This window comes from Haloarcula sp. H-hyl6 (assembly GCF_056934455.1).
Window position 1 is genome coordinate 1 of the sequence record NZ_JBRIIK010000003.1, and the last position, 57450, is coordinate 57450.

A 57450-nucleotide genomic window follows, 5' to 3' on the forward strand; every position below is an offset into this window, starting at 1 on the left:
ACCGCGGGTCGAACTCATCACCAGTGCGTCGGGATGTGAGAGCTGTGCCGACATTCAGGCGTACGTACGCGACACCGGCCGTCAGCGGGGCGACGTCTGGGAGAACTGCGTCTGGGCGGACTCCATAGACGTGACCGACGGCCGTCTCTCGTTCCTGCAAGCCATCCACCAGCAAGCGGACGTGGTGCCGGAGAACGTCGACGCGATTCGCGCCCTCGCCGACTGTGGGGACGCCGACACCAGTCGGACGAGGACGAACGACGCCCTCGGCGTCGGTATGTAGCGCGAACGGCACCAGAGACGCACCATTTCTGACGGCGCGTTCCGTGTAGTGACGGCGAGCGAATACGGAAGCAACGGCGCACAGCACCTGCTCACCGTTGTCGTTTCGTCAGGAAGTGGTTGCTGAGGGGGCGCAACCACGGTATGCCAGACGGGCCCCGCTGTCTGCGTTATAGGACTGGGCTACGAGGGTGGAACGCTCACGGAACCCACTCCAAGCGAGATGGTGTCATCACTTAAAGATAGGTCGGGAGAGGGAGTGCAGTATAAGTACCCCCGTCACTCTCGCGGTTGCAGAGTCGACGCTTTTGCGTGGCCTCACGGGCTTCGAACCGCTCGGTGACACCGGCCCGCCTCGGCGTCACAGCCTCGTCGGTAGTCAGCGTTCGACTGTATCGTATAGCGGAGTCGCCGGGGCACGGCCGTCGTCGGTATAGTTGCCGAAGTCCGATTGCACGCCTGCGAGTGCTCCGTGCTGGCAAGTCCCCCCGAGGTGGGTCGTGTCTGTTACCGAGGGGTCGCACAGACCCGTCCCGGAACTATCACCGTCGGCGAATAGAGTGGCGAGAGAGTTCCGACAGAGCCGCCCAGCCGTGAGAGTGTCCGCCACCGTTCATAAATCCGTGTACATGTGGCCGTGGACTTTGAATCACCCGTCCAACGTGGGGAAAGACATGGAACAAATGTCCGTGTACACAGACGGGGCTGGCGGGGGCGAACGAGCGATGCAGCCACGAATCTGCCCGACCTGTAGCGGCGCGCTGGAAAACCGGTCCGGACTCATGGTCTGTACCGCCTGCAACTGGCATCGCCGCCGCCCCGCCGACTGAGTCGACGGGATTTAGCAGTCGGCTAATCGTTTCGCTTGCGCTCCTGTTCGGGGTGGTCGCTGACGAACACCTTCGTGTTGTCGGGGATGTCCTCCGCGACCCACGAGTTGGCACCGATGCTGACGTGGTCGCCGACGCTGATGGCTCCCAGCACCTTCGTCCCGGCCCCGATGACGACGTGGTCACCGATGTCGGGGTGGCGCTTGTACCCCTTCTTCAGCGCGTGTTCGTCGCCCTCCTGTTCCTCGAAGTGAAGGGCTCCGAGCGTCACGTCCTGGTAGATGCGGACCCACTCGCCGACGGTGGCCGTCTCGCCGATGACGACGCCCGTGCCGTGGTCGATGAAGAAGTAGTCGCCAATCTCGGCGCCGGGGTGGATGTCGATGCCCGTCTCCGTCTTGGCGTACTCCGTCAGCTCACGTGCGTACTCGTTAGCGTCGAGTTTGTACAGTTCGTGAGCGACTCGCTGGACCATTATGGCGAGGAAACCGGGGTACGAGCGGATAATCTCCAGATACGTCTTGGCCGCGGGGTCGCCCTTGTACGCCGCCTCGACGTCCTTCTTGAGGCGGCGGCGGATGGCCGGCAGGCGGTCGATGGTCTCCGCCACTGTCTGGGAGACGTCGCCGTTCGAGTAGGGACGCATCCCGGCGTAGAACAGCGCTCCGAGGGCATCGAGGTTGTTCAGCACCGCCAGTTCGTCTTGTATCAGTTCGTCGGAGTTCCAGCAGGTGGGGAAGAACAGGCGCTTCAGGAGGTCTACCTCTTCCCGACGGTGCTCCCGGCGCGGGAACTCCATGGGTGTCTGTTCCGGAAACGGGTCTTCGTCTGCCTGATACGCGGCGAACAACCGTTCGTGCGCGTCACCGGTGTATCCGTACTCCATAGGTGGACGTACCCACTGCATCGCCTTAGTTGTGGAACTGATAAGGTCAGCCTGCTGAGCCAGAAACGGTCTAAACGGTCCGAATCGGGCCTAGTTATTTAATCACGGGTTGCCAGCGTTCGAGTATGAGCGGCGAGTGCCACTTCTGTCACGGGTTAGTCTCGGCCTCGGAACGCGACCACATCCGCCTCGACCAACACGGCGACCACACCATCTACCTGCACCAACAGTGCGCAGTAGGGCACGACCTGATGGAGAAACCGGTCAGCGCCGGCGGCGAGGTGGAAATCGTCTGCCCGGAGTGCGGGACCGTCGAGACGCACTGAGCACAGGGCAACGAACCTCGACGTATCCTCCGACGAACAGGTATTGCGTCCGCACGAACGAGGACGCCGGCGAACTGTGTACGACGATGTGAGAAATCGAATACGCCGCCGACCGGTGTCGCGGATCCGCCTCGCGGACTACGGCAGGTTCACCGCGACGCCGGACTGGAGGCTGGCCGCTTTGACGGTGTTGTACATCAGCATGGCGATGGTGAGCGGCCCGACGCCGCCGGGGACGGGCGTGATGGCGCCGGCCTTCTCTCGACAGCTCTCGAAGTCCACGTCGCCCACGAGTTCGTAGCCCTTCTCTGTGTCGGCGTCCACGCGGTTGATACCCACGTCGATGACCGTCGCGCCCTCCCGAATCATGTCGCCGTCTATCATCTCGGGAACGCCCGCCGCCGCGATGACGATGTCCGCGTTTCGTGTCTTCTCCGCGAGGTTCTGCGTTCGGGAGTGACACACCGTCGTCGTCGCGTTACCGCCGTCGCCGTACTGGACCAGCAGGTTCGCCATCGGCTTGCCGACGATGTCCGACCGGCCGACGACCACGGCGTCTTTCCCTTCCGTCTCGATGCCCTCTGCCGCCAGAATCTTCTGGACGCCGTGTGGCGTACAGGGTTTGTAGCGGGCGTTGCCCGCCACGAGGCGGCCGACGTTCTCCGGATGGAAGCCGTCGACGTCCTTCATCGGGTCGATGCGCTGGAGGACTTCGCGCTTCTCGACGTGGTCCGGCACCGGCATCTGGACGAGGATGCCGTGGACCGTCGGGTCGTCGTTGAGTTCGTCGATGCGGTCGAAGAGCACGTCGGCGGGTTCGTCGGGGTCAATCTCCTCGTGATACCCCTCGATGCCGATTTCCTCGCAGGCCTGTTGTTTCATCGAGACGTACGTCTCGCTGGCCCCGTCGTCGCTCATGAGGACCGTCGCCAGCCCCGGTCGCACGTCTTCGCTCCTGAGCGTCTCTGTACACGCACTCACGTCCGCCCGAATCTGGTCCGCGATGTCGTTGCCGTCGATTATGGTGGTCATGGTGGCACTCTGTCGTGGGTGGCGGGCCTCGATGTGCACGCGTCACTCTCGCTTCGCGGTGCCGACGCGCGGTCGGTCGAGAACAGACCGGCCACCGCACTCGCTCACTACCATCATCCGGCGGCGACATAGGCGAGGATGGGGAATAGTCCACCCTTTGAAATAGCGTCGGCTATCCGTTCCGAAATCGGTCCGATTTCGTTTGCAAATCGGGAGCGATTCGGGCGAATATGCGACCCACGCAAAGTTTTTGTCGGGACCAGTGCATGGTGTTACACAACCGCACCGAGGGCCGCAGATCGGCTCTCGCGGAGGCCCTAGTACCAGATGAGCGACAAACGAGTGGTCACGGAACACGAATCGTTCGCCGAGACCGCCGCGTCGGCACCGCCCGGTGCTCGCGTGCCGGTCGAGGTTCGCATCACCGTCTCGGACCCCTTCGAGGCGTACCGACGTGCGCGGTCCGGCGACACCGACGGCGTCTTTCTCGAAACGACCGGCGGCCAGTCGGGATGGGGGTACTTCGCCGTCGACCCCGTCGAACAGGTTGAAGTCGGCCCGGACGCCACCGCGCCGGGCGACGCGAGTCCCACCATCGAAGCCATCGACGAGGTACTGCACAGCGAGACCCTCGCTCGCGGGGACTGTGACGTCCCGTACCCCTGCGGCGCGTTCGGGTGGTTGTCCTACGACGTCGCCCGTGAACTCGAAGACGTGCCGGAGACGACGGTTGCGGACGGCCTGCCGAGACTCCAACTGGGCGTCTTCGACTGCGTCGCCGCGTGGGAGGAACCACACGACGGCGACGTGACGCTCCGGGTGACCGCCTGTCCAGTAGTCGACGAGGACGCCGACGCGGCCTACGAGAACGGCGTGGAGAAAGCCACGGCGTTCGCCGAGGCGGCCCTGCACGGCGACCGGCACGTCCAGTCGACGCCCACCGCGAGCAGACAGGCCACCTTCGAGAGCGAGTGCGGCGAGGCGGCCTACGCCGACCGAGTCCGGACCATCAAGCAGTACGTCCGCGACGGGGACACTTTCCAGACGAACGTCTCCCACAGGTTGACCGCGCCGGCCGCGGTCCACCCGGTCGACACCTACGACGCCGTCCGGCGGGTGAACCCAGCGCCCTACTCCGGTCTGCTGGAGTTCCCGGGCGTGGACCTCGTCAGCGCCAGCCCCGAACTCCTACTGGACGTCGACGGGGACCGCTTGCTCACCGAACCTATCGCCGGCACGCGTCCCCGGGGTGACACTCCCGAGGAAGACGAGGAACTCGAACGGGACCTGACGACCGACGAGAAGGAACGGGCCGAACACGCGATGCTCGTCGACTTGGAACGCAACGACCTCGGGAAGGTCAGCGAGTACGGGAGCGTGGACGTGGCGGAGTACCGCCGCGTCGACCGCTACTCCGAGGTGATGCACCTCGTCTCGCTGGTCGAGGGTCAGCGACGCGACGGCGTGAGCATCGCCGACGCCGTCGCCGCGGTGTTCCCGGGCGGCACCATCACCGGCGCGCCCAAGCCGCGGACGATGGAGATTATCGACGAAGTGGAGACGACCCGACGGGGGCCCTACACCGGCAGTATCGGAGTCTTCGGCTTCGACGACCGGGCGACGCTGAACATCACCATCCGGACGCTGGTCCACCACGAGGGCGAGTACCGCCTGCGCGTGGGCGGCGGCGTCGTCCACGACTCCGTGCCCGAGAAGGAGTATCAAGAGACCCTCGACAAGGCGCGTGCGCTCGTCAACGCCGTGGACGAGGCTCTCGGCGAGCAGGGGTCGTTCGCCGTCGAATCCACCGCCGACCCGATGGGGGGCGTCCGATGATACTCATCGTCGACAACTACGACTCGTTCGCGTACAATCTCGTCCAGTACGTCGGCGAGTTCGACGAGGTAGAGGTCCGGCGCAACGACGCCATCGACGTCGCGGGCATCCGCGAACTCAACCCGGACGGCATCGTCGTCTCGCCGGGTCCCGGGACACCGGCCGACGCGGGCGTCTCCATCGACGTGTTCGCCGAGACGGAGTACCCCGCCCTCGGCGTCTGTCTCGGCCATCAGGCGCTGTGTGCGGCCCACGGCGCGCCGGTCGGCCACGCGCCAGACGTGGTCCACGGCAAGCCCTCGGAGGTCAAACACGACCACACGGACCTCTACCGGGGCGTCGACGACCCGTTCGAGGTCGGACGGTACCACTCGCTGGCCGTCGAGGACGACGACTTGCCGGACGACCTCGTCGAGACGGCGCACACCGACGACGAACAGAGCGTCGTGATGGGTGTCCAGCACGTCGACCGGCCCCACGTGGGCGTCCAGTTCCACCCCGAGAGCATCCTCACCGACGCCGGCAAGCAGATAGTCCAGAACTTCTGTACGAACGTCGCCGGCGTCTGAGAGTCGTCGCCGGTCACTCCTTCTCCGGTGGTTCCACGTCGTGATGCGTCTGAATCGCAGGGACCCTGTCGAGCACCCGCCTGACGACCGACGTGTGTCCCCGCTCGTGCCGGTACCACGTCAGTGTCAACCCACCGACGGCGACCAGCGAGACGACGGCGAAGGGCCCGCCGGTGAGGACGGCCAGCGCCTGTAGGGTCTCCGCGCCGCCGACGAGGAGCACCGCGACGGCCACCGCGCCCTGAAACACGCCCCAGAAGACGATGCTCCCCGTCGATGGGACTTCGCCCCGCCGGGTCGAGAGAATCGAGACGACGAGCGTCGAGGTGTCGGCCGACGTCGCCATGAACACGACGATGAGCGCCAGAAACAGGAACATCAGGAGTTGACTGAGCGGAAGTGAGGCGAACAGCGGGAAACCGGCGACTGCCTCGGCGCCCCCGCGGTTCGCAACGGCCGCGAGAATGTTCGCCCGACCGGTGTGTTGGACGTACAGCGACGTGCCCCCGAGCAAGAGGAACCAGACCATCGTCGCGGCGGCGGTGGCGACGACGCTCGTGAACACCACGGTCCGGACCCGCCGGCCCCGCGAGAGCGCCGCGAGGAACAACCCGGCGAAGGGCGCCCACGAGAACCACCACGACCAGTTCCAGACCGTCCACGTCGCGACCCACTCCCCGTCGGTGTAGAGGCTCAGCGGGACGAAGTGGACGACGTAGCGACCGAGTGCACCGGTGGCTCGCTGGGCCACGAACGAGCGCGGACCGAGCGCCACCAGCAAGAGGGCGAACAGGGCGAACAGGACCACGTTCAGGCCCGCGATGCGGCGGATGCCGCGGTGGATGCCGGTGACAGCCGAGAGGACGAAGATGAGGGTCAGCCCGCCGACGAACACCACTGGACCCGTCCCGCCCACTGTGACGTCCCACTGGAAGCCGATGCCGGCGAGGAACTGCTCGCTCACTAGCGCCACCGACGTCGCGATACCGCCGATGGTGGCGAAGACGGCCAACGTATCGACGAGTCTACTCCACACCGAGTCGAGGCCGTCGACGCCGAGGAACGGGGCCAGAACCGTCGAGACGCGCAGCGGCGCCCCCCGCTCGAAGACGAAGTACGCTATCGGGACGCCGACGAGGGTGTACGCGCTCCACGCCGATACGCCCCAGTGGAACAGCGAGTAGACGAGGGCGTCGCCGACTGCGGCGGCCGACTGCGGAGTGCTCCCGAAGTACGGCGGCGTTCGGTAGTGAAACAGCGCCTCGGCCGGTCCCCAGAACACGAGACCCGCGGCGATACCGGCCGTGAAGACGAGGGTGAAGTAGGTGGGGTAGGTGTAGGTCAGGTCCGTGTCCTCACCGCCGAGTCGGATGTCGCCCCACGGGCCGAGCAACAGGGCGACGCAGTAACACAGGGCGAGGAAGACGGCGACGAGAAACAGCGGGCCCCCGGCCCGGAGAATCGTCCCCGAGACGGCCTCGACTGCGGCCGTCGTCCCGGCGGGAAACACGACCTGCAGGCCGAAGAAGAGCGCGAAGCACACGACCGGAAGGCCGAGCGTCAGAGGGTCCTGTCCAGCGAGGAACGACTGCACTGTGTTGGTCAGTCTGGTCTGCCTGACCTTCAGGAGGTAGCGGTCGGCCGACTGCGCGTCGGCGTCCGCGCTGTGCGGGAGGAGCGCGAGGTAGCCGAGGCCGGAACTGAAGAAGACGAGAGAGAGTGCGAGCCACGCCGTGCCCGTCACCGCCTCGCCGACGAACTCGGGAAAGAAGAAGCCGGCGAGGACGATGGCACCCGAGACTGCACACAGCGGCGCCAGCATCCGGGCGACCATCTGCTCTACGCTCCCGACCTCTGCGGTGCCCATACCCCACCGTTGGGGTTTCTACCCGTAAATTACTACCGTAGGTGTCGACAGCCACGGGGAGCGGGGCTGTCGATGCCGCTCAGGTGTCGACCTGCTCGCAGGACCGATAGACGGCGTAGAGGTGGCTGTCGTGGACGGCGACGCCGATACCCGCTCGGAACTGGCTGGCGGGACGGTAGAGGACGCCCTGTTCGGCCTGTGCGTCCAGCGCCGCGACGGCCGCGACGGCCACTACGCTCGTGTCGTTCGAGTAGGGCACGCCCACCGGTACCTGCGTGCAGAACAGGCGGTTGTTGGTGAGGGGCGCCTCTGTCGGGTCCGTCTCGTTCGTCAGCCCCTCGGTGACGAGGGTGTCGGTGGTGTCCTGCGCGATACCGCGGACGAAGCGGTCGGGCGGCATCGGGTCGATACCACGGGACTGCCGCCGCTCGGTTATCTCGTCCCACATCGCGGCCCGGAGTTCCTCCTCGGTGGCGTTGGTGGTGTCGTCCGGGAGCAACTCCCCTTGGGATAGCTCGACGCCGCCGTACATGAGCGCGAAGACGACGACGAATATCGCGCCGACGGTCAGCGGACTGAACTGCTCCCGGGACCCCGCCATACCACAACCTATCAGTCGAACGCGTAAATCAGTTTTCGGCCCCTTCGTGCTGGTATTACCGGTCGTCGCCGACTCCGTCCACGACCGAAAGTGATGTCGCTTCGCCCAGCACGGACTGTCCGATGAGACGGCCGCCGATAGTCCTCGGGTTGAGGACTTCGTCCGCGCCCACGGAGTCGAACTTGTCGACGTGCTTCTCCTCCGTCGCGGCCGCGACGATGCGGACGTTCGGCGCGACGTTCTTCGTCGCGAGGACGGCGAGAACGTCGCGGGCGTCGTCGTTGCTCCCGACCACGACGCCCCGGGCGGTGTCGACGCGGGCGTCCCTGAGCACGCTCTCGTCGGTGGGGTCGCCGGTGAGGACGTTCAGCCCCTCGTTCTGTAAGGCCGCGGCCGTGTCTGCGTCGGCCGTCACGACCACTAGGTCCGTCTCGTCGGCCAGTTCGTTCAACAGCGATTCCGTGACGTCGCCGTACCCGAGCACCACGACGTGGTCCTCGAGGAGTGTGAGTTCTGAGGCAGTCATGATTCCGAACGCCGTCGCCATCCGCGATTCGATGAGCGGGCCGACGAGCGCGCCCACCGCGACGGTGAACGCGCCCGTGCCGAAGAGGATAATCGAGAGGGAGAACCAGCGTGCCGTCGCCGTCGTCGGCGTGATGTCGCCGTACCCCACCGTCGCGATGGTGACGATGACGTAGTACACCGCGTCGCTCAACGTGTCCAGTTCGAGGAACTGTCCGCGCATCGCGTAGGCGCCGACGATGCCGTACAGACCCACGCCGACGATGGCCGACAGCGAGGCGATTTGCAGCGGTGAGAGGTCGACGGACTGGTCGAACCGGTCTCGGTTCCAGACGAGCAACGGGAGCGTCACCACCACCATCGCCAACAGCGGGACGTCTGTCGTCTGCAACGTCGAGAGCGGGAGGAGGGTCAGTGCCGGCAGGAGGACGACGGCCGCGCGCCACGCGATACGCTTGCGACGCTGTAACCCGACGGTGACGAGGCCGAGGACGAACGCGAAGAGGACGCCGGCGAACTGCGCGAACCCCGTCGGCACAGCCACGAACGCCGTGAGCGGGCCATCGAGCGCCACAGTCGATTGGCTGAGGTTCGAGAGGCCGGTCACGAACGCCAGCAGGGTTATGACGCCGGTCAGCACGACGGTCGGTTTGGCGCCGGAGAACTGGCCCCACTCGACGAACGGCACCCTCTCGGCGGGGTAGAACACCTCTTCCAGCGCCGGTTCCGCCGGTTCGTCCGATGCGTCAGTCACTACCACACCCTTGGCCGCCTCGGTATAAAAATATCTACGCCCGCCCGCGAGAGGGCCCCACTCCCACCCGTCGCGGCAGGAGACTCAATACCCCCGGTGGCGAACACCCGACGATGTCCGGAATCGAGGTTTGGACACGCGTGAGCAGACGAGTCGGTATCGGTCGGAGACCGTCATCTGGCGCGTTCTGGGGTGAGCAGGGATGAACTCGGCTGTCCTCTTCGGCCTCGGTACCATGATTGCGTGGGGGTTCTGGATAGTGTTGGGCAACGTCGCCTCGAACACCATCGACCCCGTGATGGCCGCGTTCCTCTCCTACGCGACGGCCGCAGTCGTCACCGGTGTCTACGTCGTCACGTCCGACGCCTCGATGGCCGTCACGAACCGGGGACTGGTCTACTCGGGGGCCGCGGGCATCGCGGCCGCTATCGGCGTCGTCTCGACGTTCATCGGTGTCTCCGTGGGCTCTACGGCCGTCGTCTCGACCATCGGCGGGATGTACTTCATCACCGCGGCGGTCATCAGCACCGTCGCGTTGGGCGAACCAGTGTCGGTGCAGAAAGCCGTCGGCATCGGACTGGCGCTTACGGCTATCGTCGTCATCAACCAGTGACCGCGAGCCGTTCGCCACCGTCCACAACCAGTAACCTCGCTGACGTACTGAGCCGATAGGAGACTGCTCAGGCGGGATTTAAGAAACCGGGCCGGGTACAGCCGTCTATGAAGCGCACAATCAGCACCGAGGATGCGCCGGCGGCGGTCGGCGCGTACAGTCAGGCGACGACTAACGGCGACATCCTCGTCACGGCGGGACAACTGCCGCTGACGACGGACGGCGAACTGCTGGACGACGAGTCCGTTGCCGACCAGACGCGCCAGTGTATGGAGAACGTCGAAGCCATCCTCGAATCCGAGGGCCTCTCGCTGGACGACCTGCTGAAGACGACGGTGTTCCTCGACGACATCGACGACTTCGACGAGTTCAACGAGGCCTACAGCGAGTTCTTCGACGAGGACCCGCCCGCACGGAGCGCCGTCGGCGCCGGCGCCGTCCCCAAGGGGGCCGCCGTCGAGATAGAGGCCATCGCGACGACGGAGTAAGAGCGGTCTATCGCCGGTTTCGCCGCCGGACCGTCAGCGCAGTTCCATCCCTTCGGCGCGTTCCGCGGCGAGGTCGGTTATCTCCTCGACGCTGCTATCGGACCGGTCCGCGAGGACCCGAACCAACATCCCGAGTTGAACGGCCGCGGCTTCGCGGAGTTCTTCTGCCGACTCGGTGTCGTTACCGAAGTAGTACTCGTGTCGCCCGTCCGCGTGGACGAGGCCCGCGTACACCGAATGTAGGTCGTCCTCTGTGATGGCGGCCGCGGCGTCCGTCTTGACCTCCTCGAACTGTGGGTTCGTCATACCTCCGACACCGTGGCAGAGGCTCCTAACGCCTTCGGTGACAGCCACACGGCGGGGCGGATGGGCCGGCGACTTGTCGGCTCGCAGACCCGTCGTGGACGGGCGCGGACGGTCGCCCTTCGCCGAGGAAAAGAGGGCCGACGACGCCGGGAACCCCGTGGCTGTATATGGGATTTTTATCCCTCCGGCCCGACGTGCGAGGCAATGACACGAGGCACAGGTGCCGTCGGGCGTGCCCCCGTCGTCCGCGTCTCTACGGACCCGCGGACCGACGCTGGCGGTCCCGCCCTGACCACGGCACGCGACGCGGCCGACTCGGTTCCGGTGGTAGAGACCGGACCGACCGGCATCGCGGAGTACGACCCCCTCGTCGTGGCGACGAGCGCAGGAGAGACTGCTTTCTTCCCGGACCCGGACACGGCGACGGTCGAAGAGGTCGTCGCCGCACTGGAAGACGGGACGCTCTCGACTGACCGCGCCGCGGCAACTGTCGAACACGACCCCGAGACGACGACGCTCCCGGTACCGGACTCGGGCCCGCTCTCGGTCGGTCGGCGGAACGTCCTCGGGCCCTGCGGGTGGGCCGACCCACTCGCGCCCGAAGATTGGTCGTTCGTTTCGACGAACGAGACGGCCGAGAGCGCCGTGGACTGTGGTCTCCTCGGACGGGGGCGCGGCGACGCCGCCGCGGACGACCCTGTCGCAGACGTGTGGGAGACGGCGCGGGAGGCCGACGGCGACCCGGTGGTCGTCGTCAACGCGAACGACGCCGCCGACATCTCGGGTGCCGACGACACACTGCTCGCCGCCGCACCGCTGGCGGTGCTCGACGGCGTCGCCGCAGTCGCCGAGTACGTCGGCGCCGAGGACGCCGTCCTCTTCGTGAACGAGGCGGAGACAGCCCTGCACCGCCACCTCCGGGCGGCCATCGACGCCGCGGACGCCCTCCCGGTCGTCCCGCAACTGGTCGCCGGGCCCGACGAGTACCGGGTCGGCGAACCGACGGCCGCGCTCGAAGCGTTGGAGGGGGCCGACCGAATCGAACCCCGCCTCCAGCCACCGACACCCGCCCAGCGTGGCCTTTACGGCCGCCCGACGGTGGTCCACACGCCCCGGACGTACGCACAGGTCCGGCAGGCAATCGCGGACCCGTCGGCGCTTGACCCGGACGACGCCGACCCGGGGACGCGACTGCTCAGAGTCACCGGCGACGTCGCGGCCCCGGCTACCGTCGAACTCGCGTCCGGCGCGAGCCTCGAGGCGGTCCGTGGCGCGGTGGCGATGGACGGCGCGTTCAAGATGGCCTGCGTCGGCGGCGTCCTCGGCGGCATCACCCGTGACCTCGACGTGGCACCGACCGCACAGTCCCTCCGGGCGGCGGACCTCGGTACCGACGGCGTCGTGGAACTGCTCGACGCCGACCGCTGTGCGGTCGCCACGGTCGGCGCTCGGGCGAAGTTCGCCGCCACGGAGAACAGCGGTCGCTGCGTTCCGGGCCGCGAGGGAACACAGCAACTCACCGAACTCCTGCGAGACGTCTACGACGGGTCGTTCGAGACGGACAAGATACGCGAACTCGCGCGGGTGATGACTCGCTCCAGCAACTGTCGAATCGGCGCCCACGCACCCCGACCCGTGACGACGGCGATGGCCGAGTTCGAACCGGAGTTCCGCGCGCACACCGACGGCCGCTGTCCGGCCGGCACCTGTACGGAGAACCTATGAGCATCGACGAGACACTTCCCGGCGTTCCCGACATCACCGACCCGCAGTCGGAGACGCCGACCACGGCCGAGTTCGAGACTGGCACCGCCAACGACCCCGACGTGGGGACGACCGGCGACGCACCGACCACCGTCACCGTCGACGGCGAACCCGTCACGGTCCCGCCCGGGTCGACCCTCATCGACGCCATGCAGGCCGCCAGCGGCGTCTCGGTCGACCCCGGAGCCGAGGGGATAGAGGACGCCGACGTACCCGCCCTCTGTTACTACGACCGCGAGGGGGACTGTAGCGACGAGGTCGGCCCGCGCAGCGAGTGTCGGACCTGCATGGTCGAGACGGACGACCACGGCCTCGTCCCCTCCTGTTCGTACCCCGCCGAGGACGGCCTCGACGTGCGAACCGACGCCCCCGACGCCGAGGAGGCCCGGAGCGTCAACCTCGACTTGGTCCTCTCGAACCACAACCTCCGGTGTACGACCTGCAACGGCAACGGCCGCTGTGAACTACAGGACGCCGCCATCAGCGAGGACGTCGACCACCCGCGCTACGGCGTCTTCGACGACCGAGACGAGTACGAACCCCTCGACGACACGTCGTCGTTCATCCAGATAGACCGCAACAAGTGCATCCTCTGTAACCGCTGTGTCGACGCCTGCAACGACGTGCAAGTCGAGGGCGTCCTCCGCATCGAGGGCCACGGCGAGGACACCCGCATCGGCTTCCAATCGGATGCCGAGACGATGAGCGACTCCGAGTGCGTCTCCTGCGGGCACTGCGCGACTGTTTGCCCGACCGGGTCGCTCACCGAGAAGGGTATCGGCGGGGCAGCGACCCTCCCGCTCCCGGGGTTCACCCAGCGCAACTCTATCGGGAAGGTCATCGAACACGAGGACGCCGAGACCATCGACGACACGACTGCTCCCAACCGGACGTTCGGGGCCGCCGAACCGCTGGACGGCGAGAAGGAAGGGCTGGCGAAGTTCGTCTCGCAGGCCAAGCGCAACGCCGGCGACCTCGCCAAGCAGTTCGGCAACAGCGCGTTCCTCGCCGCCGAACACACCGCAGAGAGCATCGCCGCGAACACGCTTCCGGAAGGTCGCCTGTTCGACGTCGCCAGCACGGTGAGCAAGTACCGACTCGGACAGATAGACAAGGAGGAGACGACCTGCGGGTTCTGTGCGGTGGGCTGTCGGTTCGAGATGTGGGGCAAAGACGGCGAATCGCTCGGCGTCGTCCCCGTCGACGACCCCGATACGGCGCCGGCCAACAACTTCTCGACCTGCGTGAAAGGGAAGTTCGGCCACGAGTTCGCCAACAGCCAGAAACGGCTGACGGAACCGCTGATTCGTAACGACGACGGCGAGTTGGAGCCGGCGAGTTGGGACGAGGCGCTGGACTACGTCGCCGACCGCCTCACCGAGATACAGACCGAACACGGCATCGACGCGGTCAGTTGCCTCGCCTCCTCGAAGGGGAGCAACGAGGAAGCGTACCTCGTCCAGAAGTTCGCTCGACAGGTCTTGGGGACGAAGAACATCGACAACTGCGCGCGCCTCTGTCACTCCTCGACCGTCGCCGCCCTCCAGCAGACGGTCGGGTACGGGGCGATGACCAACCGCATCAACGAGGACGTCGGGGAGGCCGACGCCTACCTCATCAGCGGGTCGAACACCACCGAATCCCACCCAGTACTCGCGACGCGCATCAAACAGAACGTCCGCGACGGTGCGGACCTCGTCGTGTTCGACCCCCGCAAGGTCGGCATCGCCGAACACGCCGACCAGTACACCCGCACGAATCCGGGGTACGACGTGGCGTGGCTCAACGGCCTGATGCGCTACATCATCGAGAACGACCTGCACGACACGGAGTTCATCGAGCGCAACACGAAGAACTTCGAGGACGTCAAAGAGAAGGTGCAGGCGTTCACCCCCGAGAAAGTCGAGGAACTCGCGGGCGTCCCGCCGGAGGAACTGGCGTCGGCCGCCGAGACGCTGGCCGAGGCCGACACCGTCGTGTTCGGGTGGGCGATGGGGATGACCCAGCAGTCCCACGGCACGGAGAACCTCATCGCCATGGCCGACCTCGCGCTGTTGCTGGGCCAACTCGGCAAGCCCGGTGCAGGCCTGTCGCCGTTCCGCGGTCAGAACAACGTGCAGGGCGGCGGCGGAGACATGGGCACCCTGCCCGGGAGTCTGCCGGGCTATCAGGACCCCGGCGACGACGAGGTTGGCGAGAAGTTCGCCGACGCGTGGGGCGAGCGCCCACCCGAGGAACCCGGACTGAAAGTGCCGGAGATGCTGACGGAGGCTCACGAGGGCAACCTCCGCGGGATGTACGTCGTCGGCGAGAACCCGGCGCTCTCGGAACCGGACATCCAACACGCCGCCGAGGCCTTGGAGGACCTCGAGTTCCTCGTCGTGCAGGACATCTTCATGACCGAGACGGCCGAACACGCGGACGTGATTCTGCCGGCCGCGACGTCGCCGGAGAAACACGGCACGTTCACGAACACCGAACGGCGAGTCCAGCGGGTGCGCCCGACGGCCGAGCCACCGGGTGAGGCCCGACAGGACTGGGAGATTACGCAGGCGCTCGCCAACCGGTTGGGCTACGACTGGGACTACGACCACCCGCGCGAGGTGATGGACGAAATCAACTCGCTGGTGCCCATCTACGGCGGGGTCACCTACGACCGACTCGAATCCGGCGAGGAACACGGGTTGCAGTGGCCGTGTTGGGACGAGGACCACTCCGGGACACCGTACCTCTACGACTACGATGAGGGGAACTTCAACCACGACGACGGCCTCGCGCGGTTCGTCCCGGCAGACGGGGGCCACCCCGGCGAACTACCCGACGAGGCGTTCCCGCTCACCCTCACCTCGGGGCGCGTGCTGTACCACTGGCACACGGGCCAGATTACCCGCCGCGTCGAGGGCCTGATGAGCCACGTCGGGGAGAGCTTCGTCGAAATCAATCCGGAGACGGCCGAGCAGTTGGGCGTCGAAGACGAGGAGTACGTCCGCGTCGAGTCCCGGCGCGGGTCCATCGTCGTGAAGGCGCAGGTCACCGACCGCGTGGGCCCGGGGACGCTGTTCATCCCCATGCACTTCGCGGCCGGGGCGGTGAACAAACTCACCGGCGAGACGTTCGACCCGACCGCGGGCATCCCCGAGTACAAGGTGTCCAGCGTCCGTCTGGAACCGCTCGGCCCGGAGACCGACGAGGCGGTGCTCCGGACGCCCGACGCCGGTGCCGGGAGCGCAGTCGGCGACGACTGACGGCACGGGGAAAACTCTACTCCTCAAACGTAGTATAATTTCGCATCAATGATGGTATTTTCACAGTCTTAACGCTGTTACGCACGACGGCCTCACTCCGATTTCACGCCCGTCGACAGTAGTTTTATACGCTGGATTCCGTTTGTCAGACGTAATGGATTCGCAGGAACAGCAGGCCGAGTTCCAGTACGACACTGGCGGCGAGACGACCGGTCCGATGGCCGGGTTCGACGAACAGAAAGCCCGTGAGGGCGCGCGACTGCTCCTCGAAGCGGTCGGCCGCAACCCCGACGAGGCGGGCGTCTACGACACGTGGAACCGCCGCGTACCCGAGATGCTGGAGACGCTGACCGAGGGGATGCGACACGAGGAGAAACCGGTGATGCGCACCTTCGAAGCGGAGACGGACAGCCTCGTCGTAAAGACGGGTATCCCCCTCCACAGCATGTGCGAGCACCACATGCTGCCGTTCGACGGTGTCGCTCACGTCGCGTACCGCCCGGACGAGGAGATGGTCGGTCTCTCGAAACTCATCAGGTACGTCCGGTGGCGGTCCCGACGGCTGACGACCCAAGAGGAACTCACTCACGACATCGCCACTGGACTGGCCGACGAACTGAACGCCCGCGGCGTGGCCGTCGAGGTGACGGCGACGCACATGTGCGAGGTGATGCGCGGCGTGGAGACGGCGACGGAGACGACGACGAGGGAACAGGCAGGGACGTTCAGCGAGTCTGACCGCGACCAGTTCCGTGAAGCCATTCGACGCAACGGCACCACTCGGGACGGCCACTGAACACGTCCGGCGGGTTCGTTCCCCAACAGATACCTAATCTTACACGATGAGTTAGGAGTCAGCTCGAGGTCGAACGGGTCAATCAGGCGACCCCACAGCGCCGACGTTGCCGTGGCCCTGAGCATGTTCTTCTGGAAGATTCGAATCTAACGCCGTCTACCGCCGATTGACGCTACTTCAGTGCAGTCGTACTTTCGAAGCTACGTTCGGCCTCTCTCGCCGTCGAATTTTCATCAGTATATAAAGACCCACAGAACGGGGGTTCGTGATTCACTCCTCCGAGATTCCTCGTTCGAAACGGAACGCATGATGTGGAAAGCTACCACACCGCGAGCCGTAGTAGCGAACCGCCCGTTCAGCGAGTGGCGTGGCCGACCGAGGGTGAGTCGTCGATGAGTTCGAACGAGCTACCGTCGGAGGCGGAGACGGTTATCGTCGGCGGCGGCATCGTCGGCAACAGCCTCGCGTATCACCTCACGCGGATGGGGCGCGACGACGTCGTCGTCGTCGACAAAGGGCCACTCCCCGACCCCGGCGGGTCGACCGGCCACGCCTCGAACTTCCTGATGCCGGTCGAGCACTCCAAGGAGATGACCCATCTCACCCAGCGAAGCATCGAGCAGTACGAGGACATGGACACGTTCACGAACAGCGGGGGTATCGAAGTCGCACGCACGGCCGAGCGCGTCGAGGAACTGAAACGGCGCGTCCAGTCGGCGAAGGCGTGGGGTGAACCGGCGGAACTACTGACCCCATCGGCGGTCGAAGAGATGGTCCCGTACGTGAACACAGACCTCGTCGAGGGGGGCTTTTACAGCCCCGGTGCCGGGACCTGTGACCCCCTCCGTGCGGGCGAAGTGATGCGGGCCCGTGCCGACGAGTACTCCGACGGTGGCCTCACTGTCTCGCCGAACACCGAAGTGCTGGACCTTCACGTCGAGAACGGGTCGATACGGGCCGTCGAGACCGACCGAGGCACCGTCTCCGCCGACGAAGTCGTCATCGCGGCGGGCCTGTGGAGCCCGAAAATCGCCGAGATGGCCGGCGTCGACATCCCGCTGACGCCGGCGGTCCATCAGATGGTCAGCGTCGGCCCCATCTCCTTCTTCGAGGACTACGACGGCGAGATATCGTTCCCGGTCGTCCGCGACATGGACACCCAGATGTACGAGCGACAGCACGGCAACGACCTCGAGGTGGGGTCCTACCAACATCGACCGATGCTGTGGGACGTCGAAGACGTACCGTCTATCGAGGAGGCTCCGCTGTCTCCGACGCAACCGCCACTGACCGACGACGCCTTCGAGCAGTCCATGGGGGACGCGCTGGAAATCGTGCCCGACCTTCTGGACGACCCGGAGGCCGGCATCCGGCACGAAATCGACGGGTTGCTCTCGCAGACGCCCGACGGTGCGCCGCTCCTCGGTCCGCTACAGGACGTCGACGGCCTGTGGTCGTGTGCGGCTATCTGGATAAAGGAGGCTCCGGCAATCGGCGAGGCGGTCGCCCAGTGGATGACCCGTGGGTGGTCGGACATCGACCTGCACGGCGCGGACGTCAATCGATTCTACGAGTACGGTACGTCCCGCTCGTTCGTCAAAGACCGGGCCAGCGAGGGGTTCCAGAAAATCTACGACATCGTTCACCCGGCCGAACAGTACCAGTCCGCACGCGAGATTCGGACCAGTCCGTTCTACGAGCGACAGCAGGACCTCGACGCGCGGTTCTTCGAAGCCGCCGGCTGGGAACGGCCGCAGTGGTACGAGTCTAACAGCGACCTGTTGGAGCGGTACGAAGACGAGTTGGAGGACTTCCGACGGCCCAACGAGTGGGACGCTCGGTGGTGGTCGCCCATCGTCCTCGCCGAGCACCTCCACACGCGGGACCACGTGTCCATGATAGGGGACATGGGGTTCAGCATCTTCGACTTCCGGGGGGCCGACGTCGTCGGCTACCTCGAACGGATGGCCGTCGGTCGCGTCGACGTCGACGTCGGCAAGACCGTCTACACGCCGATTCTCGCAGAGAACGGCGGGTTCGTCTCGGACCTGACCATCGCAAGACTCGGTCCGGAACACTACAGGGTCGTGACCGGCGGGGCCGCGGGTGGCTCCGACCGGGCGTGGTTCGAGGGTCACATCCCCGACGACGCAGACGTCACGCTGATAGACCGCTCGGAGTCGCTGTGTACGCTCGGTGTCTGGGGACCGAACGCTCGGGACCTCGTCGACAGCGTCGCAGAGGAAGACATGTCTCACGAGGCTTTCGAGCCCTACACCGCACAGTCGGTCACCATCGGCGAAGTCGACGCGTGGGCGATGCGACTCTCCTACATCGGCGAACAGGGCTGGGAGATTTTCGCCCCGATGGGCCAGGGGCGGCGGCTCTGGGACGTGCTCTGGGAGGCCGGTCAGGACCACGACGTCCGCCCGGCAGGGATGGGCGTCTACGGGACGACCGGCCGCATGGAGAAAGGCTACCGACTGTTCGGTCACGAACTGGAACTTGAGTACGACCCCGCAGAAGCGGGACTCACCTTCCACGGCGTGAAGGACGCGGACTTCATCGGCAAGGAAGCCTACGCGGCGGCGCTCGACCGGGAGAACACGGCCACGCTGTGTACGCTCTCCGTCGACGACCACGCTCCCGACGGCGGCGAGCGCAGGTTCATGCTGGGTAACGAACCGGTCCTCGACGACGACGGAAACGTACTCGTCGACGACGACGGACGTCGGTCGTACGTGACCAGCGCCGGCACCGGGCCGAGCGTCGGGAAACACCTCCTGATGGCGTACCTTCCGCAGTCGTACGCTGAGGAGGGACGAAGCTTGCAGGTAGAGTACATGGGCCAACAGTACCCGGTGACCGTCGAAGTGGTCGGGAGCCGGCCGCTGTTCGACCCGGAGAACGAGCGAATCAGGAGCTGAGACCACGTGAGACGACCAATCACTCAACGAGGAGCTACGATATGGACACGCTAGCGTGCATCAAACGAGTACCGAATACGGGTGCAAAGATAACGCTGACCGACGACGACCAGCACATAGACGCCAGCAACCTCGGGTTCACGATAGCGCCACACGAGGAGTGTGCCGTCGAGGCGGCGGTTCAACAGGCGGAAGCACACGACGGCACGGCGACGGTCCTCTCGCTCGGTCCGCCGGACGCGGACGAACAGCTCCGGACCGGACTGGCAATGACCGCCGACGAGGCCGTCCTCCTCGAGACCGAGGGCGAGGAGTGGCGGCCCCGCGAGACGGCGGCCGCGATAGCCGACGCCGTGGGGAACGACGCGGACGACGACCTCGGGTTCGACCTGTTGCTGTTCGGCGACGAGTCGGCCGACGCGGGGAACCATCAGGTCGGCGTGCGCGTGGCCGAAGCCTTAGACGTCCCCTTCGTCGGGGGTGTCTCGCACCTCGACGTCGAAGACGGAACGGTCGTCGCGAAGCGAGACGTCACCGGCGGCATGGAGGTGTACGAACTGGCCCTTCCGGCGGCCGTGGGCGTGAAGGAAGGTGTGAACGAACCCCGCTACGCCTCGATGCGCGCGAAGATGCAGGCACGCAAGCAGTCGATTCAGCGCCGCGACCCGCCGCCCAGCAAGTTCGACGACGGTATCGAGAAACTCCGACTCGAGGCCCCGGATACCGGGGAGGGAGACGCGGAGGTCCTCGGCGAGGGCGTCGACGCAGTCCCGGCCGTGGTCGACCTCCTCGACAACGAGCTAGAGGTGACCTGACATGATACTCGCGTTCGTCGAACACAACGATGGTACGCCGACAGAACCGTCACTCGAAGCACTCACGCTGGCCCGTGAGCTAGCGACCGACACCGCGTCCGACCTAGAAGTCGTCGTCTTCGGTGGCCAGGGAGCGGCAACTGCCGACCGTCTCGGCACCTGCGGTGTCGAGACGGTCCACCACGCCGACGACGAGCGATTGGACACGTACGCGCCCGAAGCGTGGGCCGAAAGCGTCGGCCAACTCGTCGACAGCGCCGACCCGGAGGCCGTCGTGGCCCCGGGGACCGACCGTGGACAGGAGGTGTTGGCCCACGTCGGCGCGAAGCGTGACCTCCCCGTGGTTTCGAACTGTCTGGACGTCGAGGCCGGAGAGACGTACGAACTGGCTCGACAGCGGTGGGGCGGAAGCCTCGTGGAACACGCTGTACTGGAAAGCGAGACGAAACTGCTGACGGCCGCCGAACACGAGTTCGCGCCGTCGGAAGCGGACACCGTCACCGACCCGACCGTACAGACGTTCACCCCTGACCTCGACGAGTCGGATTTCCGGGCCAGCGTCGTCAGGGTAGAGGAGTCCGACACGAGCGGCGTCGCGTTGGGCGAGGCCCGAATCGTCGTCGGCGGGGGGCGAGGTGTCGGCGGGCCGGACGACTACGACAAACTGGAGACGTTGGCCGACCTCCTCGGCGGCACCGTCGGCGCGTCGCGGGCCGCCGTCAACGAAGGGTGGCGACCACACGACGACCAGATCGGCCAGACCGGCGCGAAGATAAGTCCGGACCTCTACGTCGCCTGTGGCATCAGCGGTGCGGTCCAGCACATGGTCGGCTGTAAGGGCGCGGACAACGTTCTGGCCATCAACACGGACCCGGAAGCGGCCATCATGCAGAAGGGCGACTACGCCGTCGTCGGCGACCTCCACGAGGTCGTGCCGGAGCTGAACGCCGCGCTACGCGAGGAGGGGTGACGTCGGGTCCCGGCCGAACGTCTTCAGCGTAACAGTTAGGACCGGGCGCCCTGAAGCCCGCCTGTGACTCGCTACTGCACCTCGCGGTGCCTCTTCCCGGACACCACCTGTGGGACGTTACTCTCCTCGGCGTGGGGAAGCGCCACCGGGGGGCATCCATGACTATCGCCGACCGGACCATCGGGGAGTTCCTCGACGGCGTCGCCTCGGACGAAGTGACGCCGAGCGGCGGCGCCGTTGCCGGCGTCGGCGGTGCGATGGGCGCGGCGCTCTGTGAGATGGTCTGTATCCACACTCTCCGGACAGACGAGGGCGCTGACGTCGCCGACGAGATGACCGACCTCCGGGACAGCCTCGCCGCTAGCCGGAGTCGGTTACTCGAACTCGCCGACGACGACGTGACGGCCGTCGACCAAGTCCAGGCCGCGTTCGAGTCAGGGGAGGCAGACCGGATACAGACAGCAGCGAAGCGGTCGACAGCAGTCCCGCTGGAAACTGCCGAGACCTGTCTCGACGTCCTCGACGCTGCGGGGGAGGTGACGGCGAACGGGACGCCGGTCGCCGTGCCCGACGCCATGGCTGGCGCACTGTTCGCACACGCGGCGCTCGAGGCTTCCGTGTCTACCGTCCACGCGAACCTCGGGACGATAGAGGACTCAGAGTTCGTCGCGGAGATGGAACGGCGGTCGGCGGAGACGGAAGCGGCCGCGGAGGAGGCGATGTCACAGGTGCGAGCGAATCGGAACTGGTGAAGCGGTCCGCTGCCCGTCCGCGGGTCGCGCGACGGCTACCGTCTCCGCCGTCGTCCGGTGTTCGACCGCTTCGACGAGTCGTTCGGCGAGGCCGAGTCCAGTTGTTCGACGACGCTCTCTATCCCGTCGGCGGCGATACGGAGTGCTTCCGAACCCGCGTCACGCGCCTCGCGGTACTGCTTCGTGTCCAACTTCATCGACCTCCAGAAAGCGTGTCTCGCGGGACGGCAGACGAGCTGGGGCGGTCGGACCGGTGACCTTAGAACAGGCCGCTGATGTTGCCGTCCTCGTCGATGTCCATGTCGGCGGCCGCGGGACGCTGCGGGAGTCCCGGCATCGTCAGCGCGTCGGCAGTCAGCGCGACGATGAAGCCGGCACCGGCCGACGGGTAGACCTCGCTAATCTCCAGTTCCCAGCCCTCCGGCGCGCCCTTCTTGCTGGCGTCGTCGCTGAAGGAGTGGAACGTCTTGGACATGCAGACTGGCACGTCGTCGAAGCCGAGGTCCTGCATGCGGTCGATGTCGTCCAGTGCGCCCCCGGTGAACTTCACGCCCTCGGCACCGTAGATTTCGGTGGCGACTGTCTCTATCTTCTCCTTGATGGGGGCCTCCTCGTCGTAGAGGTACTCGAACTCGTCCTCGTCGCTCTCCTCGACGGCGTCGATGACGTGGTTGCCGAGGTCGACACCACCCTCGCTGCCCTTTTCGAACACTTCGGACTCCGCGACTCTGACGCCGAGGTCGTCCTCGCAGTGGTCGATGACGGCTTGGACTTCCTCCTCGGTGTCGTCCGGGAAGCGGTTGAGGGCGACGACGACCGGGACGCCGAACTGCTGGAGGTTCGAGACGTGCTTGTCGAGGTTCTCGAAGCCCTTCTCGACGGCCTCGACGCCGGCCTCGTCGATTTCGTCGAAGTCGACCGGCCACTGGTCCAGTCCGTGGTACTGGAGCGCACGCACGGAGGAGACCAGCACGACGGCGTTCGGCGTCATGTCGCCCAGCCGGCAGACGATGTCCATGAACTTCTCGGCGCCGAGGTCCGACCCGAACCCGGCCTCGGTGACGAGGTAGTCGCCCATGCCGAACGCGGCCTTGTCGGCGATGAGCGAGTTCGTCCCGTGGGCGATGTTTGCGAACGGACCGCCGTGGACGAACGCGGGCGTACCCTCGATGGTCTGGACGACGTTCGGCTTGATGGCGTCGCGCAGGAGCATGGTGACCGGCCCCGTCGCCTCGATGTCGTCGACCGTGATGGTCTCGCCGTCCTCGCCGTAAGCGACGATGATGCGCGAGACGCGCTCCTTGAGGTCTTCGAGGTCGCTGGCCAGACAGAGGACGGCCATCAGTTCGGAGGCAGCGGTCAGTTTGAAGCCGTCCTCGCGCGGGGTACCACCGCTCTCGCCGCCCAGACCGACGACGGTCTGGCGGAGCGCACGGTCGTTCATGTCCAGCGCGCGCTTCCACGCGACGTCGTTGACGTTGATGTCGAGGTCGTTGCCCTGCGAGAGGCGTGCGTCGAGCATCGCGGCGATGAGGTTGTGCGCCGCGGTCAGTGCGTGCAGGTCACCGGTGAAGTGGAGGTTGATGTCCTCCATCGGGAGCACCTGCGAGCGGCCACCGCCGGCCGCGCCGCCCTTGACCCCGAACACCGGGCCGAGCGACGGTTCGCGGATGGCAATCATCGCGTCCTCGCCGAGATGGTTGAGGGTCTGACCGAGGCCGACCGTGGTGACGGTCTTCCCCTCACCCTTCGGTGTCGGCGTCATCCCCGTGACGAGTACGAGGTTCTCCTCGTTGTCTTCCGCCTGTTCGCGGAGGCGGTCGATGGCGTGGTGTTTGACTTTCGCGGTGTACTCCCCGAAGTACTGGAGGTCGTCGAGCCCGAGGCCCCACGGCTCGACGAGTTCCCAGATAGGTTCCATGTCCGTCGATTGTGCGATATCGTAGTCCGTGGGAATCGGGTCCTGTGGTTGGTCGTCTGAAGACATCTCACCCTGACGTACCCCACAACGCCGTAATAATGTTAGCGTATCTGACAATAGTGGGATAGGATGTGTTCGCATGGTGCCGCTGGCGTCAGCGCTCGCTCATCCTGTCCACGCGACTAGAAGTGTAGCTTCCGACGGAGCCACGAAGTGGCGGCTATCCTGTCGAGGCAGTCAGTCGTCGCGGAGGTACTCGACCACGGTCTCCGGGTCGGCGTCGAGGCCACCGCCCTGCGCGAGGGTCGGTTGGCCGCCGCCACCGCCGCCGAACTCCTCGGTGACCTCCCCGATGACGTCGTTGGCGTCCGTCTCGCCGTCCGTGCTCACGACGACGAACGTCGACCCGTCACGGCCCGCGAGGACGACGACGTCGGCCACGTCGTCGAGCGCGCCGAGGCGGTCGGCTACCGCGTTCGGGCCGACGGAGTCGACGGTGCCGACGACCCACTCGGCCCCGTCTCGTTCGTCCGCGTCCGCGGCGAGGGACTGGATACGCGCGTCGAGCAGTTGGCCCTGTAAGGCCTCTAGGTCGGCCTGCAGGGACTTCTTCTCCTCTAAGAGCCCCTGCGCTCGCTGAGCGAGGTCCTCGACACTCGTATCCAGCGTGTCGGCGGCGCGGGCGGCGCTCCGTCGCCGGTCTATCTGGCGCTGGATGGCCGACGGTCCGACAGCGTACTCGACGCGCACGAGGTCGGCACCCGGGTTCGAGACGTCTACGACCTCGATGGGGCCGATTTCGCTCGTGTTCCGGACGTGGGTGCCGCCACAGGCGGATATGTCCCAACCGTCGATTTCGACGATTCGGACCGTCCCGGTCGGGTCGGCGTCGCCGAGGTTGAACACGATGTCCTCGTCGCCGCGGGCCTCCTCGACGTCCATCTCGTACCAGTCCACGGAACGGGCGTCCCAGACGGCCTCGTTGGCCATGCGCTGGAACGTGAGCGCGTTCACCTCGTCGGCGTCTGCCTCGGCGTCGAAGTCCAGACGCACGGTGTCTGTCCCGATGTCGAACCCACCGTAGCCGTGGCCGTCGAACAGTTTCCGGCCGACGCCGTAGACGACGTGGCTGGCGGTGTGAGCGCGCATGCTGTAGGTGCGAAACTCCTCGTCCACCTCGCCGCTGACCGTCTCGCCGGCCTCGACTTCGGGGGCCTCTGCGAGGGTATGGAGTGTCTCGCCGTCGCGCGTCTGCACGTCGACCACGTCGACGCCCGCGAGCGTCCCCTCGTCGGCGGGTTGGCCGCCACCCTCGGCGTAGAAGTACGTTCGGTCGAGCGTCACGTCTCGCCCGTCCACCGCGCGCACCGTCGCGTCGAAGGACGTGACGTAGGGTTCTTCGTTCGCGTAGTTCGCTGTCGACTCGCCGGTCATGTCCGGCGCGTCGCGGTGCGCGCCAATAAATCACGCGTTCCGGGCCCCTGTCGTGGGCTGGCGATAAGTTAATCAGGGCGAAGCCGACCATATGTGCTATGGAGTACCACGAGTCAGCCGACTACCTGCAGTCGCTACAGCGCCGTCGCCCCAAACTGGGGACGGAGACGACGGCGCGGATGCTCTCGCACCTCGGGACTCCACAGGAGTCCGTCGACTGCGTCCAGATAGCCGGGTCCAACGGCAAGGGCAGCACGGCCCGGATGCTGGAGAGCGTCCTCCGGACCGCCGGACTCGACGTGGGCCTGTTCACCTCGCCGGGGCTGAACGACTTCCGCGACCAAGTGCGGGTCAACGGTCGCTCGGTCCCCAAATCCCGAGTCACAGAGTTCGTCGAACGAATCGACCCCTGTATCGAGCGCCTGCGAGCGGACGACGACATGCCGACCCACTTCGAAGTCCTCACCGCCCTCGCGCTGTACCACTTTGGCGCCGAGGACGTCGACGTAGCCGTCCTCGAAGTCGGTATCGGCGGCCGCTACGACGCGACGAGCGCCGTCGACCCCGTCGCCAGCGCCGTGACGAGCGTCAGTCTGGAGCACACGGACCTGCTGGGCGACACCGTCGAGGAAATCGCCCGCGACAAGGCGCAGGTCGCACCCACGGACGCACCGCTCGTGACAGGTACCACGGGCGACGCGCTCGACGCGGTACGTTCGGAGACGGACGTGATTACCGTGGGCACGGACGACGCCGCCGTCACCGCCGTCGAGAACGGGATGCGGTCGGCCGTCGAGAACGAGGTGTCGATTGCGGGCCCGGACTGGGCACTGGAGACGAACCTCAAACTGTTGGGTCAGCATCAGGCGACGAACGCCGGCGTCGCGTCGACGCTCGCGCGGCAGGTCGCGTCGGTAGACGAACGGACGATTGCCGACGGTCTGCGGCGCGCGACGTGGCCGGGTCGCTTCGAGATTCGGTCCACGGACCCCCTGGTCGTCCTCGACGGGTCGCACAACCCCGGCGCGATGGCGACGCTCTCAGACCTCCTCGGCCGGTACGACTACGACGACCTGCACGTCGTCTTCGCGGCGATGCGGGACAAGGAGTACGAGCAGATGGTCGAGCGACTCCCGCCGGTCGACGCGGCGTACACCGCTAGACCCGACAACGACCGGGCCGCCGGGGCCGACGCTCTCGCCGCAGCCTTCGACGGACACGCCGAGGAGATTCGACGAGTCGGGTCCGTCCCCGAGGCTACCGAACGAGCGATAGAGCGAGCGGACGAGGGTGACTGCGTCCTCGTCGCCGGGTCGCTGTACGCTGTCGCGGAGGCCCGCGACCGGTGGACGCGAACCGTCGTTCCCGAGGACTGCGGCGGCGGGACAGACCGAGCGGCCTCCTCGTCGGTGGACCACGACGCCGTCGACCACAGCGTCTTCTCGACGGCGCTCCGGCCCGCACAAGCCGAGTGGGTGGCCGAACAGTTGGACGCCATCGGCGGTGCCTGTGTGCGCACGGCTGACGGGTCACCGGAGAAGTTCGTCACCACAGTACTGTCGGGGACGCCCGTCCAACTCCGCGAACTGGCAGACACGCTCCCGGCGGCGGGTCTCGGTCTCGACAGCCTCTCCCGACAACTCGACGCCGCCTTGGATGGGCCGCCACCCGCCGCTGTGTTGGACACCGACGGGACGGCGGTGATGGGGATTCTGAACGTCACGCCGGACAGTTTCCACGACGGCGGCGAGTACAACCGCCTCGACGTGGCCGTCGAACGCGCCGAGGAGATGGTCGCCGCTGGCGCGGACGTCGTCGACGTGGGCGGAGAGAGCACCCGACCGGGTGCCGACCCTGTCTCGGTGAGCGAGGAAATCGACCGCGTGGTCCCGGTCATCGAGGCGCTCTCCGCCCTCGACGTCCCCATCTCCGTGGACACGCGGAAGGCCGCCGTGGCCGACGCCGCCCTCGACGCGGGGGCCGACATCGTCAACGACGTCTCTGGGCTCGCGGACCCGGAGATGCGGTTCGTCGTCGCCGACCACGACGCCTCGCTGATTCTCATGCACAGCCTCTCGGCTCCCGTCGACCCCGGCCGGTCGGCGACGTACGACGACGTGGTTTCGGACGTGGTGGCAGACCTGCGCGAACAGGTCTTACTGGCCGAACAGGCCGGCATCGACCGGGACCAGATTATCGTGGACCCGGGCGTCGGGTTCGGGAAGGACGCCGAGGAGTCGTTCGCGCTGGTCGACCGACTCGCGGAGCTAGCGGCGCTCGGGTGTCCGGTAATGGTCGGCCACTCCCGGAAGTCGATGTTCGAACGCGTGGGCTGTGACAGCGGCGAGCGACTTCCACCGACCATCGCCGTGACGACGATGGCTGCAGAGCGCGGCGCCGACGTCGTCCGCGTCCACGACGTCACCGAGAACGCGGCGGCCGTTCGTGCGGTCACGGCGGCGGAAGACGCGTAGACGGGGCCTGACGGTCCTCCGACCGATAGTTTTTCACAACCCGTGTCGAAACAGCGTAGCATGTTTGTAGCGGGGCCAGAGGCCGCGACGGCTGTACTCGCGTCGGTGGGGAGCGTCCCGGCGCAAGCGTTCGACCTCTCGACTATCACGGGCGCACCGCCGACGGTCCGGGCCGCGGCGTCGTTCCTGTTGACGGTGGTCTTCGGCGGCGTCGTCATCTATCGGGACGGCGGCCGCATCGACGCCGCCCTGACGGCCACGACACAGCGACCGCTGGCCGCCGTCGTCTACGGCCTGATGGCCTTCGCCATCGTCACGTTCTTCGTGGCCTACGGGTTGAACCAACTGGCCAACCTCGGCGTCGGAGCGACCGTACTGGGCGTCGTCGGCGCCCTCGTTCTCGGGATTGCCCTGCTCACCCTCGGCGGCCTCGGCTTCGTCGTCGTGGGCACGTGGGCCGCGGGCGTCTTCGGCTTCGACGACCCGTGGGTCGGGTTGGTCGGCGTGGGCGCCGTCAGCGCCGTCGCGTGGCTCGTGTTACCGGTCGCCCTGAGCTTCCTCCTGTGGCTCGGCATCGCCGCCGTCGGCATCGGCGGGCCGACGCGTCGCTGGGTCCACAGCAGCGGTCCGCCGGCGGACCCGGCGTAGCCGCTACCAACGCTAAAACGTGCGCAGGCCGTACGAGACTGTATGGACCTGCTCCAGTTACCGTTCGACTCGGGCTTCGCCGAGACAGCGGCCCAGCTCGTCGGGGCCGCCGGAGCAATCGTCTTGCTCCTGTTGCTTGTCGCCTTCGGGGGGTTCGTCTACAAGAGTCTCGCAGGGGATGGCATCCGCTGGCCGGACGAGATGGACGAGGACGGCGAAGACGGCGTAAAGCGAGGGTCCGACGAGGACGACTGGAAATACTACTGAAAACGAGGGAGCGTCAGTCGTCTTCGGTGGCCGCTCCGGAGCGACTGTTCCGACTACGAGAGTGCGTCGCTGGTCGGTCGCGGTCTGCCTTGAGGAGCGGTCGGACGGACTGGAACTCCCACGCCATCCCGGCGATGGCGAGGACGGACATGAGGGCGAACGGGAACCCGGTGATGATGGCCGAGGACCGCAGCGCGTCTATGCCCCCGCCGACGATGAGAAGGGAGGCGAGACCGCCCATCAGACCGCCCCAGATGACGCGGTTCACCGTCGAGGGGTGTTGCTTGCCGCCGGTCGTGAGCATCCCCAGCGCGAGCGTCGAGGAGTCCGCCGAGGTGACGAAAAAGGTCACCACGAGGAGCATGAACACGCCCGCGAGCACCTCGCCGAACGGGAGACTGGCGAACAGCGGGAACCCCGAGACGGAGACGCCGTACTGGTCGACCATCTCCAACATCGGCGCGATGCCGTTCCGCTGGAAGTAGATGGCGCTCCCGCCCATCGTCAGGAACCACGGAATCGTCGAGGCCGTAGCGCCGACGAGGGCCGTCGCCACCACCTGGCGGATGGTCCGCCCCTTCGAGATGCGGGCGACGAACAGGCCGCCGAATGGCGCCCACGAGAACACCCACGCCCAGTAGAACACCGTCCAGTTACCGACCCACTCGCCGGTGCCGGCGGCGTTGGTGTAGAGGCTCATCGTCACGAACTCGCTGAAGTAGCCGCCGACCGCCTGCAGACCCGTGTTCATGATGTAGTTCGTCGGGCCGAGTAGGAAGGTGACGACGGACAGTGCGGCGAAGACGGCCATGTTGAACAGCGACACCCGAGCGATGCCCTTCTTCACGCCGAGGGCGACGGAGACGGTGAACGCCACGGTCAGCCCCGTAATCATCAGGACGGTGCCGCCGTCGCCCAGCGAGATTCCGAGGTTGTACTCGAGGCCGGTCAGGAACTGCTTGCCGACGAACCCGAGCGTGGTCGCGATGCCGCCAATGGTGGCGAACACCGCGAGGATGTCGATGGTCTTCGCCAAGGCCCCGTCGAGGTTGTCGACGCCGACGAACGGCGCGATGAGCGTGGAGACCCGCATCGGCGCGTCCTTGCGGAAGGCGTAGTAGGCGATGGGGATGGCGACGATGAGGTACGGAACCCAGTAAGAGATGCCCCAGTGGAACAGCGTGTACTGTATCGCACCGACTGCCGCCGCCGGCGTGTTGGAGTCTGCGCCGACCAGCGGTGGGACCGTCGCGTAGTGTTTCAGTGCCTCGGCCGGCCCCCAGAAGACGATTCCAGCCGCGATACCCGCAGAGAACATCATCGAGAAGAACGAGAGGAGGCTAAATTCCGGGTCGTCGTCGGGTTTGCCGAGTTTGATGTCGCCCCAGCGACCGACCATCAGCCAGAGACTGAACACGACCATCAGGAACATCGACCCGATGTACACCCACATGAACTCCGTCCAGAGGTACTCGTTTATCTGTCCCATCTGCGTTGCTGACGCCTTGGGGTTCAGGAAGAACACCAGAATCGCCAGCAGCGATACCGAGAACCCGACTCCGAATACGGCGATGTCGAGTTCGTCGGCGAACTGCTCGAGTGACGTGCGTAAGGTACGCATGCATCCCTCAATCTTTGGGGCCCGGTGGTCAATCCTGAGACGAAATATGACACCTGTTGAAGTACCCGGACTATAATGCTATACTCCGCCACATATACGACTCGAATTCGAGTTAATGCATTTATCTGCGAGGTAATTCAGGCATCGGAAGTTTCGCTCTCGCGGCGAGAAGCGTGGTCTCCGTTCCCCCGAAGGGGGCGGACGGCGGTGAGAGAAAACCGGTGTCGCTACGTCAGTCGCTTCCTTCCGCGTCGGGATTTCCGGTGACGTCGGTCACGACGTCACCACCCGACTTCGTGATGTCGACTTCGCCCTCTGCGGTCATGTCCTGGATGCGCTCTTGGAACTGCTCGGACTCGAGTATCTCGTACTCGTTGTCCAGTCCCAGATACACCGTGTAGCACATCAGACAGAGGATGATGGCGAACGGGAGGCCAGTCGTGATGGCCGCCGTCTGAAGGGCACTCAGGCCACCGCCGACGAGCAGACTCGCGGCGACGGCACCCTCGGTGACCGCCCAGAAGATTCGCTGGACCTTCGGCACGTCGTGCTTGCCGCCCGAGGTCAGGTGGTCGACGACCAGCGACCCAGAGTCGGAGGACGTGACGAAGAACGTGACGACGAGCAGGGTGGCCAGCAGTCCCGTGACGGCACCGAGCGGGAACTTACTGAGCATGGCGAACATGGCAACCGTCTGGCCCTGGTTGGCGACGGCGGACGCGATGCCACCGCTACCGACGAGTTGGACCCACAGGGCAGAACCGCCGAACGTGGCCAGCCAGAGGAACGAGAACAGTGCCGGCAGGAACAGCACGCCCAGCACGAACTCTCGGACGGTGCGCCCCTTCGAGATGCGTGCGATGAACATCCCGACGAACGGCGACCACGCTATCCACCAGCCCCAGTAGAAGACGGTCCAACTGCCCATCCAGCCTTTGACCGTGTAGCCGCCGAGTGCGGCGGTGCCACGGATGGTGCCGGTGAAGAAGCTCAGGTTGAGGAGGTTACCGAGGTACGCCCCGAGGCCGTCCGCGAACGTCCCGAAGATGTAGACCGTCGGGCCGACGGCCAGCAGGAACACCAGCATGGTGAACATCAGGTAGAGGTTCAGCGTGCTGAGGCGCTTGACACCGCTCTCCAGCCCTGCCGCGACGGACGCCGTCGCGATGGCGGTGATTCCCGCGATGAGAAGCACCTGCGGTATAGTCCCGGTCGGGACGTTCACGAGGCCGAGGATGTCGCCCCCGACGTACGACAGGCCGGTGTTGATCTGTGCCACGCCGAGTCCCAGCGACGTCGAGAGGCCGAACAGCGTCGCGAACACGGTCACGAGGTCGATGACGTGTCCCGGCCATCCGTAGATGCGTTCACCGAGTAGCGGCCAGAAGATGGACCGGAACGTCAGCGGCAGGCCGCGGTTGAACGAGAAGAACGCCAGTCCGAGTCCGACGAGCCCGTAGATGGCCCACGGGTGGAACCCCCAGTGGAAGAACGTCTGTGCCATCGCGGCGCTTGCGGCACCGGCGGTGCCGCCTTCCGCGCTGAACGTCGGCGGGACGACCATGAACTCGGAGGCCCCGGAACCGAAGTGCCACATCGGTTCGGCGACGCTGAAGAACATGAGCCCGATACCCATGCCTGCGCTGAACAGCATCGCCATCCACGAGAAGTCACTGAACTCTTTTTCGGCCTCTACGCCGCCTATTCTGATGTTACCGTACTTGCTGACTGCGAAGTAGACGATAGTGATGATGAACAGGTTGACTGCGAGGATGTAGAACCAACCGAAGGTTCCGTTGATGAAGTTGAAGACGGCGGTGTATATCGTCGATGCCTGGTCTCCCAGTAGGATAGTCGCCGCAACGAACGCGACGATGATGACCAACGAGATGGGGAAGACGACCGGATGGACGTCGAACCCCATCGCCTGAATGTTTGTGTCGCCCGGTTCACGGTCGGACTCAGGATGAAAGAGTTCGACCTGAAGTCCCTCCGAAAACTCGCCGGTGTTCTCTTCACTCTTTGCCATACGTTACCCCCATCGTCCGAAGCCGTTGTCCACGTGATTTCATGTTGTAGTCCCCAAGTTGTGGGGTGATTTTCGTCCGCTCGGTGCCCCGTCTCGTATCCGACGTGCGTCCACCGTTCTCGTCTCGGCCGTATGAGGGCGTTCCCTCGGCCTCGCTGCCCGGTGTGACGGCATCAACGCCGTCAACCCGGCTGTCGGTGTTCACACCCAGGTGGCATGTTACACTGCCTCACCCCCATGAAAAGAGTGGACTATAATAAAACTTCGCCTACATACCACAATTAGGCATGTACTAATAACCTCGCTGGAGCGCGGAATCGAGTAGTTGAATCCGTCTATACAGGATATTGGCCGAACTACTCTCGAGGGTATCCGTAGATGGAGCGGGTCAGTTCGGAGTCGCGGGGCAGGGAGGTAAGTGATTGCCACGCCGTCGCTCGACATGTAATGACGACTATCCTGAACGTCGTGTTTGACTGGCTCAAGCGAGTCCCCTCGGTGGTTTCCAGGCCTCGCAGTGGTGACGCCGACCCCGAGAGCGTCCGACCATCGAGTCGGGAGGTACACAGGACCACTATCGACGGCGACTGCGGGTGGGCCCGACGGCCACTGGAACGACTCCGCTGTCCCTCGCTGTACCTCCCCGGCCGACCAGACGGGCCCGAGCGACGACATCGACTGCCCACGCTGTGTGGCCGAGTTCGTCCACGAAACGTTTCCAGCCCTCGAACTTGCGTCCATGGTCTGTCCTGTCCGCGGAAGTCGGATAGAACACGGTCGGCGACACCCCGAGACGCTCGACCGCTCGGAGCGGGTGACGTATCACGCGTGCCGGTACCACTGTGAGGTCAGACACGCGTACTGAGACGGGTGGCGCTGGCGGGTGCCTTTATTTATCCAGCGGTCGTGGCGAGCGGGTATGGCAAATCTGTCGGCGACGGTCGCGGCGGGTATCGCGGTGCTGCTGATAGGGACGGCGCTATTGGCGATGGCGAACGGGGACCTGCAGGTGGCGGGATTCAGCTTTCTGGCCGCGAGTCTCGTCATCTACATCAGGGAGACGAGACTCATCGACTCGTGAACGGCCGATTCGAGTAAAAGAGCGATACCCCCCACCGACGAGCGACCACGCTATCACGTCAGTTCGTCGGCTTTCATCCGCTGCGTGATGACCGGCACCGTCGAGGTTCGGACGACCTTGTCCGTCGTCCCTCCGAGGATGGCCCCGATTTTCCCGCGATAGGCAGAGCCCATGACGATGGCGTCCATGCCCTCCTCCTCCGCGTAGGCGACGATTTCCTCGCTGGGTGTGCCGGACCGGATATCTCTCTCGCAGGTGACGCCGTGCTCCTCGGCGACGCCGGTTATCTCGTCGAGTGCCTCCTCGCCGTAAGCCCGATACTCCTCTCGAACGGTCTCCTCGTCGTCCCGAATCGACATGGCACGCGGGACCCCCGGAAGGTCCATGACGTAGAGCGCGTGGACGGTCGACCCGAGCTCCGCTGCGAGTTCGATACCGTGTGTCGCCCCCTTCTTCGATTCGGCACTCCCGTCGTACGGAATGAGTATATGCTCGTACATATTCGATACTGCAGTAGGATATCCACGAGCCGCCGGAAATAACTTTCCCCAGACGTATCAGTATCGATACGAGATTCCGGCAAAGAAAAGCGACCGGAGACGTCCTCACTACCCCGAGTATAGTGGGTAGTCAACGCACCTATCAGTCAGACAGTCCTCGCGATGTTCTCGACTGGGTAGCCGGTGTCACGGATGGCCTCCACGATAGCGTTGGCGTGTTCCTGTCCGCTGGTCTCGACGTTGAAGACGAGGTAGGCTTCGCCCACGTCCAAGTCGTCGACGGAGCGCTCGTGTCGGACGTCGTGGATGTTCGCGCCTTGGTCCGCGATGGTCCCGGAGATGTCCTCCATGACGCCGGGCCGGTCGTCGATGCGGACCCGCAGGCGCATGAGTTGGCGGCGCTCGGTGAGGGCGTGGATGAGCACCGTCCGGAGTTGGGTCATGTCGAGGTTCCCGCCACAGAGCAGGGGCATCACCGTCTCGTCGGTGACGTCCAGGTCGTCGCTCAGGATGGCGGCGACGGAGGCAGCGGCCGCACCTTCGACCACCTGCTTCGCGCGCTCCATCAACAGGAGGATGGCTTGCGCGATTTCGGTGTCGGTGACGGTCACCACGTCGTCGACGTTCCGCTGGATGATGCTCAGCGTCGTCTCGGAGATGCCGCCGGTGGCGATACCGTCGGCGATTGTGTCCACCTCGTCCAACGTCACGGGCATCCCCTTGTCGAGGCTCTCGTGGACCGTCTCTGCCCCGGTGGCCTGCACGCCGACGACGCGCGTCTCCGGCGAGAGGTGCTTGATGGCCGTCGAGACGCCGCTGATGAGGCCGCCGCCGCCGATTGGCACGACGACGGTGTCAACGTCGGGACAGTCGTGGTACATCTCGGCACCGAGCGTCCCCTGTCCGGCGATGATGTCAGTGTCGTCGTAGGCGTGGACGAACGCGGCGTCCGTCTCCTCGACGGCGGCCTGGGCGTGGGCCATCGTCTCTTGGAAGTCCTTCCCGACCAGTTCGACCGTCGCGCCGTAGCCGCGTGTGGCGTCGACTTTCGCCTGCGGGGCGTTGACGGGCATGAAGATGGTCGAGTCGGCCCCGCACTTCGTAGCGGCGAGGGCGACGCCCTGTGCGTGGTTGCCCGCGCTGGCGGCGACGAACTCGTCGACGCCGTTCGCGACGTCTTGGGAGATCTTGTTGTACGCGCCTCTGGTCTTGAACGAGCCCGTCCACTGGAGGTGTTCCATCTTCAGGTACACCTCGCCGCCGACGAACTCGTCGAGCGACGAACTGCGTTCGACCGGCGTCTTCTTGACGACGGAGTCGTCGTCGAGTCGTTCGCGTGCCCGCTCGATGTCGGCGTACTGGACGGGCAGTTCCTCGGATTCTGACGTTGTCATAGGTGGATTGTGAGTGTCGGGGTTAGCCCCGGTCGGTGGTCGATTGGTGCCGGCGACTGTTCATCTGAGTATCTTCTCTCGGCCGGGGTCGAACAGCGGTTCGTCCCGTATCGTCGCGTCGTACGTCTCGCCCTCGCAGAGGACCTGCACCGAGGTGCCGGCCTCCGAGTACTCGCTCGGGACGTACGTGTAAGCGATGGACTCGCCGATAGTGTAGCCGTAGTTGCCGGCCTGCACGTACCCGATGGCCTCGCCGTCTTTCAGGACGGGACGGCCAGAGAGCATGATGTCCGACGAGTCGTCGAGGGTGAGCGGCGTGATGCGGTTGTCGACGCCGTCGGCCTTCGCCGATTCGAGCGCCTCCTTGCCGATGAACTCGGTGTCCATGTCGACGGCGAAGGGGAGGCCTGCCTCGAACGGGTTCGAGTCCGTGTCGATGTCGGTGCCCCAGAGCCTGAAGCCCTTCTCCAGTCGCATCGAACTGAGGGCACCGCCGCCCATCGGTCGGACGTCGAGGTCCTGGCCGGCCTCCCAGAGCGTCTCCCAGAGGCGCTGGCCGTACTCCGTCGGCGTCCACAGTTCCCAGCCGAGTTCACCCACGTACGAGACGCGCATGGCGATGACCGGCACCTCGCCGACGTACATCTGCTTCGCACGGAAGTACGGGAACCCGTCGTTCGTCACGTCGGCGTCGGTACACCGCTGGAGCAAGAGCCGCGACTTCGGTCCCCAGAGCCCGATAGTGGACTTCGCGCCCTCTTCGATGTGGACCGAGACGGTCTCTGGCGCGTGCTCCTCCAGCCATCCGCCGTGGATGCCCGGCGAGTTGCCGCCGCCGGTGGTGACCATGTACTCCTCGTCGTCGAGTCGGACGACGGTGATGTCCGCGAGGATGCCGCCGCCCTCGTTCAGCAGCAGCGAGTAGCGGACCTGCCCGACGTCGATGTCCATGTCGTTGCTGCAGACCCGCTGGAGGAACGCCTCGCTCCCCTCGCCCTCGACCATGATGGAACTGAACGAGGTCATGTCGAACATCGACACGTTCTCGCGAGTGTGGAGGTGTTCGGCGGCCTCGATTTGCGAGCGGTTGATGCCCTGCCAGCCGTCCTGTTCGGGAATCTGGTCCTCGTAGCGGTCGACGAGGTCCGCGTTGTACTCGTAGTACTGCGGGGACTCCCACCCGCCGCTCTGGTAGAACTCCGCGCCCAGTTCCTTCTCCTGATGGTAGAACGGACTGGTGCGTAGGCGGCGGTGGTCGTCGGGTTGCCAGCGCGGTTCGACGATGCTGTACACCTGCTCGTAGCGCTTGGCCCCGCGGTCTACGAAGTAATCCTTCTCGCCCGCGTGGGGTTCGAACCGCCGGACGTGGATGCCGCCCGTGTCGACGGGACCGGACGGGAGGCGGGGCGTCCCGTTCTCCATCCACTCTGCGAGGATGCGGCCGTAGCCGCCGGAGTGAGTCCACCAGATGGCGAGCGCCGTCCAGAGGTTGTCGACCTGTGCCGTCTCGCCGACGGCTGGCATCCCGTCGGGCGTGAACACGAAGATGCCGTTCTCGGTCATCTCGTAGTCCACGTCTTGGCTCGCCGGGAGCAGTTCGTCGAAGGCCTGCTTCGCGGACTTATCGCGGCCTCGGTGGGTCGGCTGGGTCCAGTGTTCCTCGGTGAACCCGCGGACCGACGCCTGCCGCTCCTCGGAGTTCTTGCCCATCTCCTCGGGGTCGACCGAGAGCGTCTCGTGGTTGTACGACCCCATCCCCAGCGAGTCGCCGTGAGTCCGGAAGTACAGCGAGTGGTCCTGGTCACGGCCGACCGGTCGATGCGGCGCTTCGCTCATGCACTCCGCGATAGAGCGCTCGCCGGGCACGTCCAGCCCCGTCGTGTTGTCGCCGATGGAGGAGTCGGCCTCGGCCAGTTCCTCCATCGGTTCGGTGACGACGTACTGGTGTTCGACGGGCGCGATTGGCAGGTCGAGTCCCGCCATCTGCCCGGTCTGGTACCCCCAGTTGTTCGTGGCGATGACACAGCGGCCACACTCGATGCGACCTTGGTCCGTCTCGACGGCCTGTATCTCGCCGCCGGAGACGTCGAGGTCGGTGACCTCCGTGTTGCCGTAGAAGTCCGCCGAGGACTCGCCGATGTACCACTGGAGCGCCGCGATGCCGTCGACGCGGCCGTCCGTCGGAGAGTAGTAACCGCCGAGAATCTCGTCTTCGTCGACCATCGGGAGGTGGTCGGTGACCTCCTCCGGCGAGAGGAGTTCTGGCTCGGGCAGTCCGTAGGACGTCGCCCACTCCTTGCGGCGGCGGAGGAAGTCCATGCGGTCCTCGCTCCGCGCGAGTTCGATGCCCCCGACCTCGTTGTACACGCCGGCGTCCGAGAGCAACCGGCTCGTGTAGTGGGCCGCCTTCGTCTGAATCTTCGACGGCGACGTCTGGAACATGATGCCCGGCGCGTGGACGGACGACCCGCCCGTGACCGGCAGTGGTCCCTGATCGATGACCGTTACGTCCTCGGCACCCAGTTCCGTCAGGTGATACGCGACGCTACACCCGACGGCACCGGCACCGATGATGACAGTATCCGCCCGTGATGGGGGAGCCTCAGTGCTCATGTATCTCACTTCGGAGTCCTTCTGTCACTATCTTAAATACACCGACGGCGCGACGGTGGCTGTTTCGAGAAACTTCCACAGAAGCCCAGAAAGCCGCGAAAACAGCCGATTTTCGGTCACACGGACGAGGCCGGCGTCGTCCCGCTCCGCGCGTGGTGGCGAACCACAGCGTGACAGGTACGCGATACGATTAGGAGCGGGGACGAAGAGCGGCCGAGCGGCCGTTAGGAGACGAGCGGTTCTTCGCGGACCGTCGCGTCGTAGCGCTCGCCCTCGTAGAGAATCTCAACCTCGGTGCCGGGTTCGGCGTACTCCGGCGGGAGGTAGGTGTATGCGACACAGGCACCCTCGGTGTAGCCGTACTCGGCGCTGTGGAGGTAGCCGAGCACTTCGTCACCGTCCAGCACCGGCCGGTGGTTGAGGACGACCGCTTCGGGGTCGTCCAGCGTCAGGCAGGCCACCTTGTGGTCGATGTTGTCGCCGTCGGCGGCCGCGGCGACGGCCTCCTTGCCGATGAAGTCGGTCTCGAGGTCGACGGCCCAGCCGAGGCCGGCCTCGTAGGGATTGTGTTCGGTGTGCAGGTCCTCGCCCCACAAGCGGAATCCTTTCTCGATGCGCAGGGCGTCGAGCGCGCCGTTCCCGTACGGCCGGATGTCGTACTCCTCGCCGGCCTCCATGATGTGTTCCCACAGTCGCTCGCCGTACTCCGAAGGCGTGTACAGCTCCCAGCCGAGTTCGCCGGCGTAGGACACTCGGAGTGCCGTGACGGGCACGTTCTTCACGAAGAACTGTTGGCTGGTGAAGAACGGGAAGGCGTCGTCCGAGAGGTCGACGTCGGTGACCTTCGACAGCACCTTCCGGGCGTTCGGTCCCGTACAGACCATCGCGGCGAGGTTCGAAGTGACGTCGTTGACGAGGACGTCCTCTGGCGACTGCTCGCGGACCCACGCGACGTGGTTGTTCCCGACCTCACGGCCGGTGGTCAGGAGCAGGTAGCGGTCCTCGTCCGTGCGCGTGACGGTGATGTCTGCGCGGACGCCGCCGCCCTCGTTGCACATGAGGGTGTACTTCACGTCGCCCACGTCGAGGTCCATGTCGTTCGTACAGAGGTACTGGACGAACTCGCCGGCGTCCTCGCCGACGACCTCCATCTTGTTGAAGGAGGTCATGTCGTGCAGGCCGACGTTCTCGCGGACGTTCAGCGCCTCAGCGCCCTCGATGGGCGAGTAGTACTTGCCTTCCCAGCCTTCACGCTCGGGAATCTGGTCGCCGTACTTCGCCAGCAGGTCGGCGTTGTCGTCGAACCACTGCGGTTCCTCCCATCCGGCTTCGGCCCACAGTTCGGCGCCCCACTCCTTGTGGGAGTGGTACATCGGCGTCCGCCGGATGTCGCGCTGGTGTTCCGTCCACACCCACTTCGGGTGCATGATGTTGTAGACGATGCGGTACTCCTCGCCGCCGATGTCGCGGGCGAAGTCCCAACTGCCCTCGTGCTCGTCGAAGCGGTTGACGTCGCAGTGTGCGAGGTCTATCGGCCCTTCGGGGAGACGTGGCACATCGTTCTCCATCCACTCCGCGAGGGCCTTCGCGGCCCCGCCGGCGTGGGTGACCCAGATGGCCGCTGCCGTCCAGAGGCCGTCGTACTCCTGGACCGGCCCCATGACCGGGAGGCCGTTGGGCGACTCCGCGAACATCCCGTTGTACTTGTGTTCGAGCTTCTTGTCCTTCGTCGCCGGGAGGAGTTCGTCGCTGGCCTGTCGCGGCGCTTTGTCCGGCCGGTCCGGGTGCGTCGCGGTGTTCATGTGGTAGTCCGTGAACTCGTGGACGGACCCCTGCTCACCGTCCGGGTCGTTGCCGCCGAGCTCCTGCGGGTCGGGCACGATTGGCTCGTGGTTGTACGAGCCGATGCCGTAGGCGTCCCCGTGGGTCCGGTAGTACATCGCGTTGTCCTGGTCCCGGAGAATCGGGCGGTCCGGGCCGACGAGCAGGCGCTTGGCCTTCTCGCCGGAGACGTTCTCGTAGTTCTCGAACAGCGGGTGGTCCGTGATGTCCACGGCGCTCTCTTCGAGTTCGTCGAGCGACTCCGTCATCGTGTACTGGTGCTCGACGGGCGTCACCGGGAGGTGGACGCCGAGCTTCTCGCCGAGTTGCCGCGCCCAGATGTTCGTGGCGACGACGACTTCGTCGCACTCGATGGTGCCGTGTTCGGTGACGACGCCCTCGATGGACGAGCCGTCCGTCTCCACGTTCTCGGTGCGCGTGTGCGGGACGAACGTCGCGCCGTTGTCCATCGCCTCTCTGGCGAGGGCGTCACAGGCGACGACCCCCGAGACCTGTCCGTCGGTCGGGGAGTAGTACCCGCCCAGAATCTCGTCCTCGTCGACGAGCGGGAGGTGCTCCGTCACTTCCTCGGGCGAGAGCAGCTGCGGGTCCTCGATGCCCCACGCCTCGGCGTGTTCGACGCGGCGCTGGAGGAAGTCCATGCGCTCTTCGCTCCGGGCGACTTCGATGCCGCCCACCTCCTCGTACGCCTGCTCGCCGTCGGCGCCTTCGAGTTCGGAGTACAGCCGTCGGCTGTAGTCCGCGAACTGGCTGAGGACCTTCGGTTCGGCCGTCTGGAACATGATGCCCGGCGCGTGCGTCGAGGAACCGCCGGTCGTGGGCATCGGTCCTTGGTCGACGACGACGACGTCGTCGCGGCCGAGCTCTGTCAACTGATACGCGAGGTTGCAGCCGACGATACCGGCACCGACGATGACGGTGTCGGCCTGCGTCGGCAGGCTGTCGGTCGTCTCCATAAATCCTGATTCGAAGGTGTCCGTGGCCTCCCAATATAGTTATCGCCCGCCGGGTGGCGGTTTTCAAACAATCAGGTCGCTGGTAGGTAGAGGTTTCTGTAACACTGATAAGGCTGTGAAATTCGGCGTGGCTCGTGGTCCCGCGACGTCGACCCGGCACCGGGAGACACCGCGCGTTGCGGGCGGCGAGGACGCCGTTTCGATGGCGTGCGTCCGGCCGCCCGCACGCGGTTAGTGACAACGTTTTTCCGGTCGTCGTGCGCCCGTCCGACTGCATGGTCGAGTCCATCTCGCTGGAGACAGCGACAGACCTGATAGCCGCCGCAGAGTCGAAAGCCGAAGAGATAGAGAACCCGATGGTCATCACGGTGGCCAACAGCGAGGGGAACCTCGTCGCTCAGCACCGCATGGACGGCGCGTGGCTGGCGTCCGTGAACATCTCGAAGAACAAGGCGTACACCTCGGCCGCTCTGGAGACGCCGACGCACGAACTCGCCGAACCCTCGGAACCGGGCAACTCGCTGTACGGTCTCCAGACGACCGACGAGGGACGCATCGTCGTCTTCGGCGGGGGATACCCGCTCGAACGAGACGGCGAGATAGTCGGGACTATCGGCGTCTCGGGCGGCGCCGTCTCGCAGGACAGAGAAGTAGCGGAAGCGGGCGTCGAGCGCTGGAACGAACTCACCGAGTAGCGACTACGCGTCGTCCCGCGGACCGGGGTCACGCTCCGCGACGGCGTCGAGCAAGTCCACGAGTGCGTCCGACGCCATCGCCAGCAGTTTCTCGCCCAGTTCCGCGCTCCCCTCGCGGGGGTCACCCACCACGCCGTTCTCGGTGAACTCGTGGGAGTCGAACGCGAGGTTGACGCCGCTCTGCCAGTCGCCCCAGCGCGCGCTCCCGTTCTCCGCGGCCGCGTCCAACCGGTCCTCGTGGACCGTCTCCGGGTTCGCCGACTGGAGGAGCGCCGTCTCAAGCGGTCCGCCGTGTCCCATGTCGGAACTGTGCTCGCCGACGGCGTCGAACCACGTGAACGGGACGGCGTAGGCCTCGTCGTGTCGGGAGATTCGACCGGCCACCTCGCGGAGCGCCGCGATGTTGCCGCCGTGGCCGTTGACGAGGACGACGCGGTCCCACCCGTGGGAGGCGAGACTCCCCACGACGTCCCTGACGTAGTCCCGGAACGTCGATTCGGAGGTCCAGAGCGTGCCCGTGAACTCCCGGTGTTCCTCCGCGATACCGACCGGTACTGCCGGGGCGACGACCACCTCACCCGGGTACTCGTCGGCGGCCTGTTCGGCCACCGCCTCGGCGTTGAGCGTGTCGGTACCCAGCGGCGCGTGCGGACCGTGTTGCTCCGTGCTCCCGACGGGGAGGAGCGCGAGATTCGTCTCGACGCCGTCCGCGTCGGTCCACGTCTCGGTTTCGAGGTGCATACGGCAACGCTCTGCCCGAATGCGAATAAAGCCAGTACTCCCGGTGTTTTTTACGCCGGCCGCGCACTCACGGGGTATGGAGTACGACTCCGTCATGCACACGACGAGCGACCGTCGTCTCGGTCGACTGCCGTCGGGGGCCGACGTCACGGTGACGGTCCACCGGTACGTCGGCGGCGCGGGTCCGACTGTCTACGTGCAGGCGGCACAACACGGCATCGAACTCAACGGCCCGGCGGCCCTCCGTCGCCTCCACGAGCGATTGGTCGACGCCGACCTCGCCGGCACCGTCGTCGTCGTCCCCGTGGTGAATCCGCTGGCGTTCGACCACCGCTCGTACATGACGCCAGCCGAGTACGACGTGATGAACCCGAACCTCAATCGCGTCTGGCCCGGCGACGACGAGGGAAGCCTACAGGAACGGTTGGCCGCGCGGTTGTGGGACCTCGTCGCCGAGGCCGACGCGGCCGTCGACCTACACACCGGGACGGCCGACATGCTCGAACACGCGCGCTACCAGTCGGGCGAACGCACCGCCAGAACGCTCGCGGAGGTGTTCGGGACGGAGTACCTCGTCGTGGACAGCGACGACGCGCCCGCGGACGACGAGTTCAGCGGGACGTTCCGGACCGCCGCCGCGCGCGCGGACATCCCAGCCATCACCGTCGAACTCTCCAACAGCAGGACCGTCACTCACTCCGCCATCGACACCGGCGTCGCGGGCGTCGAGAACGTCCTCCGCGAACTGGACGTCCTTCCGGACGACCCCGTTGGGCCGCCAGAGCAGACCCGCCTCCGGAACGACGGGGCCGCCGTCACCGCTACGGAGTCCGGCCTGTTCGAACTCCGGCCCGACCTCTCGGTCGGTGACTCCGTAGAAGCGGGCGAGACGCTCGGCATGGTCTACTCGCCGTCGACGTTCGAACGACTCCAGCGACCCACCGCCGAGGCGGACGGCGTCGCGTACTCGCTGGCCCGCGAGGCCGTCGTCGTCGCCGGCGAGCGAATCGCCGGCATCGCCGTGCCCGCGTGACCGACCCGACCGACGACGCCACGACCCAGTCGAGACCCCGACAAACTCGGGGGGTATTTGAATAGGTTGGTTATTCCTCACACACCGTTATCATCCATAAAGTGTCATAGATAATCAATAACATGGGTCTACAGGCCTCGTTCGACGCACTCTCCGAAATCGTCGAACAGTACGAGTCGCGTGGTCGGACCGTCAAACAGGTCGAAGCGACTGCGGGCGGCGGCGAGGAGGCGACGCTGGACGTGACGATGGACGTCCCGGTGTCCCTCTGTGCGGCGTCGAGCGACGGGACGCATCCCGCGCTCACGCCCGAGCGAGCGAGCCTGTCCGACGGCGGGTTGCAGGTCCAGTTCGCCGCGTCGGACCTCACGTCGCTCCCGTCGACGGCGGCGTCGGTGTCCGCTAGCGAGGCCGCCGTCCGCGTCGAGGACGACGGAATCGTCATGCGAGTCGAACTGACCATCGCTGGGGCCGAAGAGTCGAGCGCGCCAGAGCCAGTCGTGGAGACGTCGGACACAGAACTGACCGACGACGTCCAAGAGACCGAATCGGAGGGTCCCAGAGAGGTCGAAGACACCGTCGAACGCGAGCAGTCGGACGCGACCTCGACGATGGCGGCGGCCGACCCGCAGGAGGATGAACTCGCGACCGCGCGGAACGAGGACCTGCCGCCCTACGACGACACCGAGTACCTGCAGGCGCTGTACGACGCCTGTGAGAACTTCACGGAGATGAGCGAGCGAATCGAGATGGACGTCTCCTCGGAGACTGTCCGGCGCTACATGATTGAGGCCGACGTACACGACCCGACGTCCTACGATACGACGGGACGGACCGGTACTGACCGTGCGGAACCGGGGACGCCAGCGGAACCCACCTCGACCGAGTCGCCCTCGGCGAGCGAGGACCCGATGGAGACGATTCCCGACGAGCAACTCGTCACGGACGGCCTCGGCCTCCCCGAGGGCCTACAGTTGGAGGACGTGGCCGACGCCGTCGTCGAGTCGGTGACCGTCTACGAGGTCCAGCGACAGTTGGACCTCGGCAGACAGCAGACCCAAGACCTGCTCAAGGAACTGAACCTGCTGGACCTCGTGATGCGCCAGTTGGCCGACAACCCGGAGCGGGCCGCGTCCTACGAGCAGGTCGCAACCCGCATCCGACAGTGCGCGCCCAGCGGCGCCTGACCGACGACCCGTATTTAAACAGGTTGGGTGGACCACCCACAGACAAAAGTGTCCCCGATACCTCCCATCGACAAGTAATGTCTTTGCGAAGTCGTACCATGACGCCGCAGGACGGGGTCGAGAACCTCCTCACGAACGCGCGCTTCGAGTTGATGCCGTTCGAGAGCTTCGAGGAGGAGATTACACACCTCCCCGACGGCGCGACCATCGCCATCACCACGTCGCCGCAACTGGGCATCGAGACGACTATCGACAGGACCGAGGACGCCGTCGAACAGGGCTTCGAGGTCGTCCCGCACATCGCGGCTCGGTACGTGGAGGACCGCGACCATCTCGAAGACATCGTCCGCCGACTCACGGAGGCCGGCGTCACCGACATCTTCGTCCCCGGCGGCGACAAAGAGGAACCTGTCGGCGAGTTCGAGTCGGCGTACGAACTCCTCTCGACGCTCGAGGGGCTGGACTACTCCTTCGAGGAGGTCGGCATCACCGGCTACCCGGAGGGCCACGACTTCATCGACGACGAGACGCTGGCCGAGTCGATGCAGAAGAAGGCGCCCTACGCGACGTACATCGTCACACAGCTCTGTTACGACCCCGAGACTGTACTGGAGTGGATAGAGGAGGTTCGTAGCCGGGGCGTCGACCTCCCGGTCGAAATCGGCATCCCCGGCGTGATGAAGTACCAGCGGCTGATGCAGATATCGAAGAAGGTCGGCGTCGGCGACTCCATCAAGTTCCTGCGGAAGACGACCGGGATACTCGGCTTCGTCCGCCAGCTTATCGGCTCGCGGGGCACCTACAAACCCGACGACCTCATCGACGGCCTCGCCCCGTACGTCGACGACGACGACTACAACATCAGGGGCGTCCACATCTACACGTTCAACCAGACGCCCGACACGGAGTCCTGGCGGTACGAGCGACTGGAGAAGTAACTGCGTCGAACGGTCGAGCGACACGCCGCCAAGCGACGCGTCCGCAGACTCGACCACGGCGCGCTCGAATTATCATATTATTTACTAACTCTGTGTCATGGCCACATCCGTTCACTCACCGAACAGATTCTGTCGAGAGCCAGTTTATTGCGTCTCTGGCTCGTCTCTCTGGACATGACGTACGACACCGTCAGGGAGACGGACCCAGCCGTAGCTGAGGCACTCGAAGGCGAGCGCGAACGCCAGAACGACACGCTGGCGATGATTGCGAGCGAGAACCACGTCTCCGAGGCCGTCATGGAGGCCCAGAGTTCTGAACTCACGAACAACTACGCCGAGGGCTACCCCGGCGAGCGCTACTACGGCGGCTGTGAGTACGCCGACGAGGTAGAGCAGTTGGCTATCGACCGCGCGAAGGAACTGTGGGGCGCGGACCACGTCAACGTCCAGCCCCACTCCGGGTCGCAGGCGAACATGGGCGTCTATCTGGCCGCACTCGACCCCGGCGACAAGATTCTCTCGCTAGACCTGACCCACGGCGGCCACCTCTCGCACGGCCACCCGGCGAACTTCGCCGGGCAGGTCTACGAGGTCGAACAGTACGAGGTCGACGCCGAGACGGGGTACGTCGACTACGAGGGACTGCACGAGACGGCCGAGGAGTACGACCCGGACATCATCGTCTCGGGCTACTCCGCGTACCCGCGCGAAGTCGACTTCGAGCGGATTCAGGAGACGGCCGACGCCGTCGACGCCTACCACCTCGCGGACATCGCTCACATCACCGGACTGGTCGCCGCCGGCGTCCACGAGTCGCCGGTGGGCATCGCCGACTTCGTCACCGGGAGCACGCACAAGACCATCCGAGCGGGACGGGGTGGCATCATCATGTGCGGCGAAGAACACGCCGACGACGTCGACAGCGCGGTGTTCCCCGGGGCACAGGGCGGACCGGCCCTGCACAACGTCGCGGGCAAGGCCGTCGGCTTCGGCGAGGCGCTCGAACCCGAGTTCGAGCGGTACGCCGAACAGACCGTCGCCAACGCGAAGGCCCTCGGTGACCAGTTAGAGGGCCACGGGCTGGACCTCGTCTCGGGCGGCACCGACAACCACCTCGTCCTCGTCGACCTCCGTCCCTCCCACCCGGACACCACCGGCAAGGAAGTCGAGGAAAGTCTCGAAGAAGCGGGACTGGTCTTGAACGCCAACACCGTCCCCGGCGAGACGCGGTCGGCGTTCAACCCCTCGGGTATCCGCGCCGGCACCCCCGGCCTCACGACCCGGGGCTTCGGCGAAGAAGCCTGCCGCGAAGTCGCCGACCTCATCTACGAGGTCGTCGACGCGCCCCACGACGACGACGTCGTCGCCGAGGTCAGTCAGCGCGTCGACGAACTCACCGACGAGTACACCCTCTACGGCTGAGCGAGCGGAGCGAAGCCGTAAACGTCGGTCCCAGCCACTATTTATTGGACAGACTATATTTGTGACGAGGTACCAGTTCTCGGTGGGATGTACAGAACGCTCATTCCGGTCGACGAGAACGAGAACCGAGCGCTCCACCAAGCGAAGTACGTGGCGAGGCTGTCCGACGCGACGACGGACGTCGAGGCGACTGTGCTCCACGTCATCTCGCCTGGCGAGCTAGAACGGGCCGAAACGGCCTCGTTCGACTCGATGGACGCCGCGGTCGCGGCCGCCGAGCATCTGGAGTCGGCAGGCATTGCCGTGAACAGACGTGTCGAGGAGGGCGGCGTGGCGGCGGCGATTATCGACGCCGCGGACGACCTCGACAGCCACGAACTCGTCATGGGCGGGCGGAAACGGTCGGGCGTCGCGAGGGTCCTGCTGGGAAGCACCGTCCACGACGTGTTCGTTTCGACGGAACGGCCGGTCACGATTACCGGGACCGGGATGGTGTTCGGCGAGGGCGAGCGACACGTGCTGGTGCCGGTCGACCAGGGGCGAGAGCGGGCACTCCATCAGGCCGAGTACGTCGCCCAGTTACCCGACGCCGCAGAGAACGTCCGAGCGACGGTCCTCTACGTGTTCCGACATCAGGACTACGCCGGTGCCCCACCCCACGAGTTCGGGGAAATCGGAGCGGCCGTCGCCGCCGCGGAGTTTCTGGAGGAGCGCGATATCCCCGTCGAGCGGACCGCCGTGGGTGGGGAGATTGTCAGAAAGATTCTCGCCACCGCGGACGACGTCGGCGCGAGCAGTATCGTGATGGGCGGTCGAAAGCGGACCGGCGTGCAGAAAGTCCTCATGGGAAGCACCGCGCAGGACGTCCTGCTGTCGTCGGAACGCCCGGTCACGATTACGGGGTAAGTCCCGAGAACGAGACAGCCGTCCCCGCGTAGGGTGGGCGCAAAAAAAGGAGCGGCGCGGATGGTATGATATGAGCGACAGGGTGGTGCCGATTAGTCGTCGCTGGACTCGGCTTCCGCTTCCTGGCGCGCGTTGAGCTTCGCCTGCTCGCGGGCGCTCGGGTTGACGGATTCCTTGAACGGGACCTTCGCCACAGTAGCGAACACGGGTTCACCTTCCTCTTCGGCGTACTCGTCAGGCAGGTGCACCTGGAACTCGAGGTCGAGAGATTCGTCGTAGATCTCGTCGTTGAGCGGCGTGTCGGTGACTTCCTGCAGTTTGTCGGCCGGCACGAAGCCCATGGCGATGTTCGTCTCGAGGTCCGGGTTCCACCACGGCGAGGTGATGTACCCGCATTCCTCGCCCGTGTCGGGGTCGGAGATGAGCCAGAAGTCCGGGGCGTAGTCCCGAATCGGCTCGCCGGCCAGCTTCAGGCCGATGAGCTTGTGCTCGAACGGGTACTCGCCGTTCTCGATGAGTTCCTTCTGGCGCTCGAGTTCTTCTTTGCCGATGTAATCGGCGTCCTTGTCGTCGGGAACCTGGTAGCCGAGGTTGACCTGGAACGGCGACGTCTCGTGGTCGAGGTCCTGGCCCCAGGACATGATACCGGCCGCGATGCGTCGGTGGTGACCCGGCGCGATCTGTCGGCCGCCGTGGTCCTTGACGCTCGCCATGACGGGGTCCCAGACGCGCTCTGCGTTCTCGTGGGCGTCTCGGACGTAGATTTCGAAACCAGCCTCACCGGAGAACCCGGTCTGGCTGATGAGGACTTCGGCACCGTTGATTTCCGCGTCCATCAGGCCGTAGTACGGGATGTCTTTGACCTCGTCACCGACGACGTCGACCATGACGTCCTCGGATTTGGGGCCCTGAATCTGCATCGGGGCCACGTCTATCTCGTCTATCTCGACGTCGAAGTCGTTGTCGACGTTGACTCCCTGGAGCCACTGCATCAGGGTCGAGTCCGAAATAGAGAACCAGAACTCGTCTTCTTCGGGGCGCAGCAGAACGGGGTCGTTCAGGACGCCACCGTCCTCGTTACAGAGGATGACGTACTTCCCGTCCATCGCGTCCATGCTCGTCACGTCGCGGGTGACGACGTAGTTCGTCAGCGCCTCGGCGTCGGGGCCCTTGACTCGAATCTGACGCTCGACGGCGACGTCCCAGAGCGTTACGGCGTTGGTCAGCGCATCGTACTCCTTCATCACTCCGCCGTCTTCCTCTTCGATGAGACCGCGCGGGTGATAGAGTCGGTTGTAGACCGTAGCGCGCCACGCACCCTCCTCGTTGAAGGACTTGTGGAAGAACGGTGACTTGCGGACACGCGTCGAGACAAGCATCTCGATGCCGGGGTCGCCGGTCTGCCGCAGGTTCCGTGGGACGGTACGGTCCGATTGGTCGACACTAGGGTGGTTGGGATGGCCTTCGTTCTCGGGCATGCTTGTGGACCAAGACTGCAATTAGTAATAAAAGATGACGCTGATTGCCCCTCCCGTTTATGTGGCATCGGCTATCTCGACAGCGGAAGTCAGGCACTGTCCGCCGTCTCGTCGTCCCCCTCGGTCCGTCGGTACCAGACGATATCGAACGCCTCGTGGGTGTCACGGCGGGTTTCTCGCCAGCGGTCCCACACTACATTCGGGAAGGTCGTGTCGCCCTCGTGGGCCCGTTCCAGTTCGGTCAGAATCAGTTCGTCTGCAGACGGGAGGAACTGCTCGTACACCGACGCACCGCCGACGACGTACACCGTCTTCGCCTCCACCTCCTCCTCTTGGGCGGTTCGAAGCGCAGTTTCGGGAGAGTCGGCCGCGTGGGCGTCGTCGGGCAGGCTCTCGGGACGAGTGGTCAGGACGACGTTCCGTCGGTTCGGCAGCGGTTCACCGAGTTGCTCGTAGATGTTCTCGAAGGTCCGTCTGCCCATGACGACCGGGTGGCCGACCGTCGTCCGCTTGAAGTGTTCGAGGTCGGCGGGGTGGTGCCACGGGACCCCGCCGTCGGCCCCGATGACGCCGTTTGCCGCGACAGCGGCGACGAGTGTCACTCTCATTACGTACGCGTCGCTCGGGCGCACGAGTACAAAACGTATCGCTTCGGCGACCACCCCATAGTTCATCGACACAGGCTGTTGACTGACCGTCCGTGCCCCCGTGCGAGTGTGTCGACGACCCGATATAGCAAGACCGAATATATAACTGAAAATTTATATATCGTTCCGTGAAGGAACAGGTTCCGAAATCGACAGAGAGTAACGACGGCAATCGAAGCGTTCACGAGCGCGGGCCACCGGGGACAGAGTCTGTGTGTCGTCAGACCCGTGTCGACAGTTGAAGATGTCGACTGCCAGCGAGCCCAAGTCAGCGTTCGAGGAGTGATTCCGACGGGCCATGATTCGATTCCCGGCGGAGTCGCAGGAACACGCCGTTGGCTGTCTCCAACTACCACGGACTGGTCGTCAGAAAGCCTGAGAAGGTAACTAATGTATATTTGATAGTAGCTTACAAATATACTGTAGTTGAACGTTCTGTGAACTCGTTCGGGACAGGATAACGAGCACAAATAGACGGCCGAGTGACAGGCTGGGGAGCAAGGTCAGACCGCTTCGAACGGTGAGCGTACCGTGGGAACACGAGTCGTTGGCGAACCGATACCGAATCTCCCGCGTAACTTATTCGATTGTGGTCGTTAGACTTCTCATGGAGACAATTCGGACCTCGCCGGGTCCGGCGGCGGCCCACGCGTTCCGGCTCGGCGTCATCGCCGGCGCCGTCGTGGGCCTCGTCGCAGTCGGACTCCTGTACTTCGCGGGAGTTCTCACGCCCGTTCTGGTAGGTTACGTGCTGCTCGTGCTGTTTCCCGTGTATCTGGTGTTCGTCGCGACTGCGCTCAGCGTCTGGCTCGGTTACGACAAGGACGTCACGTCGCTCCGCCCGGTGTACCGCTCGAAAAAATCAGAGTAGCCAACCTCCGCCGGCGAGGACGAGTCCGTTCACTCCCCGCCGTCGTCCTCGACGAGCGTCGCCGCGACGAGGTTCCGCATCCCTCGCCTAAGGCGCCCGCTCATCGCGGTAGAGGAGAGTCCGATTTCGTCGGCCACTTCGTTCAGCGAAATGTCGCGCGGTTCTCCGAAGTACCCCTCCTCGTAGGCGACGGTCAACGCGGCGCGCTGTTCGTCGGTCAAGCCGTAGGAGGAATCGCCGGCCGAATCGTTGTTCCCGTAAATCTCGATGATGTCGAGCGCGATGTCGTTCTCGTTCGCGTACTCCCAAATCGTGTTGAGCGCCTGTCTGTTGGGCAGGAGAAGGCGAACCAGCCACCCGTTTCGCTTCGTCTCGGTGTGGACGAGGAACCCGTTGACGTCGGTCACGACAGTGCTGATGAGTTTCGTCTCGGGCGTGTGCTGGATGTAGTAGATGCCGGTGCGGTCGGTCCAGTCGACGAGTTCGTAGCTATCGACGGTCAGGTCGTCGTCGAGCATCGCTTCGAGTTCCTGCTGGTCGTCGTACTCGATGAGGAACGGGAAGACGGTAGACCCAGGGTCGGTGTTCCCCTGCGTGATGACCCGGATATTGATGCCGTCGAGATTCTGGAGCGTCGGGACGAGCGCGAGTCGTTCGTGTTCGATGTGTACTTTAGCTGTAATCGACATAGAGAGTCGTTGTCTGCGTAGCGATACCGTCACGACGGTCGGCCCGTGCAGAGCGTTCGTCGTAGCGGCGCGGTCGGTCGTACCCTGTTCAACTAGTGTACACGACTAGCATACAATAGTGTTTACTTATATGGGCGCGGCCGAGTCGAGCGCGAAACACGTCTATCCGGCTACACGACTCTCCGGAGCGGTCGACACTGCTGGGCGCGTCGCTCGGTGTCGAGGATGCATCTTGCGAGGCAGTTGCATGGCTGTAGCTGACACGAAACGTGAATCGGTCACAGCGACGACTGCCCGAGACGGCGAAGAGAGGGAGAGACCGCAAACGGTGCCGGTTCCCCCCAGAATACCCCGAAACCGCCTACAAGGCGGTTGTTACTCGTTGTAGCTGTCGGGAATCAGGACGACGCCGTGGAAGTCGAACAGGTCGCTCACGACGTCCTCAATGCGGTCGAGGTGGGGCGCGAGGGCGACGGCCGGCATGTAGAACTTCTCAGGTGTGTTGCGTTCTTCGGCGTGAGTTTGCATTTCGTTCATCTCGATTTTGGATACGCTCTACCCACGGATACACCTTCAGTAGTATAATTACGGGGATTTAAGTCGGGAAATTTTACAATGATTAATTCCCCACATCGTGTGGATAGCACACGCTAAACGAGTTGTCGATAGTTGATAATACAACTGGGCGGTGCTGCCGAGAAACCAACAGCGACGAAGAGACAACGAGTGAAGAGAGACGTAGACGGAACGGCCGGCCGCGGAACCTCAGGTCTCGCGGATGAGTATCTGACCGGTGCTCTGGACAACGACAGTGTGACCGTAGTAGGAGAACGTGACACACCCGGGAGCGGTAGACCGGTCGGAACCGGTATCGAAAAGCGTATTCAGCGCATCGGGGTTGATGCTGTGTTCTAACGGTGGGAGCGTCTCAACAGTGACGCCGGCGTACTTCGACACCGCCGAGACGATAGTCTCGCTCACTGGTATCTCACCGTCCCACTGGTGACTGAGGTGGTGGGTCGTGCCGTCCGGACCGTCCATCTCCGTAGCGCCCATGGTGCGTGTTAAACTCCCGCTATATCATGGGTGTTGATACGGAATATTCAACATATTTTTACGCTCCAAACGTACATACGTCTGCACACATAATTGGGAACCAGAAAATCGAGAGCGAATCACAGGCCATACACCAATGTACGTCGACGCCCGTGCGCATTTGACACGACCCTGATTGGTCACGAAACGGTCGTTTCGACCAGACGAGATGCCGTGGAAGACGCGAATCGCGCGTGGTCGGCGTACCCAACGATTGTTCGACGAACTACGGGATTCCGGTGCACGAACCAGTCGTCGGTGGGAAACGGGTGACAGCCACTCGATAGACGCTCCTGACCAAGAACACGATGGACATGAAGAACGAAGACGGGCCCAACGCTTCAAAGACAGACGGACGACTCACGCTCACAGTCGAGAACATTGGCGGCATCACCGAGGCCGAAGCGACTCTCTCGGAGGGGGTGACGCTCCTCTCGGGTCGGAACGCCTCGAACAAGTCGTCCCTGCTACGGTCGCTAGCGGGCGTCCTCGGTGGACCGCTCCCGCCGCTGAAGAGCGACGCCGGATCCGGTGCCGTCCACATGAACGTAGGCGGGGCGGAGTACTTCCTCGAACTGGCGCGAGAAGGGGGCCAGACGGTCGTCCAGAGCGCGGAGCGATACACCGACGAAACTGACCTCTGTGAGTTGTTCGTAGCACTCACCGAGACGAATCCCATCCGACAGGCCGTCCTCGCCGACGACGACCTGTACGACTACCTGATGCGGCCCGTCGACACCGACGAAATCGAGGCCGAGATACGCCGTCTGACCGAACAAAAGCAGTCACTCGACGACCGACTGACGGAACTGGAATCGATGGAGAGCAGACTCCCCGGCCTCCGGACCCGTCGGAACAACCTCGAGGACCAACTGGCCGACGTCGAGGCGTCCCTCCGGGAGACGCGCGACGAGATAGAGACTATCGAAGGGGAGTCCGACGACAGGGGGTCTGAGACCGAGGCGTTACGTGAGAAGCGGGCGGAGCGCAACGACCTGCGGCAGCGAATCCGCAGTCAAGAGACCGCTATCGAGGAGTTGGAGGCGGAGCAGACGTCAGTCTCAGAGCGTCTAGACGAGATGGGCGGCGACGCCGCCGAGACGAGCGTAGACGAACTCACGGACGAACTCGACGCCCTCCACCAGCAGAAACAGCGCCTCACGTCCACCATCAACGCGCTGAGTCCAATCGTGGAGATGAACACGCAGATTCTCGACGAGTCCGACGACATCCCCGGCGCGATGAAGTCCGACGACATCGTCGCCGAACTGGACCCCAATTCACAGTCGGTCACCTGTTGGACCTGTGGGAGCACCGTCGAGCGTGCGGCCATCGCCGAACAGGTCGAGACCGTCAGGGAAATCGTCCGGGAGAAGCGGGCGGAGCGAGAGGCTGTCACCGAGCGCATCCAGTCGGTCACAGAGCGAAAGCGCGACCTCGAAGCGCGGAGAGACGAGCGAACGCGGTTGCGCGAACGGCGTTCGGAGGTGACCGACGAAATACAACGCCGTGAGGAGGCGCTGACGGAACTCGAAGAGGACCGCCGGACCCTCGAAGCGGAGATAGAGGAACTCCAGCAACAGGTAGACCAATCTACGGCCGAAGACGAGCGATTGTCCGAGAAGTACGACGAGGTGAGCGACCTCGAGTACGAGCGCGGCCAACTCTCGAACGACCTCGCAGACATCGAGTCAGAGATTGCTGACATCGAGGGTGAAATCGACGAACGAGACGACATCGAAGACCGCCGAGAGCGCGTCGCGACGGAGCTTCGCGAACAGCGGGACCGAATCGACGCGCTCGAACAGGACCTCGTGAGCACGTTCAACGAGATGATGCAACACGTCCTGGACACGCTGGCGTACGAGTCGGTCGAACGCATCTGGCTCGAACGTCGCTCCGTCGGCGACCGGGCCGAATCGGAGACGTCGTTCGAACTGCACGTCGTCCGAGCCACCGAGGGCGGGCGGGCCTACGACGACACCGTCGACAGCCTCAGCAAGAGCGAACGGGAGGTCATCGGTCTCGTCGTCGCGCTGGCCGGCTACCTCGTCCACGACGTGGCCGAGGTGGTCCCGTTCATCGTCGTCGACGCCGTCGAGATGTTCGACGCCGAGCGCATCCACGGTCTGATGCAACACTTCGGCGAATCTGCCGCTTACGTGGTCACGGCGGTACTGCCCGAAGAGCGCGAGGAACTGGACGGTCGCTACCAGACGATTTCCACGCAGTCGTTCGCCGCCGACTCCTGACTCAGCGGCCCGCGTCGGCGTCGTCCGCAGCGCAGGAACAACCCCCGCGTTCCAACAGTCGGGTGAACGTGTACTCGTCGCCACACTCCGAGCAGGCGACCCGGAGGCTCAGGGTCACGGAGGGGGCCGGAATCGTCAGCGACCCTTGGTCGGTGAGTCGCTCTATCGTCTGTCTGGAGACCGACTCCGTCCGAGAGACGAGTTTGAGGACGGTGTTTCGGGCGTCGTCGAGGGAGAGCGTACTGTCGCGGGCCGTGGTCACGCCGAGACACTCGTTGAGGTGCGTCCGGACCGTCTGGTAGCTGACGAAGTCCTTCGTGAGCGAGGCGGGGTCGACGCCGTTGCGCTGGAGGCGGGACTTGGCGTCGATTCGCTTGCCGGGACTCACGTCGTCGTCGGTGAGCAAGCGGTAGAGGTTCGACGCCTCGCCGTCGAGCGTGTCCATCCCGGCCGTCCGCATCGCAGCCCGTAGGATAGCCTCGTTGCAGTACGTTTCGAGGTCGCGGAGGCTGTCACCCTCGACCCACCGGTCCCGCAGTCGCGCGTCGAGGCCCGTCAGTCCTCGCTTCTCGGCGACGCGGTCGACCTTACAGGTCGTACCCGACTCCCCTGCCATACTCGCTCGGTTCGCCGCGGTCGGTCATTAACGATGTGTTCTGCGCCGTTCGGTGGACTGCGAACGACGACGACGACCGGACCCTAGTTACCGACGTCCGCGTCGGTGTCGATGTCGTCGGTCGCGGCCTCTATTTCGTCGACCGCGGATTCGTCTTCCATCGTGGAGACGTCACCGAGGGCCTCGTCGAGCATGATGTCCCTGATGGTGCGACGCATAATCTTCCCGGAGCGGGTCTTCGGGAGACGGTCCACGAACCGAAGGTCGCCGACGACGGCGATGGGGCCGACGTCCTGTCGGACCGCCTCTCGGAGTTCCTCGCGGAGCGCGTCGTCCCCTTCGTAGCCGTCTCGGAGGACGACGAACGCGGCGGCGACCTCGGTCTTGTCGGGGTCGGGTTTCCCGACGACGGCCGCCTCCACGACGGCCTCGTGGGCGACGAGTGCGTCCTCGATGTCGGTCGGCCCGATGCGGTGGCCGGCGATGGTGATGACCTCGTCGGCCCGACCGCTGAACCAGATGTAGCCGTCCTCGTCCATCGAGACGGCGTCGCCGACCCAGTACAGGTCTTCGATTTGCTGCCAGTATTCGAGTTCGTACCGGTCGTGACCCTCCCAGAGCGTCGGCGTCATGCCGGGAAACGGTTTCTCGACGACGAGTGCGCCCTCCTCGCCGGGTTCGAGCGGTTCGCCGTCGAAATCCACGACGTCGACCTCGACGCCGGGGAGTGCGATGCCCGCCGACCCGGGTTTGATGGGCAGCGTGTCGATACCGTACGGGTTGCCGACGATGGGGCCGCCGGTCTCTGTCTGCCACATGTGGTCGATGACCGGCACCTCGTCGTCAAGCACCTCCTGCTGTAACCACTCCCACGCGGGAGGGTTGAGCGGTTCGCCGGCCGAGAAAACCGCCTCGATGGAGGAGAGGTCCGCTCGCTCGTGGAACTCGTCGTCGTAGCCGGCCAGCGCCCGAATCGCCGTCGGCGCGGTGAATATCTTGTCGACGCGGTGGCGTTCGACGATATCCCACCAGACGCCGGCGTCGGGATACACTGGCGTCCCCTCGTAGACGACGGTGGTCGCCCCGGTGAGAAGCGGAGCGTAGACGATGTAGGAGTGGCCGACGATCCACCCGATGTCCGAGGTGGCGAACCACGTATCGGTCTCGTCTAGGTCGAACACCCACTGGCCCATCCCGTAGATGTGAGTCTGGTAGCCGCCGTGCTGGTGGACCGTGCCCTTCGGCTTGCCCGTCGTTCCCGACGTCGAAAGGATGAACGCGGGGTCGGTCGCGTCCGTCTCGACGTGCGAGGTGTCCTCGCCTTCGCCGGCCGCAAGCGCGTCGTCCCAGTCGGTCTCGTACTCCCGTAGGTCCGCAGGGTCCTCGCCGCGCGAGAGGACGATGGTGTCGTCGACGATGTCGTGGACGGACTCGTGTTCGTCGAAACAGCGGTCGACTATCTCTTTCAGGTCGACTGTGCCACCGTCGCGAAAGCCCACGTCGGCCGTCAGCAGGAGTTTCGGCTCCGCGAGTTCGATGCGGTCTGCCAGCGCGCCGGCACCGAACCCGCCGAACACGACGGAGTGGATGGCACCGATACGCGTACAAGCGAGCATCGAGACGACGGCCTCCGGACTCATCGGCATGTAGATGGTGACGCGGTCACCCTTCTCGACGCCGTACGCCCGGAGCATCGCCGCCGTTCGTTCGACCTCGTGGAGGAGTTCGGCGTAGGTGTACACCGCGTTGTCGTCCCGTTCGCCCGTCTCGAAGACCATCGCGGCGCGGTTGGCCCCGCCGTTCTCGACGTGATAGTCGAGCGCGTTGTAACTGATGTTGGTCTTGCCACCGCTGAACCACGCGAAGTCGCCGACGCCGTCCTCGGTGTAGACGGCGTCCCACTTCTCGAACCAGTG

At 65.2% G+C, this 57450-nt stretch carries 47 protein-coding genes and 1 pseudogene (1 of these 48 only partly in view); 25 read left to right on the forward strand and 23 right to left on the reverse strand.

Annotation, left to right across the window (positions count from 1 at the left end; genetic code table 11):
* Positions 1-283: pseudogene (locus Hhyl6_RS18580) on the forward strand (glyceraldehyde-3-phosphate dehydrogenase); the annotation flags it as partial.
* A gap of 851 nt (positions 284-1134) precedes the next feature.
* Here the strand turns inward: Hhyl6_RS18580 and epsC are convergent.
* A complete protein-coding gene (gene epsC, locus Hhyl6_RS18585; protein WP_483740742.1) occupies positions 1135-1998 on the reverse strand; it encodes a serine O-acetyltransferase EpsC in 864 nt (287 codons plus the stop codon).
* 125 nt (positions 1999-2123) lie between these two features.
* Between epsC and Hhyl6_RS18590 the strand changes: the two genes are divergently transcribed.
* Positions 2124-2324 carry a hypothetical protein gene (locus Hhyl6_RS18590; RefSeq protein WP_483740743.1) on the forward strand — a complete coding sequence of 67 codons (201 nt, stop codon included), beginning with the start codon at positions 2124-2126 and terminating at the stop codon, positions 2322-2324.
* Between the two features lie 138 nt (positions 2325-2462).
* Here the strand turns inward: Hhyl6_RS18590 and Hhyl6_RS18595 are convergent, their stop codons facing one another.
* Positions 2463-3356: a bifunctional methylenetetrahydrofolate dehydrogenase/methenyltetrahydrofolate cyclohydrolase gene (locus Hhyl6_RS18595; RefSeq protein ID WP_483740744.1), complete on the reverse strand. Its 894-nt coding sequence runs from the start codon at positions 3354-3356 to the stop codon at positions 2463-2465.
* Positions 3357-3683: 327 nt separating this feature from the next.
* On the opposite strand from Hhyl6_RS18595, the gene Hhyl6_RS18600 reads away from it, so the two are divergent.
* Together Hhyl6_RS18600 and Hhyl6_RS18605 are read left to right on the forward strand one after the other, a co-directional pair.
* Positions 3684-5192 carry an anthranilate synthase component I family protein gene (locus Hhyl6_RS18600; RefSeq protein WP_483740745.1) on the forward strand — a complete coding sequence of 503 codons (1509 nt, stop codon included), beginning with the start codon at positions 3684-3686 and terminating at the stop codon, positions 5190-5192.
* On the forward strand, positions 5189-5761 hold the full coding sequence (locus Hhyl6_RS18605; RefSeq protein ID WP_483740746.1) for an anthranilate synthase component II: 573 nt from the start codon (positions 5189-5191) through the stop codon (positions 5759-5761). The genes Hhyl6_RS18600 and Hhyl6_RS18605 overlap by 4 nt, the downstream gene beginning before the upstream one ends.
* Positions 5762-5774: 13 nt before the next feature.
* Here Hhyl6_RS18605 and Hhyl6_RS18610 read toward each other — a convergent pair whose 3' ends face one another.
* The 3 genes from Hhyl6_RS18610 to Hhyl6_RS18620 all read right to left on the reverse strand — a co-directional run bounded on the left by Hhyl6_RS18610 (position 5775) and on the right by Hhyl6_RS18620 (position 9508).
* The gene (locus tag Hhyl6_RS18610) at positions 5775-7628 is read right to left on the reverse strand and encodes a BCCT family transporter (protein ID WP_483740747.1); all 1854 of its coding nucleotides are present in this window, start codon (positions 7626-7628) and stop codon (positions 5775-5777) included.
* A 79-nt stretch (positions 7629-7707) separates the two neighbouring features.
* Entirely contained in the window at positions 7708-8229 is a 522-nt protein-coding gene (locus tag Hhyl6_RS18615; RefSeq protein ID WP_483740748.1) for a hypothetical protein, read from the reverse strand.
* A 55-nt stretch (positions 8230-8284) separates the two neighbouring features.
* On the reverse strand, positions 8285-9508 hold the full coding sequence (locus Hhyl6_RS18620) for an NAD-binding protein (protein ID WP_483740749.1): 1224 nt from the start codon (positions 9506-9508) through the stop codon (positions 8285-8287).
* 202 nt (positions 9509-9710) lie between these two features.
* Between Hhyl6_RS18620 and Hhyl6_RS18625 the strand changes: the two genes are divergently transcribed.
* Both Hhyl6_RS18625 and Hhyl6_RS18630 read left to right on the forward strand, forming a co-directional pair.
* A complete protein-coding gene (locus tag Hhyl6_RS18625) occupies positions 9711-10121 on the forward strand; it encodes an EamA family transporter (protein ID WP_483740750.1) in 411 nt (136 codons plus the stop codon).
* A gap of 107 nt (positions 10122-10228) precedes the next feature.
* Positions 10229-10609, forward strand: a complete 381-nt coding sequence (locus tag Hhyl6_RS18630) for a Rid family detoxifying hydrolase (protein WP_483740751.1) — start codon at positions 10229-10231, stop codon at positions 10607-10609.
* 33 nt (positions 10610-10642) lie between these two features.
* Here Hhyl6_RS18630 and Hhyl6_RS18635 read toward each other — a convergent pair whose 3' ends face one another.
* On the reverse strand, positions 10643-10915 hold the full coding sequence (locus Hhyl6_RS18635; RefSeq protein WP_483740752.1) for a DUF8113 family protein: 273 nt from the start codon (positions 10913-10915) through the stop codon (positions 10643-10645).
* 204 nt (positions 10916-11119) lie between these two features.
* Here Hhyl6_RS18635 and Hhyl6_RS18640 point away from each other — a divergent pair, with 204 nt between their 5' ends.
* The 7 genes from Hhyl6_RS18640 (at position 11120) to Hhyl6_RS18670 (ending at position 22184) form a co-directional block, all read left to right on the forward strand.
* Complete coding sequence (locus tag Hhyl6_RS18640; protein WP_483740753.1) at positions 11120-12640, forward strand: NADH-ubiquinone oxidoreductase-F iron-sulfur binding region domain-containing protein; 1521 nt, start codon at positions 11120-11122, stop codon at positions 12638-12640.
* A complete protein-coding gene (fdhF, locus tag Hhyl6_RS18645) occupies positions 12637-15924 on the forward strand; it encodes a formate dehydrogenase subunit alpha (RefSeq protein WP_483740754.1) in 3288 nt (1095 codons plus the stop codon). Before Hhyl6_RS18640 ends, fdhF begins: the two co-directional genes overlap by 4 nt.
* Before the next feature lie 154 nt (positions 15925-16078).
* Entirely contained in the window at positions 16079-16720 is a 642-nt protein-coding gene (folE, locus tag Hhyl6_RS18650) for a GTP cyclohydrolase I (RefSeq protein ID WP_483740755.1), read from the forward strand.
* A 392-nt stretch (positions 16721-17112) separates the two neighbouring features.
* Positions 17113-19647 (forward strand): GcvT family protein, encoded by a 2535-nt coding sequence (locus Hhyl6_RS18655; protein WP_483740756.1) that lies wholly within the window; start codon positions 17113-17115, stop codon positions 19645-19647.
* A 41-nt stretch (positions 19648-19688) separates the two neighbouring features.
* Positions 19689-20462, forward strand: coding sequence for an electron transfer flavoprotein subunit beta/FixA family protein (locus Hhyl6_RS18660; protein WP_483740757.1), 774 nt, complete (start codon positions 19689-19691; stop codon positions 20460-20462).
* A gap of 1 nt (position 20463) precedes the next feature.
* Positions 20464-21432, forward strand: a complete 969-nt coding sequence (locus Hhyl6_RS18665) for an electron transfer flavoprotein subunit alpha/FixB family protein (protein WP_483740758.1) — start codon at positions 20464-20466, stop codon at positions 21430-21432.
* Positions 21433-21590: 158 nt separating this feature from the next.
* The gene (locus tag Hhyl6_RS18670) at positions 21591-22184 is read left to right on the forward strand and encodes a cyclodeaminase/cyclohydrolase family protein (protein ID WP_483740759.1); all 594 of its coding nucleotides are present in this window, start codon (positions 21591-21593) and stop codon (positions 22182-22184) included.
* Between the two features lie 35 nt (positions 22185-22219).
* Here the strand turns inward: Hhyl6_RS18670 and Hhyl6_RS18675 are convergent, their stop codons facing one another.
* The 3 genes from Hhyl6_RS18675 to Hhyl6_RS18685 form a co-directional block, all read right to left on the reverse strand.
* Positions 22220-22381, reverse strand: a complete 162-nt coding sequence (locus Hhyl6_RS18675; protein WP_483740760.1) for a hypothetical protein — start codon at positions 22379-22381, stop codon at positions 22220-22222.
* Between the two features lie 62 nt (positions 22382-22443).
* Positions 22444-24171, reverse strand: a complete 1728-nt coding sequence (locus tag Hhyl6_RS18680; protein ID WP_483740761.1) for a formate--tetrahydrofolate ligase — start codon at positions 24169-24171, stop codon at positions 22444-22446.
* Positions 24172-24342: 171 nt separating this feature from the next.
* Positions 24343-25539 carry an alanyl-tRNA editing protein gene (locus tag Hhyl6_RS18685; RefSeq protein WP_483740762.1) on the reverse strand — a complete coding sequence of 399 codons (1197 nt, stop codon included), beginning with the start codon at positions 25537-25539 and terminating at the stop codon, positions 24343-24345.
* 98 nt (positions 25540-25637) lie between these two features.
* Here Hhyl6_RS18685 and folP point away from each other — a divergent pair, with 98 nt between their 5' ends.
* Genes folP through Hhyl6_RS18700 form a run of 3 tightly spaced genes read left to right on the forward strand, consistent with a single transcriptional unit; the run spans position 25638 to position 28928 of the window.
* Positions 25638-28013: a dihydropteroate synthase gene (folP, locus tag Hhyl6_RS18690; RefSeq protein WP_483740763.1), complete on the forward strand. Its 2376-nt coding sequence runs from the start codon at positions 25638-25640 to the stop codon at positions 28011-28013.
* A 60-nt stretch (positions 28014-28073) separates the two neighbouring features.
* The gene (locus Hhyl6_RS18695; RefSeq protein WP_483740764.1) at positions 28074-28661 is read left to right on the forward strand and encodes a hypothetical protein; all 588 of its coding nucleotides are present in this window, start codon (positions 28074-28076) and stop codon (positions 28659-28661) included.
* Positions 28662-28703: 42 nt separating this feature from the next.
* The gene (locus tag Hhyl6_RS18700; RefSeq protein ID WP_483740765.1) at positions 28704-28928 is read left to right on the forward strand and encodes a hypothetical protein; all 225 of its coding nucleotides are present in this window, start codon (positions 28704-28706) and stop codon (positions 28926-28928) included.
* A 13-nt stretch (positions 28929-28941) separates the two neighbouring features.
* Here Hhyl6_RS18700 and Hhyl6_RS18705 read toward each other — a convergent pair whose 3' ends face one another.
* Both Hhyl6_RS18705 and Hhyl6_RS18710 read right to left on the reverse strand, forming a co-directional pair.
* Entirely contained in the window at positions 28942-30549 is a 1608-nt protein-coding gene (locus Hhyl6_RS18705) for a BCCT family transporter (RefSeq protein WP_483740766.1), read from the reverse strand.
* A 232-nt stretch (positions 30550-30781) separates the two neighbouring features.
* Positions 30782-32578: a BCCT family transporter gene (locus Hhyl6_RS18710; RefSeq protein ID WP_483740767.1), complete on the reverse strand. Its 1797-nt coding sequence runs from the start codon at positions 32576-32578 to the stop codon at positions 30782-30784.
* Between the two features lie 919 nt (positions 32579-33497).
* On the opposite strand from Hhyl6_RS18710, the gene Hhyl6_RS18715 reads away from it, so the two are divergent.
* A complete protein-coding gene (locus Hhyl6_RS18715) occupies positions 33498-33659 on the forward strand; it encodes a hypothetical protein (RefSeq protein ID WP_483740768.1) in 162 nt (53 codons plus the stop codon).
* Positions 33660-33712: 53 nt separating this feature from the next.
* On the opposite strand, the gene Hhyl6_RS18720 is transcribed toward Hhyl6_RS18715, so the two are convergent.
* The 4 genes from Hhyl6_RS18720 to Hhyl6_RS18735 form a co-directional block, all read right to left on the reverse strand.
* The gene (locus Hhyl6_RS18720) at positions 33713-34159 is read right to left on the reverse strand and encodes a universal stress protein (RefSeq protein ID WP_483740769.1); all 447 of its coding nucleotides are present in this window, start codon (positions 34157-34159) and stop codon (positions 33713-33715) included.
* A 146-nt stretch (positions 34160-34305) separates the two neighbouring features.
* Positions 34306-35553 carry a threonine ammonia-lyase gene (gene ilvA, locus Hhyl6_RS18725; RefSeq protein WP_483740770.1) on the reverse strand — a complete coding sequence of 416 codons (1248 nt, stop codon included), beginning with the start codon at positions 35551-35553 and terminating at the stop codon, positions 34306-34308.
* Positions 35554-35613: 60 nt separating this feature from the next.
* Positions 35614-38166 carry a GcvT family protein gene (locus Hhyl6_RS18730; protein ID WP_483740771.1) on the reverse strand — a complete coding sequence of 851 codons (2553 nt, stop codon included), beginning with the start codon at positions 38164-38166 and terminating at the stop codon, positions 35614-35616.
* Between the two features lie 224 nt (positions 38167-38390).
* Entirely contained in the window at positions 38391-40964 is a 2574-nt protein-coding gene (locus Hhyl6_RS18735) for a GcvT family protein (protein WP_483740772.1), read from the reverse strand.
* Between the two features lie 275 nt (positions 40965-41239).
* On the opposite strand from Hhyl6_RS18735, the gene Hhyl6_RS18740 reads away from it, so the two are divergent.
* A complete protein-coding gene (locus Hhyl6_RS18740; protein ID WP_483740773.1) occupies positions 41240-41659 on the forward strand; it encodes a GlcG/HbpS family heme-binding protein in 420 nt (139 codons plus the stop codon).
* A 3-nt stretch (positions 41660-41662) separates the two neighbouring features.
* Here the strand turns inward: Hhyl6_RS18740 and Hhyl6_RS18745 are convergent, their stop codons facing one another.
* Complete coding sequence (locus Hhyl6_RS18745) at positions 41663-42400, reverse strand: creatininase family protein (RefSeq protein ID WP_483740774.1); 738 nt, start codon at positions 42398-42400, stop codon at positions 41663-41665.
* Between the two features lie 76 nt (positions 42401-42476).
* Here Hhyl6_RS18745 and Hhyl6_RS18750 point away from each other — a divergent pair, with 76 nt between their 5' ends.
* The 5 genes from Hhyl6_RS18750 (at position 42477) to Hhyl6_RS18770 (ending at position 47886) form a co-directional block, all read left to right on the forward strand.
* Positions 42477-43433 (forward strand): succinylglutamate desuccinylase/aspartoacylase family protein, encoded by a 957-nt coding sequence (locus Hhyl6_RS18750; protein WP_483740775.1) that lies wholly within the window; start codon positions 42477-42479, stop codon positions 43431-43433.
* A 122-nt stretch (positions 43434-43555) separates the two neighbouring features.
* Positions 43556-44620, forward strand: coding sequence for a DUF8073 domain-containing protein (locus Hhyl6_RS18755; RefSeq protein WP_483740776.1), 1065 nt, complete (start codon positions 43556-43558; stop codon positions 44618-44620).
* 77 nt (positions 44621-44697) lie between these two features.
* Entirely contained in the window at positions 44698-45558 is an 861-nt protein-coding gene (locus Hhyl6_RS18760; RefSeq protein WP_483740777.1) for a methylenetetrahydrofolate reductase, read from the forward strand.
* Positions 45559-45732: 174 nt separating this feature from the next.
* Positions 45733-46980 (forward strand): serine hydroxymethyltransferase, encoded by a 1248-nt coding sequence (gene glyA / locus Hhyl6_RS18765; RefSeq protein ID WP_483740778.1) that lies wholly within the window; start codon positions 45733-45735, stop codon positions 46978-46980.
* An 87-nt stretch (positions 46981-47067) separates the two neighbouring features.
* Positions 47068-47886, forward strand: coding sequence for a universal stress protein (locus tag Hhyl6_RS18770; RefSeq protein ID WP_483740779.1), 819 nt, complete (start codon positions 47068-47070; stop codon positions 47884-47886).
* Between the two features lie 92 nt (positions 47887-47978).
* Here Hhyl6_RS18770 and Hhyl6_RS18775 read toward each other — a convergent pair whose 3' ends face one another.
* Positions 47979-49364: an aminomethyltransferase family protein gene (locus tag Hhyl6_RS18775; RefSeq protein WP_483740780.1), complete on the reverse strand. Its 1386-nt coding sequence runs from the start codon at positions 49362-49364 to the stop codon at positions 47979-47981.
* 89 nt (positions 49365-49453) lie between these two features.
* Positions 49454-49972 (reverse strand): dihydrofolate reductase, encoded by a 519-nt coding sequence (locus Hhyl6_RS18780; RefSeq protein WP_483740781.1) that lies wholly within the window; start codon positions 49970-49972, stop codon positions 49454-49456.
* Positions 49973-50618: 646 nt separating this feature from the next.
* Between Hhyl6_RS18780 and Hhyl6_RS18785 the strand changes: the two genes are divergently transcribed.
* A complete protein-coding gene (locus Hhyl6_RS18785; RefSeq protein WP_483740782.1) occupies positions 50619-50882 on the forward strand; it encodes a hypothetical protein in 264 nt (87 codons plus the stop codon).
* A 29-nt stretch (positions 50883-50911) separates the two neighbouring features.
* Here the strand turns inward: Hhyl6_RS18785 and Hhyl6_RS18790 are convergent, their stop codons facing one another.
* The 3 genes from Hhyl6_RS18790 to ddfA all read right to left on the reverse strand — a co-directional run bounded on the left by Hhyl6_RS18790 (position 50912) and on the right by ddfA (position 52627).
* Positions 50912-51571: a helix-turn-helix domain-containing protein gene (locus Hhyl6_RS18790; RefSeq protein WP_483740783.1), complete on the reverse strand. Its 660-nt coding sequence runs from the start codon at positions 51569-51571 to the stop codon at positions 50912-50914.
* Positions 51572-51946: 375 nt separating this feature from the next.
* Positions 51947-52108 carry a hypothetical protein gene (locus tag Hhyl6_RS18795; RefSeq protein WP_483740784.1) on the reverse strand — a complete coding sequence of 54 codons (162 nt, stop codon included), beginning with the start codon at positions 52106-52108 and terminating at the stop codon, positions 51947-51949.
* Positions 52109-52336: 228 nt separating this feature from the next.
* Positions 52337-52627 carry a DdfA family disk-determining factor gene (gene ddfA / locus Hhyl6_RS18800; RefSeq protein WP_483740785.1) on the reverse strand — a complete coding sequence of 97 codons (291 nt, stop codon included), beginning with the start codon at positions 52625-52627 and terminating at the stop codon, positions 52337-52339.
* Between the two features lie 353 nt (positions 52628-52980).
* Here ddfA and Hhyl6_RS18805 point away from each other — a divergent pair, with 353 nt between their 5' ends.
* The gene (locus tag Hhyl6_RS18805) at positions 52981-54918 is read left to right on the forward strand and encodes an archaea-specific SMC-related protein (RefSeq protein WP_483740786.1); all 1938 of its coding nucleotides are present in this window, start codon (positions 52981-52983) and stop codon (positions 54916-54918) included.
* Position 54919: 1 nt separating this feature from the next.
* Here Hhyl6_RS18805 and rdfA read toward each other — a convergent pair whose 3' ends face one another.
* Together rdfA and acs are read right to left on the reverse strand one after the other, a co-directional pair.
* A complete protein-coding gene (gene rdfA, locus Hhyl6_RS18810) occupies positions 54920-55534 on the reverse strand; it encodes a rod-determining factor RdfA (protein WP_483740787.1) in 615 nt (204 codons plus the stop codon).
* An 83-nt stretch (positions 55535-55617) separates the two neighbouring features.
* Positions 55618-57450, reverse strand: partial view of an acetate--CoA ligase gene (gene acs, locus Hhyl6_RS18815; protein WP_483740788.1) — the 3' portion only. 111 nt of this gene lie beyond the right edge of the window; only the last 1833 of its 1944 coding nucleotides appear in the window; its start codon lies beyond the right edge, outside the window; its stop codon occupies positions 55618-55620.

Bases quoted from the DNA above. Each gene is read 5' to 3' on its own strand.
- Hhyl6_RS18630 (WP_483740751.1), top strand. From the start codon at position 10,229: ATGAAGCGCACAATCAGCACCGAGGATGCGCCGGCGGCGGTCGGCGCG.
- Hhyl6_RS18595 (WP_483740744.1), bottom strand. From the start codon at position 3,356: ATGACCACCATAATCGACGGCAACGACATCGCGGACCAGATTCGGGCG.
- rdfA (WP_483740787.1), bottom strand. From the start codon at position 55,534: ATGGCAGGGGAGTCGGGTACGACCTGTAAGGTCGACCGCGTCGCCGAG.
- Hhyl6_RS18700 (WP_483740765.1), top strand. From the start codon at position 28,704: ATGGACCTGCTCCAGTTACCGTTCGACTCGGGCTTCGCCGAGACAGCG.
- Hhyl6_RS18655 (WP_483740756.1), top strand. From the start codon at position 17,113: ATGAGTTCGAACGAGCTACCGTCGGAGGCGGAGACGGTTATCGTCGGC.
- epsC (WP_483740742.1), bottom strand. From the start codon at position 1,998: ATGGAGTACGGATACACCGGTGACGCGCACGAACGGTTGTTCGCCGCG.
- Hhyl6_RS18665 (WP_483740758.1), top strand. From the start codon at position 20,464: ATGATACTCGCGTTCGTCGAACACAACGATGGTACGCCGACAGAACCG.
- Hhyl6_RS18785 (WP_483740782.1), top strand. From the start codon at position 50,619: ATGGAGACAATTCGGACCTCGCCGGGTCCGGCGGCGGCCCACGCGTTC.
- Hhyl6_RS18625 (WP_483740750.1), top strand. From the start codon at position 9,711: ATGAACTCGGCTGTCCTCTTCGGCCTCGGTACCATGATTGCGTGGGGG.
- Hhyl6_RS18770 (WP_483740779.1), top strand. From the start codon at position 47,068: ATGTACAGAACGCTCATTCCGGTCGACGAGAACGAGAACCGAGCGCTC.
- Hhyl6_RS18790 (WP_483740783.1), bottom strand. From the start codon at position 51,571: ATGTCGATTACAGCTAAAGTACACATCGAACACGAACGACTCGCGCTC.
- fdhF (WP_483740754.1), top strand. From the start codon at position 12,637: ATGAGCATCGACGAGACACTTCCCGGCGTTCCCGACATCACCGACCCG.
- Hhyl6_RS18730 (WP_483740771.1), bottom strand. From the start codon at position 38,166: ATGAGCACTGAGGCTCCCCCATCACGGGCGGATACTGTCATCATCGGT.
- Hhyl6_RS18670 (WP_483740759.1), top strand. From the start codon at position 21,591: ATGACTATCGCCGACCGGACCATCGGGGAGTTCCTCGACGGCGTCGCC.
- folP (WP_483740763.1), top strand. From the start codon at position 25,638: ATGGAGTACCACGAGTCAGCCGACTACCTGCAGTCGCTACAGCGCCGT.
- Hhyl6_RS18600 (WP_483740745.1), top strand. From the start codon at position 3,684: ATGAGCGACAAACGAGTGGTCACGGAACACGAATCGTTCGCCGAGACC.
- Hhyl6_RS18710 (WP_483740767.1), bottom strand. From the start codon at position 32,578: ATGGCAAAGAGTGAAGAGAACACCGGCGAGTTTTCGGAGGGACTTCAG.
- Hhyl6_RS18780 (WP_483740781.1), bottom strand. From the start codon at position 49,972: ATGAGAGTGACACTCGTCGCCGCTGTCGCGGCAAACGGCGTCATCGGG.
- Hhyl6_RS18735 (WP_483740772.1), bottom strand. From the start codon at position 40,964: ATGGAGACGACCGACAGCCTGCCGACGCAGGCCGACACCGTCATCGTC.
- Hhyl6_RS18705 (WP_483740766.1), bottom strand. From the start codon at position 30,549: ATGCGTACCTTACGCACGTCACTCGAGCAGTTCGCCGACGAACTCGAC.
- Hhyl6_RS18610 (WP_483740747.1), bottom strand. From the start codon at position 7,628: ATGGGCACCGCAGAGGTCGGGAGCGTAGAGCAGATGGTCGCCCGGATG.
- Hhyl6_RS18750 (WP_483740775.1), top strand. From the start codon at position 42,477: ATGGAGTACGACTCCGTCATGCACACGACGAGCGACCGTCGTCTCGGT.
- Hhyl6_RS18805 (WP_483740786.1), top strand. From the start codon at position 52,981: ATGAAGAACGAAGACGGGCCCAACGCTTCAAAGACAGACGGACGACTC.
- Hhyl6_RS18590 (WP_483740743.1), top strand. From the start codon at position 2,124: ATGAGCGGCGAGTGCCACTTCTGTCACGGGTTAGTCTCGGCCTCGGAA.
- Hhyl6_RS18745 (WP_483740774.1), bottom strand. From the start codon at position 42,400: ATGCACCTCGAAACCGAGACGTGGACCGACGCGGACGGCGTCGAGACG.
- Hhyl6_RS18760 (WP_483740777.1), top strand. From the start codon at position 44,698: ATGTCTTTGCGAAGTCGTACCATGACGCCGCAGGACGGGGTCGAGAAC.
- Hhyl6_RS18605 (WP_483740746.1), top strand. From the start codon at position 5,189: ATGATACTCATCGTCGACAACTACGACTCGTTCGCGTACAATCTCGTC.
- Hhyl6_RS18635 (WP_483740752.1), bottom strand. From the start codon at position 10,915: ATGACGAACCCACAGTTCGAGGAGGTCAAGACGGACGCCGCGGCCGCC.
- ilvA (WP_483740770.1), bottom strand. From the start codon at position 35,553: ATGACAACGTCAGAATCCGAGGAACTGCCCGTCCAGTACGCCGACATC.
- Hhyl6_RS18685 (WP_483740762.1), bottom strand. From the start codon at position 25,539: ATGACCGGCGAGTCGACAGCGAACTACGCGAACGAAGAACCCTACGTC.
- Hhyl6_RS18775 (WP_483740780.1), bottom strand. From the start codon at position 49,364: ATGCCCGAGAACGAAGGCCATCCCAACCACCCTAGTGTCGACCAATCG.
- Hhyl6_RS18660 (WP_483740757.1), top strand. From the start codon at position 19,689: ATGGACACGCTAGCGTGCATCAAACGAGTACCGAATACGGGTGCAAAG.
- Hhyl6_RS18675 (WP_483740760.1), bottom strand. From the start codon at position 22,381: ATGAAGTTGGACACGAAGCAGTACCGCGAGGCGCGTGACGCGGGTTCG.
- ddfA (WP_483740785.1), bottom strand. From the start codon at position 52,627: ATGGGCGCTACGGAGATGGACGGTCCGGACGGCACGACCCACCACCTC.
- Hhyl6_RS18740 (WP_483740773.1), top strand. From the start codon at position 41,240: ATGGTCGAGTCCATCTCGCTGGAGACAGCGACAGACCTGATAGCCGCC.
- folE (WP_483740755.1), top strand. From the start codon at position 16,079: ATGGATTCGCAGGAACAGCAGGCCGAGTTCCAGTACGACACTGGCGGC.
- Hhyl6_RS18720 (WP_483740769.1), bottom strand. From the start codon at position 34,159: ATGTACGAGCATATACTCATTCCGTACGACGGGAGTGCCGAATCGAAG.
- Hhyl6_RS18795 (WP_483740784.1), bottom strand. From the start codon at position 52,108: ATGAACGAAATGCAAACTCACGCCGAAGAACGCAACACACCTGAGAAG.
- Hhyl6_RS18680 (WP_483740761.1), bottom strand. From the start codon at position 24,171: ATGTCTTCAGACGACCAACCACAGGACCCGATTCCCACGGACTACGAT.
- Hhyl6_RS18640 (WP_483740753.1), top strand. From the start codon at position 11,120: ATGACACGAGGCACAGGTGCCGTCGGGCGTGCCCCCGTCGTCCGCGTC.
- Hhyl6_RS18615 (WP_483740748.1), bottom strand. From the start codon at position 8,229: ATGGCGGGGTCCCGGGAGCAGTTCAGTCCGCTGACCGTCGGCGCGATA.
- glyA (WP_483740778.1), top strand. From the start codon at position 45,733: ATGACGTACGACACCGTCAGGGAGACGGACCCAGCCGTAGCTGAGGCA.
- Hhyl6_RS18755 (WP_483740776.1), top strand. From the start codon at position 43,556: ATGGGTCTACAGGCCTCGTTCGACGCACTCTCCGAAATCGTCGAACAG.
- Hhyl6_RS18715 (WP_483740768.1), top strand. From the start codon at position 33,498: ATGGCAAATCTGTCGGCGACGGTCGCGGCGGGTATCGCGGTGCTGCTG.
- Hhyl6_RS18695 (WP_483740764.1), top strand. From the start codon at position 28,074: ATGTTTGTAGCGGGGCCAGAGGCCGCGACGGCTGTACTCGCGTCGGTG.